The following is a 57,474-nucleotide window of genomic DNA, read 5'->3' on the forward strand; positions in this document are numbered from 1 at the left end:
AGGCGGACCTTCTTCGCCGCCACATCCGCCTTCACCTTGCGGAAGCCAGGGGCCTGGGCGGGGGACGGCTTCACCGGCGCCGTGTACCGCTGCGCGACCAGGCGGGAGACGGCCGCGTTCCCCGCCGCACGCTGAAGACGTTGCAGACTCCGGCGGTCAGGGGCAGGCCGGTCGCCCCGTGGGCGCTCCGGTGCCGTCGTCGTACGGGAGACGTCGGGATGAGCGGAAGGATGAGCGGGAGAGGGTCGGGCAGAAGAGGGGTCCTTCTCCGGAACCGCCTTCATCCGCCCTCCCGGCCGCACATGTCCCCTGTCCCCGTCCCAGGGTGTGCTCAGCACCCGCGCCGTACGCAGGACAGGCGCACCGCGGTCGGGGGCAGCGCCCGGCGGCACGTACAGCACGACGGCATTGCCTGATCGGGCAGCGGCCGGTGCACGGGTGGGCGGCCGAGTGTCCGTTCCCGGTGATCGCCGGTGTCGCGAGAATTGCGGGCGTTCCCGGCCAAGGAGAGACTCATATGCCGTCGTACCTGTCCCCGGGCGTCTACGTCGAAGAGATCGAGTCCGGATCCCGGCCGATCGAAGGGGTGGGCACCTCGGTCGCCGCCTTCGTCGGCTTCGCCCAGAAGGGGCCGTTCGACGAGCCGACGCTGATCACCAACTGGAGCCAGTTCGCAGGCACGTTCGGTGACTTCGTCGACGGCACGTATCTGGCTTCGGCCGTGTACGGGTTCTTCGCCAACGGCGGCGGCGTCTGTTACGTGGTGCGCATCGGTGACGGCACCGAGCCGTCGGCCGAGGACGAGACCAACGGGGCAGCCGGACAACTGCCCGCCGGGTCGGAGACGCAGCTCGGGCCGTACGCGGTGAAACCCCGCCCCGGTGTGGCCGGAGAGGTCACCGTAGAGGTGACCGAGGTGGAGGGGGACGATCCGCCCTCCGATGTCTTCCAGCTGATCGTGAAGCGGGACGGGCAGGTCGCGGAGACGTACCCGAGCGTCACGACCAAGCGCAGCAAGGAGAACGTCGCCACCCGGGTCAACGCCAAGTCGGAGCTCATCGAGATACGCGAGACGGCCCGCGGCGCCGCCCCGGCCAAGCCCGAGCCGCAGAGCGTGACCCTGGCCCCCGCCGCGCCCGCCTCACCCGCGGCCGGGGCGCTGACCCCCGAGCTGTACGTCGGCGATCCCGACCGCCGGACCGGTCTCGGCGGGCTCGAAGCGGTCGAAGAGGTCACGACCATCGCCGTACCGGACCTGATGAGCGCGTACGAACGCGGGCTGCTGGACCTGGAGTCGGTCGTCGCCGTACAGCAGGGGCTCATCAGTCACTGCGAGCTGATGGGCGACCGGGTCGCCATACTCGACCCGCCGCCGGGACTGAGCCCGCAGCAGATCCGCGCCTGGCGCACCGACCGCGCCGGCTTCGACTCCAAGTACGCCACGCTCTACTACCCCTGGATCCGGGTCGCCGACCCCTCGTCCGGGCGCGCCCGGCTCGTCCCGCCGAGCGGCCACATCGCCGGGGTCTGGGCCCGCAACGACGAGTCGCGCGGGGTGCACAAGGCCCCGGCCAACGAGGTCGTCCGCGGTGCGGTCGCCCTCCAGACCCAGCTGACCAAGGGCGAACACGATCTGCTCAACCCGATCGGGCTGAACTGCATCCGTTCCTTCCCCGGGCGCGGCATCCGGGTCTGGGGCGCGCGCACGCTGGCCTCCGATCCGGCCTGGCGCTATCTGAACGTCCGGCGTCTCTTCAACTACCTGGAGGAGTCGATCCTCGCCGGTACGCAGTGGGTCGTCTTCGAGCCGAACGACGACGCCCTGTGGGCCCGTATCCGGCGCACCGTATCGGCGTTCCTGGTCAACGAGTGGCGCAAGGGGGCGCTGTTCGGGCTCACTCCGGAAGAGGCGTTCTACGTCAAGTGCGACCGCGAGATCAACCCGCCGGAGAGTATCGACGCAGGTCAGGTCATCTGCGAGATCGGGGTGGCGCCGGTCAGGCCGGCCGAGTTCGTCGTCTTCCGCCTCTCCCAGCTGACCGGGGGCACCGGCGGTGTCGACGAGTAGCGCGGCCTGGTCCCCCTAGGTCCACCCAGCGGTAAAAGCGGTAAAGGAGCCTGTTGTGCCACTTCCCGATCTCGACAGCACCGTCGGAGCCTCCTTCGGCCTCGAATTCGACAGCGTCGTCATCAAGCAGATCACCGAGGTCAGTGGTCTGAAGATGGAGCAGGACGTCATCGAGCTGAAGCAGAACACCGCCGACGGCCGCTACGCCATCAAGAAGCTCCCCGGCAGGCCGAAGGCCGGTGAGGTGACCGTGACCCGCGGCCTCACCGAGGACAACAGCTTCGAACGGTGGATCAAGGACTCCCGGTTCGGCCGGATGACCGCGGCCCGCCGCAACGGTGCGGTGATCGTGTACGACCACGAGGGCATCGCCATCAAGCGCTACAAGCTCATCAACGCCTGGCCGAAGTCCCTGGAGATCGGCACCCTGAAGGCCGGTGACACCTCGGTCCTGACGGAGAAGCTCGCGATCACCTACGAGAGCATGGAACTCGACTGATGCGGCGCACGGCTCCGGCGGAGGCCCCTGAACGGCCGGACGCACACCTCCCGGCCGGCGGGAGCGGGCGGTCCGGTCAACGGGAGCCGCTGCGTACCGAATTCACCTTCGAGCTGCCGCGCGGGTACGTCGACGAGACGGGCGCCGTGCACCACACGGGTGTCATGCGGCTGGCGACGGCGCGCGACGAACTCGTGCCGCTGCGGGACGACCGGGTGCGGGAGAACTCCGCGTACCTCTCGGTGGTGCTCATCGCCCGGGTCGTCACCCGGATCGGGACGATCGACGACATCCACCCCGGCATCATCGAGGACCTCTTCGCCTCCGACCTTGCCTTCCTCCAGGACTTCTACCGGCGGATCAACGCCGAGGGACACACCCGCGCCGCCGTCTCCTGTCCGTCCTGCAAGGAGGAGTTCGCGGTGAATCTCGCCGGTGGCCGCCTGGGGGAATCGTGACGTACGCGGCCGACCTGCTCTACGAGGAGGTCGCGTACCTCGCCTATCACTTCCACTGGCCGCTCGATGAGCTGCTGGATCTGGAGCACCCGGAACGACTGAGGTTCGTCGCACAGATCGCTCGCCTCAACGGGCAGTAGCGAACAGCGCAGGGAGGGCGGGAAAATCCATGGGCCTGATGTCCTGGCTGCGCGGTGGCGGGCGCTCGGGTACGGGGACGGCTGCGGAGACCGGAGGCGAGGGTGCCGCCCCGCCCGCCGTACCGCGCGAAAAGGTCGATCCGGCCGAACTGCCGCCCATCCAGCGGTCCTTGGGTGCTCAGGATCTGGTCATCGACCCTTCCGGATTCCAGGGGTCGCTCGCCACCCGGCAGGACACCTCGCTCGGTACGCCCCTCGGTCATCTGGTCAGCCCGGACGCGCCCACCGGGCTGGTGCACGGGATCACCGCCCCGGCTGACCCGGTCACCGCGGAGCGCCCGTCGCCGGTGCAGCGCACCGTGGAGCGTCCGGGGGAGCTGCCGGTCCGGACCGGGTACGTGCCCCTGTCCGTGTCCATGCCCGTGCAGCGTGCTGTCGCGGGGGGTGCGCCCGCGATGACGTCGGCCGGGGAGTCGGCCGTGGCGGAGTTGCCGGTACGCCGGTTGGTGGGCGAGCAGCCCCTCGTGCCGGCCTCGGCTCCTGAGCCTGCGACCCCGTCCTCCGCTCCGCCGCCGCTCCCGTCCCCGGCTCCGCCCGTGCAGCGTTCGGGGCTGCCTTCGGCCTCGGACCGGCCCCGGCGGGCACCCGGTCTCGGTGCGCCCATGGCCGCACTGCCGCCCACGGCGCAGCGGCAGGCTGCCCATGACGGTCCGGAGACGGTGGGGACGGGCGGGGGAGTCGGTGAGGCACCCGGTGCCGCCGAGTCTTCTGAGGCTGCTGTGTTCTCCGGGTCGTCAGGAGTTCCGGAGTTCTCCGCGTCGTCAGGGATCCCGGAGCCGCCACCCGACTCCGGTGGGCCGACCGCGCCGCTGCTCGGCGATTCACCTCTGCTCCCTGCCGCGCCGGAGTCCGGACCGGCGGCTCCCGCACCGGCGGTGCAGCGGACACCCGACGTGCCCGTGCGGGCCCCCCTATCGCCGCCCCCGCCCACCGACCCGGTCGCGCCCCTGCTCGCCGACCGGCCTGTGACGCTCCGGGCCGGGCCGGGCAGCGGTGCGGGTGCGGTACAGCGTTCCGCCGCGGACGGGGCGGCAGCGGTTCCCTCGGCCGGTACGGGGCCGGTGTCCGGGCCGTCGGCCCCGCCACCGTTGCCTTCGCCGTCCGCTCCGCCGGATTCCGTTCCGGTGCGCTGGACGTCCGACCGGGAGGGCATGCCCTCGGTGACGCCGGCCGCATCCCTTCCGGCGGCGTTGCAGCGTACCGCCACGCCTCCGGCGGAGGGGGCGCGTACGTCCGCCCCGTCGCTTCCCGCCCTGCAACGTCAGGCCGCCGGGGGGCCGCCGGTGCCTCGTTCGTTGCCGGGTGCCGGTGGCCGTACCGCACTGTCCGCCGCCCACGCCCCCTCCGCGTCCTCCGCGCCCTCCTTCACCCCGGCCGGTTCGGTCGCCGTGGCCGCCGGAGTCGCCCAGCGGATGGCGGACGGCAGCGTGGTCTTCGGGTCGCCGCCGCCGTCGTACTCGGCGCCCGTCGTGCAGCGCGAGACGGAGAGCGAGGAGCCACCGCCTCCGGATCCGCCCCAGGAGGCCGCGCCCGAAGCAGAGCCCCGGCCGGAACCGGAACCCGGGCCCACGGCCGAGGCCCACGGTGCGCCGGGCGCGTCCGGGGCCGCCTCCGCCTCCGGTGGTGCGCCCGTCGTCACCGACGAACTGGTACGCGCCCTGTATCCGCCGCTCAGCAGGCTCTTCAAGGCGGATCTGCGGCTGGAACGCGAACGGGCGGGATTCCTCATCAACACCAGGCACTGACTTCAGGTACGGACACAGGCACTTCAGGCACGGACACCAGGCACTGAGATCGAGAGGTACGGACCATGGCCACCGCCCAGGAGAACGATCCCGCCGTCAGTGTCTGCTTCGTCGTCACGATCGACGACATCGAGCTCGGGTCGTTCAACACATGTGACGGGCTGGGCTGTGAAGTGGTGCTCGAAACACGGGAGGAGGGCGGCAACAACGGGCATCTGTGGCAGCTGCCGACCCGCCTGAAGTACTCGAACGTCAAACTGTCCAGGCCGCTGACCAAGGAGACCGAGAAGGTGGCGCGCTGGTTCGCCACCATGACGACCGGGTTCAGCCGCAAGACCGCGCACATCGAGGCGCGGACCGGGGACGGGCAGAAGGTGGCCCAGTGGGGGCTGCTGGAGGTCGTGCCCGTCCGCTGGACCGGTCCCTCCTTCACCCCCGAATCGCCCAAGGTCGCGATGGAGACGATCGAGATCGCCCATCACGGCTATGTGATGGAGGGCTGAGCGTCGTGAGCGGTGCCGGTCCCATCGCCTTCAGTGCCGCCGGTACGTCCGGGGCATCGGCCGCGAAGGCGGGCAAGGGAGGTTCGGCCAGGCCCAAGCTGGAACACGCCTACCTGGAGCTGCGGACCCCGCCGACCGGTGGCGGCCTCACCCCTGGCGGCCCGTGCGGGCGGATCGACTTCCAGTTCAACCCCAAGGAGCTCAGCCTCACCAAAGCCGCCTCCTGGAAGCGGAGCCCGGCCAAGGGCGCGAAGAGCTCCGGCCCGCCGGAGTACCAGGGTTCGCAGCCCAGCAAGCTCACCGTGGAGATGTTCTTCGACGCCAGCGACACCCAGGACACCCGGGTGGTGACCTCGGTGGAACAGCTCTTCGCGTGCTGCGTGCCGACCGACGAGACCCGTCAGCAGCAGCGCTCCTCGCCGCCGTGGGTGGTCTTCCACTGGGGCGGGCTGACCGGGTTCCCCGGCTACGTCAGTCAAGTGCAGGCGAAATACACCCTGTTCACCACGTCGGGCGTGCCGATCCGGGCCGTCTGCCAGGTGACGATGGAGGAGATCAGCGGCGACACCCCGGGCCAGAACCCGACCTCGGGCGCCCTCGCCGCCCGCCGGGTGCACCGGCTGGACGCCGGGGACTCGCTGCCGTCGCTCGCCCAGCGCGAGTACGGCGACCCGGCGGCCTGGCGGGTGATCGCGGAGGCCAACGGGATCGACGACCCGATGCGGCTGGCCCCCGGACGGCAGCTGCTGCTCCCCGCGCTCGACGAGCTGAGCCGGCTCGAAGAGGGCCGGGACGGAGGGCGGTCCTGATGGCGCAGCCGGGCGTCGCGACGGCGCTGGTGGTGGAGCTGGGTGGCAGTCCGCTGCCGCCGAAGTTCGTGAACACCCTGGTCGAGGGGTACGTCGACGACAGCCGGACGCTGCCCGACCTGTTCCTCCTGCGCTTCCGCGACCCGGACCGGGTGCTGCTGGACCGGACCGGGCTGAAGATCGGCAGCGAGGTCAGGCTGCTGGCCCGTGCGGGCGGCGACGCGGCGCCGAAGCCGCTGCTGAAGGGAGTGGTCACCGCACTGGAGGTGGAGCTCGACGAGACCGGCACCTTCACCGTCGTACGCGGGCTCGACGAGTCGCACCGGCTGTTCCGCGGCCGCCGGGTCGCCAGCTACCAGAACATGACGCTCGCCGACATCTGCGCCCAGGTCGCCCAGCGCGCCGGGCTGAAGCCGGGAGAGGTCGACGTGGCCGGTCCCGTGCTCGAACACATCGCCCAGCCCAACGTCACCGACTGGGAGTTCATCCGGGACCTGGCCGAGGAGGCGGGCGCCCAGGCGTATGTGCTCGACGGTCAGCTGCACATCACCCGGCCCGCGGAGGCGAGCGGCGCACCGGACGGCTCGGCGCGCGCCGACCGCAATCCGCTGGTCCTGGAGATGGGCAGCAACCTGCTGCGCTGCCGGGCCGGGGTGTCGTCGGCCGAGCAGGTCTCCGAGGTCGAGGTGCGCGGCTGGGACGTCAAGACCAAGCAGCCGCTGGTCGGGCGGGCGCCCGCCGGGAAGTCGGCGACCCTGGAGCTCGGGGTGAGCGCGGCCGAGGTGTCCGCCCCGTTCGGCGAGGCGCGCTTCGTCGTCACGGACGCGGCGTACGGGGCGCAGGCCCAGGTGGACCAGGCGGCGAAGGCCCTGGCCGAGCGGATCGCCGGGTCGTTCGCGGAGCTGGAGGCGGTGATCCGGGGGAACCCGGAGGTGCGGGCCGGCAGCGCGGTGGCGCTCAACGCGGTGGGGGCGCCGTTCGAGGGGCGGTACACGGTCACCTCGTCGCGGCATGTCTTCGACCCGGTGCGCGGGTACGAGACCTGGCTCACCGTCTCCGGTCAGCAGGAGCGTTCGCTGTTCGGGCTGACCGGCGGAGGCCCTGGCTCCGGCGGCTCCGGCACGGGAAGCGGGGGAGGGTCGCGCTGCGCGGGGCTGGTCAGCGGGACGGTCACGGACACCCAGGACCCGGAGGGCTCGGGCCGGGTCAAGGTGCGGTTCCCCTGGCTGTCGGACGAGTACGCGAGCGACTGGGCGCGGACGGCCCAGTCGGGCGGGACGAGCGGCGGCGAGGCGTTCATCCCCGAGGTCGGGGACGAGGTGCTGGTGGGGTTCGAGCACGGGCACCTGGACCGCCCGTACGTCCTCGCCGGTCTGTACAACGGAAAGGACCGGCCGTCCCAGGGCAGCGGCGGGGGTGGCGGGGGTTCGGCCGGCAGTGGGCCGACGGGCCCGGCCGGCAGTGGGCCGACAGCCGCGGCCGGAGCTGCGGCCGGGGCCGGCGGCTCGTCCGGCTCGGGACCCGCCTCGCAGCCCGCCCCGGGAGGCTCGCTCGTCGATCCGACCAGCGGGGCCGTCAACCGGCGCTCGGTCGCCTCCAAGAGCGGCAACCAGCTGGAGATCCTGGACGACGCCAACGGGCCGCAGGGCGTACGCCTGCTCACCGGCGACGGAAAGCTGAAGATCGATCTGGACCGCAGGGGCACCGTGATCGTGATCAACAGCGACGGCAGCGTGAACATCGAGGCCAAGCAGCAGGTGTCCATCAAGGCGGCCCGCGGGGTCGCGCTGGACGGCGGGCAGGGAACGCTCGAACTGAGCGGTGACAGCGTCACGTTGAAGTCCCGCAGCGGAGTGAACGTCGACGGCGGGAACGGCGAGGTCAAGCTCTCCACCGGCGGCACGGTCGACGTACAGGGAGCCCAGGTCGCGGTCAACGGAACGCAGCGCACCGACATCAAGGGCGGCGGCTCCCTGGCCATCAACGCACCCATGGTGAAGATCAATTGACCGCGCGGACGCGCCGATCGAGAGGAACGGACTTCCATGTCAGCAGCCGCTGCGGCAGCCGCACGGGTCGGCGACCCCACCGGACATCCCGGCACGGTCGGACCCCCCGGCGTCCCGACCGTGCTGATCGGCGGACTGCCCGCCGCCACGGTCGGCACCCCGCACCTGTGCGCGATGCCGCCGCCTGCGGTGCACGCCCCGTCCGCGATAACGCCGCCCGGCAGCACCACGGTCCTGATCGGCGGGCGGCCCGCCGCACGCGTCGGGGACCGGGCCGCCTGCGGCGCACCCATCGTGTCCGGGTGCCCGACGGTACTGATCGGAGGCTGAGCGTCCATGGGGCAGGAGTTCATCGGCGCGGGCTGGGCCTTCCCGCCGCGCACCGACGCCACCGGTTCCATTGCCCTGGTGCGCGGGGAACACGAGCTGGAGGAGTCGATCCGGCTGATCCTGGCGACGTCACCGGGCGAGCGGCCGATGCGGCCGGAGTTCGGCTGCGCCGTCAACGACTACGTGTTCGCCCCGGCGGACGCGGGCACGGCCGGGCAGCTCGCGTACGAGGTGCGCCTCGCGCTGGACCGGTGGGAGCCCCGGATCGAGGTCACCGAGGTCGTCGTCCGGTTCGACGAGGTGGACAACGGCGTCCTGTACATCGACATCGGCTACACCGTCCGGGGCGCCAACGACCCCCGAAACCTGGTCTTCCCGTTCTATGTGATCCCGCAGCACGAGGAGGTGGACGGCGCGTGACGCTGCCCAGCCCGTATCTGGACGACCGCCGCTTCCAGGGCCTGGTCGACGAGGCGAAACGGCTCGTCCAGCAGCGCTGCCCCGAGTGGACCGACCACAATGTGTCGGATCCGGGCGTGACCCTCATCGAGGCCTTCGCGACCATGGTCGACCAGCTTGTCTACCGGGTGAACCGGGTCCCGGAGAAGAGCTATCTGACCTTCCTCGACCTGATCGGGGTCCGGCTCCACCCGCCCACGGCCGCCCACGCCGATGTGACGTTCCGGCTCTCCGCGCCGCAGCCCGAACCGGTGCGGGTGCGGGCCGGCACGGAGGTGGCGACCGTACGCACGGAGACCGAGGAGGCGGTGGTCTTCACCACCGAACGCGAACTGTCCATCGTTCCCTGCGAGTTCGCCCACCTCGCCGCCTGGCCGACCTCCGGCGACGCCCTGGACCGTACCGAGGAACTCACGCTCGGCCGGTCCGTCCCCTGCTTCGGCGCCACGCCCGCGCCCGGCGACGCCCTCTACGTGGGCCTGTCCGCGGCCGTCCCCTCGGGAGTCGTCGTGCTCCGGCTGGACTGCGCGGTCGAGGGCGTCGGCGTGGACCCGCTGCGGCCGCCGCTGGTCTGGGAGGCGTGGGACGGCAACGCCTGGACGGCCTGCGAGATCGAGAAGGACGACACCGGCGGCTTCAACCGGTCCGGAGAGCTGATCCTGCACCTCCCCGAGGGCCACACGCCCGCCGTCGTCGTACGCCGGACCGGTGGCTGGCTGCGCTGCCGCCTGGTGGAGGCCGCCCCGGGGCAGCCCACCTACATGGCGCCCCCGGTGGTCCGCCGGATCACCGCGTTCACGATCGGCGCGACCGTCGGCGCCGTGCACGCCGAGACGGTGACCGACGAGGTGCTCGGCCCGGCCGAGGGCGTACCCGGCCAGATCTTCACGGTGAGCCGGCCGCCGGTCGTCCCCGGCGACTTCGTCGTCGAGGTCGCGGACCCGGCGGGCGGCCCGCAGGGCACGGAGTGGACCCGGGTCGACGACTTCGCGCACTCCGGTCCCGAGGACCGGCACATCACGCTCGACCCCAACTCGGGGCGGGTCGAATTCGGTCCGGCGGTACGGGAGCGGGACGGCTCCATCCGCTACTACGGGAAGGTGCCGCCGAAGGGCGCGACCGTACGCGTGCGCTCGTACCGCACCGGCGGGGGGCTGCGCGGCAATGTCGCCCGCTCCACGCTCCGGGTGCTGCGCAGCGCCATCCCGTACGTGGCCCGGGTGGAGAACCGCCGCCCCGCGCTCGGCGGGGTCGACGGCGAGACGGTGGAGAGCGCGCGGGTGCGGGGCCCGATGACGCTGCGGACCCTGCACCGGGCCGTCGTGCCGCACGACTACGAACTGCTCGCCCGGGAGGTCGCGCCCGACGCGGCCCGGGTGCAGTGCATCCCGGCCGGCGGGGACTCGGACGTCGAGGCGGGCGGGGTGCGGCTGCTCGTCGTACCGGCCGGGCGCAGCGACGAGCAGGGCCGGATCCAGTTCGACGAGCTGATCCCGCCGCAGCACACCCTCGCTCTGATCGCGGGCCATCTGGACGAACGACGGCCCATCGGGGCCCGGTTGGTGGTGGAGCGGCCCTTCTACCAGGGGGTCACGGTGGTCGCCACGGTCCAGGCCCGCCGGGGCGTCGTGCTGGAGCGGGTGCGCGAGGAGGCGCTGACCGCCCTCTACAGCTACTTCAACCCGCTGAGCGGCGGACCGGGCGGCGACGGCTGGCCGTTCGGCCGGCCGATCCAGTCTGGCGAGGCGTTCGCCGTACTGCAGCAGGTGCCGGGCGTGGACCTGGTGGAGGACGTACGCCTGTTCCCCGCCGACCCCGTGAACGGGCAGCGCGGCGAACCCACCACCAAGATCGCGCTGGACCGGCACGCCCTGGTCTTCAGCTACGAGCACCAGCTCCGGGTACGGGAGGCCTGACCGCCATGCGCACAGCCGTGACCGGCCTGCCGACCCCGCACCCGCTGATCGAACAGCTCCCGGCGGTCTACCTGGAGCAGGACTTCCTGCGCCGGTTCCTCGCGGCGCTCGACGACGTCCTCGCCCCGGTCCTGCTCTCCATCGACAACCTGCCCGCCCACCTCGACCCCCGCAGCGCGCCCGAGGACTTCCTGGCCTGGCTGGCCCAGTGGGTGGCTGTCGACACCCGCCCGGACCGCCCGGTCGAGCAGCGGCGCGCGACGGTGCGCGGCGCGGTCGAGCGGCACAGCCGGCGAGGCACCCGGCGCGGTCTCGCCCAGGCGGTGTTCCTGGAGACGGGGATCGAGCCGGAGATCGTGGAGAGCGGCGGTACGGCATGGTCGACGACGCCGCACACCCAGTTCCCGGGCGGCCCGCGGCCGTGGGTCACGGTCCGGGTCCGGCCCGCGCAGCCGTACCAGGTCGACCGGGTCCGGCTGGAGGAGCTGATCCGTACGGAGATCCCGGCACATGTGGGCTTCGACCTGGAGGTCTCGTGATCTGCGAGACATGCGGCCAGAACAACGCGCCGGGGACGCAGTTCTGTACGTCGTGCCAGGCGTTCCTGGAGTGGGAGGCGCCGCAGAACGGCAGCCCGGCACCTCCGGCCACCCCCGCACCTCCCGCCCCGGCCCCCGCGCCCCCTGCACCTGCCCCCGCGCCGCAGCCGACTCCCCGGCCGCATCCCACCCCTCAGCCGCAGCCGACCGTGCAACCCCAGCCCCAGCCCCGGCCGACCGTGCAACCCCAGCCCCAGCCGACCCTTCCCGTGCCCGCTCCCGCCGCCCCGCGCCGCCCCGGCGACGATCCGGCCGAGCCGGTACCGGGGCCCGAGGCGCTGCCCGACGTGGCGCCCGGCCCGGCGAACGCACCCCCGGGCCCGCCCCCCGTGCTGCCCGTCCGCTGCCCCAACTGCCGTACGGAGAACGCCCCGGACCGCACCCTGTGCATCCGCTGCGCGCTGCTCCTGGACCCGGGCCCGCCGCCCGAAGCCCGGCCTCCCTGGTGGCGCCGGATCTTCCGGCGGCGACCGCGTCAGGCGCCCACCGCGGGCACCCGGCCGAAGCGCCGGCTGTGGCGCCGCCCCGGTCTGGCGCTGCCGGTCGTGCTGATCGTGCTGGCGTGCGGGATCTGGTTCGCCCTGCCTCACCTGTCCGGCTGGTTCGGCTTCGCCAAGGACGAGACGGGGACGCCGGAGGCGGTGCCGCCCACCCGGTTCCGGGCCTCCAGCAGGGCTCCGGGACACCCGGCGGGCGCGGCGTTCGACGGCTTCAACAACCGCTACTGGGCGCCCTCGGCCGCCGGGTCCGACACCGGGGTGGGCCAGTACCTGGAGTGCGACTTCGAGCAGCCCGTACGGGTGCTGAAGCTGGTCGTCTTCTCGGGTACGTCGGCCAAGATGGACGAGTTCCTCACCCAGGCCCGCCCGGCCAGGATCACCGTCCTGCTCACCTCCGCCGACGGAACCAGCGTCAGCAAGAAGCTGAGGGTCAAGGACCAGCCCGGCCAGCAGACCTTCGACCTGCGCGGATCGGAGATCGTCCGGGCCCGGCTCACGACCGACACCACCTACGGAGCGGGCCCCGGCCGCAGACTCGCCGTCGCCGAGATCGAGTTCTTCGGCCGGAGGTCCTGAGAAGGCTCACCGCGTACGCAGCACCACCAGGTTGTACGCCTGCGCGAGGCCGCTCTCCTCGACCACCCCGCGCACGCTCTGCGCCTCGCGCACCAGCGCGAACCGCAACTGCCCGTCGGCGCCGGTGCGGTAGCCGTACACCGCGGGCCGGGGCAGCGAGTTGTACGAGAAGTGCGAGGAGAAGTAGTACGCCCCGGTGTCGTACAGCGCCACCACGTCGCCGGGTTCGACGGCCGGGAGCTCGCGCGCGCTCGCGGTGAGGTCCCCGGCGAAGCAGCAGGGCCCCGCGATGTCGACGACCTCGGCCGGGCCCTGCTTGGGGCGGCCCGCAGCGTCGAAGACCCCGACGCGCAGCGGCCAGGAGCCGGGCATGAAGACGGTACGGGTGGCGACCTGGGCCCCCGCGTGCGTGACCGCGATCCGCCGCCCGCCGGCGGACTTGGTGTACTCGACGACCGTGCCGATCGTCCCGCTCTTGGCGAGCAGGGAGCGGCCGAACTCGGTGACGAGGGTGTACCGGCCGTCGAAGAGACCCGGCGCGGCCGCGCGGAGTTCGGCCACGTAGTCGGCGTACGTGGGCCGGTCGTCCTCGTCGGCGAAGTTGACGGGCAGGCCGCCGCCGATGTCGATGCCGGTGATCCGGGCGCGGCCCAGCCGGGTGTTGATCCGCTCGGCCAGCTCGTACGCCGCGCGGATGCCCTCGGCGATGAGCGGCAGCGGGCAGCCCTGGGAACCGACGTGCGCGTGCAGCCGGTTGAGCCAGGGCCGGTGCTCGAAGGCCTCGATCACCGCGTCGACGGCCCCCGGGTCGCGCAGCGCGACGCCGAACTTCGAGGTCGCGGTCGCGGTGCTCATCGCGCCGATGGCGCCCGCCCCCACCTGCGGGTTCACCCGGAGCCCGATGGGTCCGGAGGCTTCCCGGCCGGCCAGCAGGCGGTCCACCCGGGCCAGCTCCTGGAAGTTGTCCAGGTTGATCGCGATGCCGTGGGCGAGCGCGAACTCCAGCTCCTGGACCGTCTTCGCGGGGCTGTCGAAGACCAGCCGGTCGTACGGGAACCCGGCCGCCAGCGCCTGCTCCAGTTCCCCGGGCGAGGCGACCTCGCACCCCATCCCCGCGTCCGCCAGCAGCCGCAGCACCGGCACCAGGCCGCACGCCTTGGCGGCGAACGTGTGCAGCACCGGGGCGGGCCCCTCGAACGCCTCGTCCAGCGCGTCCACCGCGGCGAGCACACCGTCCACGTCGAGCAGTCCGACCACGGGCGACTGCGGACCCAGCAGCCCGTCCTCGACGGCGCGCGCCAGCGCCGCCGTGCGGCGGTCACCGCGCTGCCAAGCCGCCGAACCTGAAGTCATGCCAACCACCACAACACCCCTCCGTCTGGTACGCCGTCACCCAGTGCCGCGACCGGCACCAGGGACAGCTTCGGCGCGCGGGGGACGGCGCGTCTTCGACCGACACGACGACGCCCGCCCGATTCCTTTGCCGTACCGGACAGCCGAACGATCAACGGCCGGCGGCCCCGGGCGGCCGCCGGGCCGCGAGCCGCAGTCCGACCTCGGCGAGCAGCCGCACGGCCGGGTCGGCCGGATCGACGCCGAACAGCTCCCGGGCCCGGCGCAGCCGGTACCGCAGGGTGTTGGGGTGCACATTGAGGCGTCGCGCGGCCGTGCCCGTGTCGCAGGAGGCGTCGAGGTAGGCGGCGACCGAATCGCCGTACGCCGAACCGTGCGCCCGGTCGTGCTCCAGCATCGCGTGCACCGGCCCCGACAGCGAATCCCACAACGGCTCGACCCGGTCGAGCAGCCGGAGCACCGTCGTCTCGGGCACCACCTCGTCGTGCGCCGCGACCGCCGACACCACCTCCCCGGCGGGCCGCCCGGCGGCCCGCTCCCGCAGCACCCGCACCACCAGCTCCGCGGCCTCCCGCGACGCGGGCAGCCCCAGCAGTCCGGCCGCCACCGGACCGGCGCCCGCGAGGACCACGCTGCGCGGGACCGAGCGCGCCGTCGCCAGCAGGGTCCTGGCCGGACCGGTCTCCCCGTCCCCGGCCGGGACCAGGACGTACAGCCGCCGCCCGGACCGTGCGGTCACACACCCCGGCCGGTACGCGGCGGCCTGCAGCGCGAGCACATCCAGCACCCGCTGCCCGGCGGCGTCGGGCACCCCGCCCGCACCGGGTTCCCGCCCCTCGTACGCCGTGCCGACCCCGGGTTCCCGCCCGTCGTACGCCTCCGCGACCACCACCGCGTACGGCCGGTCCGTCGTGATCCCGGCCTCGGGCGCGGCCCGGACGTCCCCGTTCAGCAGCGCGTGCACCGCCCCTTCCCGGGCGCGGGCCGCGGCCCGGCCCCAGGTCTGGTGGTGGGACAGATGGGGTACCGCGGCCCGCGCCGCCGTACGCAGCGCGGCTGCCGCGTCCTCGGCGAGCGGGCGCCCGTCGGCGGCGGCCCAGATGGAGCCGAGCACCTCGGACCCGTGACGCACGGCGATGGCCAGCCGCTCGGCGTACCGGGCGTCGGCGGGCAGCCGCACCACCCCGTCGGTGCTCCACAGGGCCTGGAAGAAGCCGCTTTCGCGCAGCTCGACGACGCGCCAGCGGGGGACCTCCTGCCCCAGGATCGTCAGCCGGCGCATCGGATCGGGTTCGTGGTCCAGGCGCGAGTAGGCCAGCACCCGCGACTGCGGGTCCTCGATGGTGATGGCTCCGCCGACCAGGTCCGCCACCGTATTGGCCAGCCCGGACAGATCGCCGAGCCGCAGCCCCGCCACCCCGGCCGCTCCGTCCGCGCCGGCCGGGGCGCTGTGCGCCAGAGCGGTCCGCAAGCCGCCGAGCACCTCCGTCCAGCCATGACCCGGTCGCCGGGTCAGCAGCGCCGTACGGCCCCGGCCCGCCGCCTCCACCAGCGCCGCCCGCGGCCCTCGGCCACCCCGCCGCATCACCACGGCGGCGGCCCCGGACCGGTCGGCGCCGCGCAGCACATCGACCGCCTCGGGCGAGGCGACCTCCACACCGACCGCGAGCAGGATCAGCCCGCTCGCGGCCCGGGTGCCGTCGTCCCGCTCCTCGCCGGGGTCGTGCAGCGCCACATCGGACACCGGGACCGCGGTACCGCGCGGGGCCACGACGACATCGAGCATCCCGGGGGTGACCAGGCCGAGGATCTGCTCCAGCGAGGGGCCGGCCTCGCGCCGGTCCGGTTCGTGCGTCGGCATCCGCCCATCATGGTCCGGACGACCGGCTTCAGGAACGGAGTCCGTCGAAGGCGACGTTCAGATGGCGGGGGCCGCGCAGTACGGCGTTCTGCCGGTACGGGGGCGGGTCCTCCACCAGGCGGGGGCCGTCGAGTCTGCGGGTCAGTTCGGTCAGGGCGAGCTGTGCCTCCAGCCGGGCCAGGGGTGCGCCGAAGCAGTTGTGGATGCCGCTGCCGAAGCCGAGGTGCTGGATGTCCTTCCGGTCGGGGTCGAAGCGGTCGGGGTCCGGGAACCGCTGCGGGTCCCGGTTGCCGGAGGCCAGGACGAGCCAGACGGAGGCGCCCTCGGGGATGGTGGTGCCGGCGATGTCGATGTCCGCGAGGGTGGTGCGCTGCGGGAGCAACTGCACGGGGGGCTCGAAGCGCAGGAGTTCCTCGACGAGCGGGACGGCCAGCCGGGCGTCCTCGCGCAGCCGGCCGAGGACCTCGGGGTTGCGCAGCAGGGTGAGCATCCCGTTGGTGATGAGGTTGACCGTGGTCTCGTGACCGGCGATCAGGAGCAGGGAGGCGGTGCTGAGCAGTTCCGCCCGGGTCATCTGCCCGTCGGGGCCGTGCTGGGTGACCAGCTCGGAGAGCATGTCGTCGCCGGGCGCCCCGCTGCGTTCGTCGATGAGCCCGGACAGGTACATCCCCAGTTCGGTGCGGGCCTGCTGGGTGACGCGGTGCTGTTCGCCGGCGTCCTGGCCGGGGGCCGGGTCGAGGCCGGCGGCGATGGTGTCGGCCCAGGTGTGGAAGCGTGCCTCGTCCTCGCGCGGAACGCCCAGCAGTCGGCAGATCACGGTGACGGGGAAGGGGTACGAGAAGTCGTCGACGATGTCGACCTGCTTCCGGTCCCCGAAGCCGTCGATGAGGTCGGTGACGATGCGGGCCAGTTCGCCGCGCATGTTGTGGATGCGCCGGGGTGTTTCCGGCGGCCCGAACGGGCGCATCGTCATCCGGCGCAACCGGTCGTGCTCGGGAGGGTCCAGCCGCAGGAAGGAGGGCGGCAGCGGCGAGGCCTCCTCCTCCTGGAGCAGGGTGCCTGCGGCACCGGGGGAGAGGTTGCGGGCGTCCGAGCTGATCCGCGGATCGTGCAGCAGGCTCTTGATCTCCCAGTACGTGCTGACGACGAACAGCTCGTCCCCCTCCTGACGCACCGGTGTCTTACGGAGCTCGGCGTACAGCGGGTACGGGTCGGCACGGTTGTCGTAGTCGATGATCTGCCGCAGGAGCGTCTCTTGCGTCATGGTGGCGAGGTCCTTGCTGGGTCAGCCCCGGGCGGGGGTGAAGGTGATCCGCTGGTCGGTCGGTGAGTAGCCGCTGACGGTGACGGACGGCCCGTGGGTGGGCAGGGAGGGGTCCGGGAAGTCGGCCGGGACCGGCCGCAGCCCTTCGGGGCGGCGGTTCACCGAGGAGTACTCCGGAGGGAACGGGGCGGCCGTTTCGATCTGCCGCTGGTAGAACTCCAGCCACTTCGTCTGGTCGAAGGAGACCGCGGCGATGACCCGGTCCTGGTACCCGTACACACCGGTGAAGCGGCGTTCGGCGAGCGAGCCCTGGGCGACGATGACCTCCTCGCCCAGCGAGGGGACGCCGACCGACTTGATGTTGACGCCGAACTGGGAGGACCAGAAGGCCGGTACCCACAGATGCGGTCGGCGCTCGGAGCTGCTGCTGATCATGTTGTGCGCCGCGGTCGCGGCCTGCGCGACGGCGTTGCCCCAGTGCTCCAGGGAGAGGAACTGGTACCCGAAGATCGCGTGCGGGGACCGGGCGACGTCACCGGCGACGAAGACGTCGTCGGTCACGATGCCGCGGACGTCGAAGGCCCGGCATCCCGCGTCGCAGGCGATGCCGCGCGGACCGGCGCCGAGCCCGGATCCGGCCAGCCACTCGGTGTTCCGGGTCGCGCCGAGCGAGACGACGGCGACATCCGTGTCGAGGGTGGTGCCGTCGGACAGATGGGCGCGCCGCAGCCGGCCCGCCGAGTCGCCCTCCAGCCCGGTGACCATGATTCCGCAGCGCAGGTCCACGCCGTGCGCGCGTTGCAGTTCCGCGGCCACCTGGCCGATCACTCCGCCGAGCGCGCCCACGAGGGGCGCCGCCCCGCGTTCGGCGACGGTCACCGGCAGCCCGCGCTCGCGGCAGGCCGAAGCGATCTCCGAGCCGGTGAAGCCCGCGCCGATGACGAGCACCCGGCGCGGCGACGCGGCCAGCCGCCGCTGGAGCCGGGCCGCGTCGTCGCGGGTGCGCAGCACGAAGACCCCGTCCAGCTCGGCCTCCGCCGGATGCGGCCACGGCCGGGCGCGTACCCCGGTGGTGATCAGCAGCCGGTCGTACTCCACCTCGTCGCCGTCCGCCAGCCGCACCCGCCTGTCGGCCATGTCCAGCCCGGCGGCGGCGACTCCGAGCCGCCAGTCGGCGTCGAGCCCGCGCATCCTGGGCAGCTCGGTGCGGTCGGCGGACGCGTGGCCCAGCAGGACCTGCTTGGACAGCGGTGGACGGTCGTACGGCTCGTGGGGTTCGTCGCCGATCAGCGTGAGCGAACCGGTGAAGCCCTCCTTCCGCAGCGTCTCCGCGGCCCGCAGGCCTGCCAGGGAGGCGCCGACGATCACGATCCGCCCCTCGCGCCTCAGCCGCTCCAGAGCGCCGTCACCGGACATGGGACAGCTCGTCTTCCGCCGCGCCCGGTGCCGCGTCCGGGTCCTCGACCAGGATGGCCTGCACCGGGCACGCGGTGGCGGCGCGCAGCACCTGCTCGCGCTGCGCCGCCTCGGCGTGCGGGTTGTACAACAGGGACTCCTCGCCGTGCATGGCGAAGACATCCGGCGCCAGGAAGGCGCACTGTGCGTACCCCTGGCACCGGTTGAGATCGACGACAAGCCTCATCAAGGGGCCGCCCTTCCAGTAGTACCCCCGCCTCAGCGTGCGAGGGCCGTTCCGGATCCGCGAGCGCGGGCGACCCGATGGAGTCATGGAGTCACCGACCGGCCTACGGGGCCGCGCTCGTACTGCCGCGACCGGCCGCCGTCTCAGCCGGCCCAGCGGCCGGAGAGGAAGGTGACGGCGAAGACGGTCATCAGGGGTGCCGCGACGACGAGGTAGGCGGTTTTGACGCGGGGGCTGCGCAGACTCCAGGCGGCGAGACCGGTCCACAGCGGCCACCACAGGAGGGTCGCGCGGGGAATGGAGGTGTACCAGTAGGAGGTGCCCAGGGCCCACAGGCTGAGCGCGATGTACGCGGCCTCCGCCCAGCGCCGGCGCCGAAGCAGCAGGCCGCACAGGACGATGCCGACCAGCATGGTGAGGAGTTCGGCCTGGCTCATCAGGGCGTATCCGGTGGCCTGGGAGTGCCCGAAGGCGGCGTGCCAGGTGTTCTTCCAGGCCTCCCAGGGGGCGTGGAAGTCGCGGTACCAGCCGCGTTCCTCGGCGTGCTTCCAGGCCATCCAGTCGCCGGTGTGCGCGTGCAGGTACCAGCTGTAGAGGAACGGCGGCAGGGCGGGCAGCGTCAGCCAGGGCAGACGGCGCCAGTGGGCGGCAGTACGCGCGGTCACCAGGAAGTGGACCGCGATGGCCGCGGCGAGGAACAGGCCGCTGACCCGGACGGTGGTGGCCAGGCACGTCAGTACGGCCGCGAGCGGCCAGTTGAGGCGCTGGGCGGCCAGCCAGGCGGGCAGGGCCAGGGCGAGGAAGAGCGCTTCGGTGTAGCCCGCGGCCAGGAAGACCGCGCACGGGGAGAGCAGGAAGAACAGCGCCGCGCGCTGCCCGGCGGCCTCGGGCAGGTGCAGCCGGGCGATACGGGCCAGGGCCAGCACGGCGACGCCGCCGGCGACGAGGGATATCAGCGCACCGGCGGCCGCCCAGCTCGGCACGACGGTGTGCACGGCCCGCAGCAGGAACGGGAAGCCGGGGAAGAAGGCCTCCCTGTTGTCCCAGTCGGGCGTCCAGGGACCGGACCGGCCCGGGAAGTAGCCCTGCTGCGCTATGTGCAGGTAGTGCCACCAGTCCCACCGCTGCCACGACTGGAGCAGCGAGCCGGCGTGACGCGTCCCGTCGGTGTCGGGGAACAGCCAGCGGGTGCAGTAGGCGGTGGTCCAGATGCCCACCCGGGTCAGCAGGTAGAGCCAGAGCACCTCGCGGTCGGCGGGCCCGATCCGCATCGGCAGCCGGGCGAAGAGCTTCCTGCCCGGTGCCGGGGCGTCGCGGGGTGCGTCGGGAGCGGTTTCGGCCCGAAGGGGCGGATGCTCGCCCGGCGGGCGGGGCCGTTGGGGGGTGGAAAGGCTCACAGCACAATCTCCAGCGTCGGTTCAGCGCACACCGGACATGGCCCGGCCGGGCACGGGCCATGTTCGGTCGGTCGGGAGGCCGGGGCGGTCAGGGAGGCGGAAGGCTGACGCTCCGGCCGGGCGTGGCCGGTGACGTCGACGGGCTTTCGGACGGGGTGTTCGTCGGCGGCAGGCTGGTTCGCGGCGGCGAGGACGGGAAATTCGTGGAGCTGGGCGAGGAGCCCGGTGAGGAGCCCGGTGAGGTCGGCGAGGGCGAGAGCCGCGGCGAGGGGCCGGGCGAGGGCGTGGTGGCCGGACCGGTCGTGCCCGTGCTGTCCGGCACCAGCGAGGCCACGGCCGCGCCCGTACCCGAGAAGACCAGGCAGGCCCCGACGGCCAGCGCGACGATCCGACGCCTGCGCACCCGTTCCCCGCGCTCGGTGATGTACGAGGGCGGAACGGAACGCGCGCGGGACTGCCCGGCGGCGGCGGCTTCCTTGAACAGGGACCTCAACGGGTCGTGGGCTTCAGACACAGGGCCCCTCCTCGGTACGCGGATCCTGCAGACGGTGAGCGAGCGTGGCCCGGCCCCGGGCCAGGTGTGTCTTGACGGTGCTGGCCGCCAGACCGGTCTCCGCGGCGATCTGTTCGACGGTCAGATCGCAGACGTAGTGGAGCGCCAGCGTGCGTCGCTGCCTGGGCGGCAGTTCCCGCAGCGCTTCCACCAGGGCCACCGATTCCGGCCCGGGTTCCTCCGCCTGCGGCGGGGCACCGCTGCGCTGCCAGGCATCCGCCGTACGACGCCGCACCCGCCACCGGCTCACCGCCAGCCGCCAGGCGACCGTACGGATCCACGCCTCGGGCTGCCCGTCACGATCGAGCTGCCGCCGCCGGCTCCAGCCCTTGACGAAAGCTTCCTGCACCACGTCCTGCGCTTCGTGCTGGTCGCCGAGCATCACAAACAACTGCCCGGTCAGCCGGGCAGCCGTCTGCGCGTAGAACTCTTCGAACTCCTCGACGGTCAACAAACAACTCCTGGATCTCCTCGGTCTCACCGGGCATACGCCCGGCAGCCCGCATCCGGACGACACCGGACCCGAAGAATCGGGGTGACGGTGATCACACAGCGTCTCGAATGCGGGCATACACGAGAAAGAAGTACCAAACCCCTTGACCAGTGAGAAATACGGAGGAGAATCTTCAATACACCAGAAAACCAGAGTGAGCCGCACCATCGACGAAGACGTTCGTCGACCGCGTGACTCACTTGTTGGCTCTGGCCAGGCCCCCGGCAGATCCTCCGGGACCGGAGCTCTCAGCGACGGCTGGAAGTCCCGGAACCGAGAAGGACTACCGGGGACTGCGTGTGTTCAGGCCCATGCGCCCATGCCCCGTTCCCTCCCCGCGACCGCGCTCGTCGTGCCCCGGGGTGGTTGATCACCGGTGTTCTCCGTACGGGTCCGTCCCGTCGTCCCCCGTCGTGCCGGTGCGGCCGATCCGGCGCAGCACCTCGTCGCCCTGAACAACCCCCACATCGCTGAGGACCCTCGCCATGTTGGCGCCGACGAAGCTCCGGTCCTCCGGTGTCAGCGACTGGAGCGCCGCCGCGAGGGTGTGCTCCCAGTCGTTGCGGTCGGAGAGCAGACCTTGATGGGTCACCGTCCAGTCGAGCACGTCCTTCGCCTCTTCCGCCCGTTGCAGCAGCCAGAGCGCCGCCAGGCCGACCGGGCCGCCCGCCACGACCTCCCGGTAGAAGCGGTACGCCTCCCGGTGGGCCTCGCCGGAGCCCGACGGAAGAGCCGGCCCCGCGCCGACGCCGGAGGCGGGCAGCAGCGCGGCCGACGGGTCCAGGAACCAGTACGTGAGACCGGAGCCCTCGATCACCCGCGGCCGGCCGGGCGGCTCCCCTTCGGTCGTACCGAAGTGGGGCGGCGGCATCCGCAGCGATTCGGGTGACCTTGCCCGATAACGACCACCGCCCGAGGGTGGGTACCGACGCCGGGCGATCACGTCACGGAGGCGGGGCGCGGGGCGCCGTGGAAGACCTGCTCGGTGTGCCAGGACCGGTGGCGCTCCGCCACCGGGCTCGTGCCCGGCTGCGGGCCGGTCAACGGGCGGCCCGCCAGCGCCGTCACGTGCTCGCGGGCCGCCGGGCTGCGCCCGACGAACTTCTGCGAGACGAGAATGCGGTGGCCCTCGCCGATGCCGAGGACGCCCTTGTCGAACAGCTTGTGGTGCAACGCGCACAGGCACAGACCGTTGTCGATGTCGTCCGGGCCGTCGAACGCCCACCAGCGCACGTGCGCCGCCTCCAGCCCGACCGGCACCGCACCGATCCTGCCGTCGTAACCGCAGAACGCGCACTGGTACTCGTAGGCGGTCAGCACCATCTCCCGCATCCGCCAATCCCGTTGCCGCCGCCCGGCCGGAAGCGGTTCGGCCCCCACCGGTACCTGCTCCAGGCCCACCGCCTCGCGCAGCTCGCCGTGGAGCGATGGCGGGAAGTGCTGATCGAGCAGCACCCCGGTGATCCGGCCGAGCAGCGACGGCTCACGTCGCAGGGCCGCACGCAGCTCCGGAGCCAGCCGCCCCGTCGCGCCCCTCGCCCGTAGCTCACGCACTCCGGTGCCGGGGCTGCCTGGCCCGCGATCGGTGCGTACCTCCCACACCCCGTCGCTGACCAGATGGTGGAAAGGGTAGGCGGGCGTCGTCCTGTTGGCCGGCCCGTACTCGGCCAGCAGCCGCTTCAGATCCTCCTCCACCGCGCTGTACCGCAACCCGCCGTCGGCATCCTCCTGGAACCGGCCGAGGGCGTACAGCAACAGCAGCGGTTTGTGCGGAGCCCGTATCCCGTTCCCGGTCCATTGCCTCAGCTGCGCGGCGCGCTCGACCCAGTCCATGACCGGCGAGCGTAGCGAGCCCGTCGGGAGAGGGGGCCGAGGCGGCGGCGAGCCGCCCCGCCCACGGGACGAGGACTCAACGGCCGCGACGGGGCTCATCGCACAGGGTGATCCCGCTGACCTGGGGCTATCACGTATCTTCCGCGCACGCGGACACTGCCTTCGGCAGGCCGGTGAAGTCGGTCTTCAGCGGGCTGAGGAGCTCCAGGCTGGACAGACTGATGGTCTTCTGGACCTGGCAGCGTTCGTCCAGGACTCGGGTGGGCAGGACGTAGAAAGTCCACTGGTCGAGGTCGAGGGGATCGAGCGTCTGTTTGTCCTGGTGGTGCAGCAGGCAGAAGACGTACACGTCCGAGCGGCGCAGAACTTCGGCTGACGTGGCACCGGTCCGGGCGTCCCAGCCGGAGGCAGGCGCGATTTTGAACTTCACCGTCGACGGCCGGGACTGTGCCCACGACTGCAGGTAGGCCGTCGACTTCACCTCGATGCGCCACTTCTCGGGCGTACGGATGTCAGCCGTGTCCCACTCTGTGCGTGTACCGGTGGCGGCACCCAGAGCTGTGGCCACGAGGTACTCGGCCAGGATGCCGCGCATGGTGTTGTTGGCCAGGTCGGAGCATGCCCAGCTCCAGAAGTCAGCGAGCCTGCCCACTGTCTCGCCATTGGCCCGTATCGGCTCGCTGCCGCTGCTGCGCGCTACGACCAGCGGACCGAGATCGGCACTCATGCTGTCCTCCAGGCGACGAAGTGAGACGCAAAGCCTGTCAGTAGGCAATGACAAACGCGTTGCGACCGACAAGGAGTGCGGGCTGCGCCCCGGGCCGTTGTGGGAGGACACATTTTCCCCCGAGTGACGACAGCCGGGTACGCGTACGAGGTGCATGACCTTGGGAGGGCATCGAACGGCGAGCGCAGAAGCAGCTCGAACAGGCGCTCGCGGAGAGCCGGCGCGGGACCCACGACGACCCACCGCCCGGCGGCCACTGAGCTGTGCCGATCGAGGGGGCGCCAGGGACGCCTGGGCCACGGGTGGAGGAGCGCCGTCCGCGTCGCCGTCTCTTCCGCGCCACTCGTCTGCACCGTCGGACGCGACGGCGAGCAGTCGTTTGCTGAGGCTGGTACCTGACACAGGTGCGGCGCGCCGCCTCTTCGGGAGCCGACCAGCCAGATGGGATCGCGGCACGGCGGACACGCGCTGCCGAGGGAGGGAGAAGGTGTCGCCGCATGTCACACCACACCGCTTCGGCGCCGGAGGCCACCTGGGCGGCCAGGTGGGCGGGAGCTCTGCTGTGTCTCGTGGTGGCCGCCATCCATGTCGTGGACCAAGGCGGCATCACGACGACGAGAGACCCCCACTATGTCGGCGTCGCCTACCACGTCCTGGAGATCGCGGCCGTGGTCGCCGCCGTGCTGATCCTCATCGGCCTCGTCCGACTGGGATGGCTGCTGGCGGTCGGGGTCGCCGTCGGCCCCCTGCTGGGCTACATCCTCTCCAGGCGGACCGGACTCCCCGGCTACAGCGATGACATCGGCAATTGGACGGAACCGCTCGGGCTGGTCAGCCTGGCCGTCGAAGGAGCCCTGCTCCTGTTGTCGGTGCCGCTCTTCGTGCGGAGCCTGCGCCGCAGAGCTCACTGAGAACGACCGGCAATCGCCGGTCGGTCCACGGGCCCGATGCTCCGGAAGGTCGCGGAGGAGTCGGAGACGCGCTCCGGGAGCCGCCCAAGACCGACCGAGACGGAAAATGAGGCGGAGAACGTCGAAGGGCCCCACCGCGAACGGTGGGGCCCTTCGACAACGTGCCCGGTGAGGCACTGGCGGAGGATACGAGATTCGAACTCGTGAGGGGTTGCCCCCAACACGCTTTCCAAGCGTGCGCCCTAGGCCACTAGGCGAATCCTCCGCGGCAAACAATACAAGACGTTGAGGAGTGGTCGCGAACCCGTTCCCCTCGGGATCGCTCCGGAGGCTTTCCGGGTTCCTTTCCGGCGGTCGTGGAAGGCAGGGGGAGTGGACCGGCAGGGGTGGGGATCGGCTAAGGTGGGCGTCAGCCCCTCACGTGGCGCTATCTGACTGAACTCCCCCAGGGCCGGAAGGCAGCAAGGGTAGGTCGGCTCTGGCGGGTGCGTGGGGGGCCCTTGTGTTTCCCGGGGCCTTGCGTTTCCCGGGTGCGCCGGGCGGCGCTTCGCACGGTCCGGGGCCGGTTGTCGGTCCGCCCGGATAACCTCGTATGTGTGTCGTCCCTTGCGCTGTACCGCCGCTACCGCCCCGAGTCGTTCGCCGAGGTCATTGGGCAGGAGCATGTCACCGACCCGCTGCAGCAGGCGCTGCGGAACAACCGGGTCAATCACGCGTACCTGTTCAGCGGTCCGCGCGGCTGCGGCAAGACGACCAGCGCGCGCATCCTGGCCCGCTGTCTGAACTGCGAGCAGGGGCCGACACCCACGCCGTGCGGCGAGTGCCAGTCCTGTCGGGATCTCGCGCGCAACGGGCCGGGATCGATCGATGTCATCGAGATCGACGCCGCCTCGCACGGTGGCGTCGACGACGCCCGTGATCTGCGGGAGAAGGCGTTCTTCGGGCCCGCGTCGAGTCGTTACAAGATCTACATCATCGACGAGGCGCACATGGTCACGTCGGCGGGGTTCAACGCCCTGCTGAAGGTGGTCGAGGAGCCGCCGGAGCACCTCAAGTTCATCTTCGCGACCACCGAGCCCGAGAAGGTCATCGGCACCATCCGGTCGCGTACCCACCACTACCCGTTCCGCCTCGTGCCGCCGGGGACGCTGCGCGACTACCTCGCCGAGGTCTGCGGCAGGGAGAACAGCCCTGTCGAGGACGGCGTGCTGCCGCTCGTCGTGCGGGCCGGGGCCGGATCCGTGCGTGACTCGATGTCGGTGATGGACCAGCTGCTGGCCGGCGCGGGCGACGACGGTGTGACATACGCCATGGCGACCTCGCTGCTCGGTTATACGGACGGCTCGCTGCTCGACTCCATCGTGGATGCCTTCGCGGCGGGCGACGGGGCCGCGGCGTTCGAGGTCGTGGACCGGGTGATCGAGGGCGGCAACGACCCGCGCCGCTTCGTCGCCGATCTCCTGGAGCGGCTGCGCGACCTGGTGATCCTGGCCGCCGTGCCGGACGCCGGGGAGAAGGGGCTGATCGATGCCCCCGCCGATGTCGTCGAGCGGATGCAGGCCCAGGCGTCCGTCTTCGGTGCCGCCGAGCTGAGCCGCGCCGCCGACCTGGTCAACGAGGGGCTCACGGAGATGCGCGGGGCGACCTCGCCGCGCCTCCAGGTCGAGCTGATCTGCGCCCGGGTGCTGCTGCCCGCCGCCTTCGACGACGAGCGTTCGCTCCAGGCCCGGCTGGACCGGCTGGAGCGGGGCGCTTCCTTCGCGACCACCGGCCCGGGGCCTGCCATGGGGTACGTACCCGGCCCCGAGGCACTCGCCCACGCACCCGCACCCGCCGCGCCGACGGCCCCCGTCGTGCAGCCCGGTGCGGGACCCGCCGCCGCACGCGCCGCGGTACGGGGCGAGGTGCCCGCGCCGGTCCAGGCGCCGCCGTCCGCCCCCGCCGCGGCACCGCCCGCGGCCCCTGTCGCCCCGCAGCCGCCGGCCGAGGCACCGGCTCCCGCGGGCGGTCAGCGTCCCGGTGCCTGGCCCACCGCGGCCGCGCCGGAATCGGGCCGGCGCCCCGGCGGCTGGCCGACCGCCTCCGCCCCGGGCCGGTCGCCCGCCCCGCAGGCCGCTCCGGCCGCCGCTCCTGCCCAGGCGGCGCCCCCGGCCCCGGGGCCGGCCGCAGCCGAGCCGGGTCCGGGCATGGCCCAGGGCGCCGGCCAGGTGCGGAACATGTGGCCGGACATCCTGGAGGCAGTGAAGAACCGCCGCCGGTTCACCTGGATCCTGCTCAGCCAGAACGCCCAGGTCACCGGCTTCGACGGCAGCACCCTGCAGGTCGGCTTCCTCAACGCCGGCGCCCGCGACAACTTCGCGAGCAGCGGCAGCGAGGACGTGCTGCGGCAGGCCCTCGCCGAGCGGTTCAACGCGCAGTGGAAGATCGAGGCCGTCGTCGACCCGTCGGGCGGCGCCGGCACACCCCCGCAGACCGGCGGCCGCCCCGCCGCCCCGCCCCCGCCGCAGTACCAGGCCCCCGCGCCCCAGCAGAGTCACGAACCCCGGCCGGCCGCCTCCCCGCAGCACCAGCAGCCGAGTCAGCAGCAGCCGGGGTACCAGCAGCCGGGCACCGCAGCCGCTCCGGAGCCCGCGCCGCAGCCGTATTCCGCGCCCGAGCCGCCACGCGCGGTTGCCCCCGAGGACGACATCCCCGAGGCCGACGACCCGGATCTCGTCGACTCGGCGCTTTCCGGGCACGAATTGATCGTCCGCGAGCTGGGTGCCACGGTCGTCGAGGAGTTCACCAACGAATAGCGGGCGGCGGCCAGGGTGCGTCCCGGCGGCCGAGGCGTCCGCCGCGGCTCCCCGGGGTGTCCACGGAGCGGCGTCCCGTCAAGGGCGCCGCGCCCCGGCGGCTAGGCTGCACCCGTGAAGGTCCTCGTCATCGGCGGCGGCGCCCGCGAACACGCCCTGTGCCGCTCTCTGTCCCTCGACCCCGACGTCACCGCTCTGTACTGCGCTCCCGGCAACGCCGGCATCGCGGAGGTGGCCGAACTGCACCCGGTCGACGCCCTCGACGGCGACGCCGTCGCGCGCCTCGCCACCGACCTGGGCGCCGAACTGGTGGTCGTCGGCCCGGAGGCGCCGCTCGTCGCCGGGGTCGCCGACTCCGTGCGCGCCGCGGGCATCCCCTGCTTCGGCCCCTCCGGCGAGGCGGCCCGGCTGGAGGGCTCCAAGGCGTTCGCCAAGGACGTGATGGCCGGGGCCGGCGTCCCGACCGCCCGCAGCTACGTCTGCACCACCCCGGCCGAGATCGACGCCGCCCTCGACGCCTTCGGCGCCCCGTACGTCGTCAAGGACGATGGTCTCGCCGCGGGCAAGGGCGTCGTCGTCACCGGCGACGTGGAGGAGGCCCGCGCCCACGCCCTGGCCTGCGGCCGCGTGGTCGTCGAAGAGTTCCTCGACGGCCCCGAGGTGAGCCTCTTCGCGATCACGGACGGCACCACCGTGCTGCCGCTCCAGCCCGCGCAGGATTTCAAGCGCGCCCTGGACGGCGACGAGGGTCCGAACACCGGCGGCATGGGCGCGTACTCCCCGCTCCCGTGGGCCGACCCCAAGCTGGTCGACGAGGTCATGGAGTCGGTGCTCCAGCCGACCGTCGACGAACTCCGCCGCCGCGGCACCCCGTTCTCCGGGCTGCTGTACGCGGGTCTCGCGATCACCTCGCGCGGCGTACGGGTGATCGAGTTCAACGCCCGCTTCGGTGACCCCGAGACCCAGGTGGTCCTGGCCCGCCTGAAGACCCCGTTGGCCGGTGTCCTGCTCGGCTCCGCCAACGGCACGCTCGACGAGCTGCCTCCGCTCAAGTGGCGCGACGAGGCCGCGGTCACCGTCGTCATCGCCTCGCACAACTACCCGGGTACGCCGCGCACGGGCGATCCGATCGAGGGGCTCGACGAGGTGGCCGCGCATGACGCCCCGCACGCGTACGTCCTGCACGCGGGCACCCGGCGGGAGGGCGACACGATCGTCAGCGCGGGCGGCCGGGTGCTGTCCGTGACCGCGACCGGCAAGGACCTCGCGAGCGCCCGGGAGCGCGCTTACACGGCGGCGGCCCGGATCCGGCTCGACGGCTCGCAGCTCCGTACGGACATCGCCCGGAAGGCCGCGGAGGGCTGAGGCGGTCAGCGGGGAGCCGAGACCGTCCTCCCGCGCCCCGTACCCGCGTCCCGCGTTCCTCGTCCCGAATTCTCACCCTGCTGACGTGCCCCGACGCGCCGCTGCCTCAAGGACGGCGGCGCGTCAGCACCTTTACCCAAAGCCATTCCATCGAGTGACGACTGGGCCATCCGGATGACGCCCGCCGACGCCCCAACTAGGGTGCGGCGCAAGCATTCCGGCACTTGGCCCACTGGCATTGCGATGTCGGTGACGGGTGCCACAGTGGGGGAGTGAACAACACCGCCGCAGGGGCAGAGGGGGGTGACGTCCGGCCGTGTCCGGTACCGGTACAAGTGAGGAGCTGGGTGCGCTGAGTGCGCGTTCCCGAGCTCATGCTCTGCTGCGCATCCGAGGCAGGGCGACAGCCGTGGCGATCCTGCCGGCGGCGGTGGCCGTCGTGCTGCTCGTGGCGGGTGCCCAGGGCCTCGCCGTGGGCAGCGGCTGGGACACGGCGCGCTGGGCCGTGACGGTCTGCGCGGTCGTGGTGCTCCTGCTCGCCGCGGCCGTCGCGGTCGCGATCGTACGGGCGAGGCCGGCGATCAGCCCGACCGTCCCGCTCCCCGAGAAGGCCGCCCCCGATCTCTACCGCCTGGTCAGGGACCTCGCCGACCGGCTCGGCGTTCCCGCGCCCTCGGCGATAGCTCTGACGCCCGACTGCGACAGCTGGCTGGAGGACCGCACCCACCCCTCGGCGCAGCCCCTGGCGGGCACCGGCCCGGAGACGGCGGCGCGTGCCGCGGCCCGGCCCCGCCGCCGGGTCCAGGCGGCCCCGGTGCTGGTCATCGGATCGCCGTTCCTGTGGTGGATGCGGGTCGCGGAGCTACGGGCGGTGCTCGCCCCGGTCGTCGCCGGCACTGGCCCGTCCGCGCACCCCGACATAGCCGCGGCGCGCCGTTTCGTACGAGGGCTCGACGGCGCGGTCGCCGACGCCGCCGCGCCCGTGCCGGGACCGCTGGCCGGGGTCCGCAGAGTGCCCCGCGCCTTCGTCGGCTGGATCGCCGGGCTGCTGCTGCGAAGTTGTCGCGGCCATGCGGCGGAGATGGAGCGGAGCGTCGCCGCCGCCGCCTCGGTCCGTGCACAGGGTGTGGATTACGGCCTGCGGATCGTCGCCCAGGAGCAGGTCGGCCTCGCCTACGCGGGCTGGGACCGGCTGCTCACCCGGGTCGCGCTGCCCGCCTGGCGGATGGGCCGCTGGCCGTCCCGGCTGGACGCGGGCGTCGTGGCCGCCCTCACCGAGCTGTCCCGGCGCGACCGGCTCGCCGACGGATTCGCCTCCCGGCTCGGTGAGCGCCCCGCCTGCGACCTCCTGGAGGAGCCGGGCGCGGCCGACGAGGCGGCGTCGCTGCTGGCGGCCCGGCTGTTCCACGGCGGCCCGGCCCGTCCGGGCCCCGACTGGTCGCCGGTCGACTGGCAGCAGTACCCGGAAGAGGTCGTCGACCGGAAGTGGCGCGCCGAGGCTGCGCGCCTGCACCGCGTCCTCGACTCGATGACCCCCGCGCCCGCCCCTGCGGCGGAGCCCGCCATGGCGGCGCCCACGCTGGCCCGTGTCGTCGAGCACCTGGCGGGCCGGACCGGGGTCGGCGAGGAGCTCGCCGCCGGGATCAGCGCCGCGGTGGCCCGAGAGGAGGCGGCGGCCCGGCAGCACCGGGCCGTGGGCCCGTCGGGCCCGGCGGGTGCCCCGGCCGCCGCGGGCACCGGCGGGGACGTCCGGGATCCCTGGGGCCCCGACCCCCTCCCGCTCTTCCCGCTCCAGCCACCGCGCACGGGTACGGAACTGCTCGCCGACCACGTCGTGGCGATGGTCTGCTGCGCGGCGGTGGACACGGCCGGCGCGGCGCCCGGCCTCGACTGGCTCGACGGCCCCGCGCTGCTGATCGACGGCGAGCGCCGGGCGGACCTGAGCAGTCCTGTTCTCAGCCTGGTCGAGGACGGGGACGCGGAACCGCTGCGTACCTGGCTCGTTTCGATCGGCGTACGCACCGACAAGCCCGTACGCCTCGTCTGACCCAGCAGCCCCGTCCGTCACACCGAACGCGCGGAACGGTACGTTCCGTTCACGTCAATTCGCAACGAACGGTGACGGATCACATGCGTTATGTGATGTGCTGGGGGTTGACGCTGACAGTCGGCGCACCGCTGTTGGGGCACGGATGACGCATGACCACTGGCGGTCAGCCACTGGCGATCGGCCATCGCCATCGGCCGTCGACTGTTGTCCCGGGGGACTTGAGGGAGGGAAACGGTATGGGGGCGGAGCAGATCCGACGATGGGAGTCGGGTGCCCTCGCGCACGCCGTCTCCGACCCCTTCGGCCAGGGCCCCCTGCCCTGGCTGCGCGGCAGCGAGAACTACTTCGACGACACCGGGCAGGTCGTCCCCTGGTACGCCGATCCCGCCCTGGCCCGTTCCACCGACGGCGGCACGCGTACGGCCGACGATGTGCACCGCCAGATCAAGGGCTTCATCTCCACAGGCGCCGCCGCCCCCGGCGAGGCGGTCGACTTCCACATCACCGTGGACCCGCCCCAGCAGTTCTCCGTGGACATCTACCGCATCGGTCACTACGGGGGCGACGGCGCCGCCCAGATCACCACCAGCCCCCGGCTCTCCGGCATCGTGCAGCCTCCGCCGCTCACCGCCGACCGCACGGTCTCCTGCCACCACTGGTGGCAGTCCTGGCGGCTGCAGATCCCGAGCTACTGGTCGATCGGCGCGTATGTCGCCGTGCTCACCACGGTGGACGGCTACCGCTCCCACATCCCCTTCACGGTCCGCGACGACCAGTCGGCCGATCTGCTGCTGGTTCTGCCGGACATCACCTGGCAGGCGTACAACCTCTACCCGGAGGACGGCCGCACCGGCGCCAGCCTCTACCACGCCTGGGACGAGCAGGGCTGCCTCCTGGGCGAGGAGGACGCCGCGGTCACCGTCTCCTTCGACCGCCCCTACGCGGGCGCCGGTCTGCCGCTCCATGTCGGCCACGCCTACGACTTCATCCGCTGGGCCGAGCGCTACGGCTACGACATTGCGTACGCCGACACCCGCGATCTGCACGCGGGCCGCGTCGACCCGGCCCGCTACCGGGGGCTGGTCTTCCCCGGCCACGACGAGTACTGGTCGGTGCCCATGCGCCGCACGGTCGAACGCGCCCGCGACGGTGGCACCTCGCTGGTCTTCCTCTCCGCCAACACCATGTACTGGCAGGTCAGCCTCTCCCCGTCGCCGTCCGGCGTCCCGGACCGCCTGCTCACCTGCCGCAAGCGGCGCGGTCCGGGAAAGCCCGCCCTCTGGCGCGAGATCGACCGCCCCGAGCAGCAGCTCCTGGGGATCCAGTACGCGGGCCGGGTCCTCGACCCCCACCCCCTGGTCGTACGGAACGCCGAGCACTGGCTCTGGGAGGCGACGGGCGCGGGCGAGGGCGACGAGCTCGACGGCCTGGTCGCCGGCGAGGCCGACCGCTACTTCCCGCGCACCCCGCTCCCCGAGCACGAGAGCCGCATCCTGCTCGCCCACTCCCCGTATCCGGACAGCGAGGGCGTCAAGCGCCACCAGGAGACCTCCGTGTACCGGGCCCCGTCCGGGGCGATCGTCTTCTCCTCGGGCACCTTCGCCTGGTCTCCGGCGCTGGACCGCCCCGGCCATGTCGACCCCCGCATCCAGCGGGCCACCGCCAACCTCCTCGACCGCATCTGCAAGCGCGACTGAACCGCACTCGGGCCGCCGCACCCGGCCACCCGGGGCCATGGCGGCCGAATCGCTCCCGGGCCCACGGCAGTCGGCACCACGGAAGCCCCCGTTCCACCCCACCGCACGCGATACGGGAGAATCGGAACAACTCCTGGATCAACCTACGCGGAGGCAGCGTGTCCGGATTTGTAGAAAAGCCCGAGCCAGTGCAGGTCCCGGGGCTCACCCACCTGCACACGGGCAAGGTGCGCGACCTGTACCGGAACGAGGCGGGCGACCTCGTCATGGTCGCCAGCGACCGCATGTCCGCGTACGACTGGGTGCTGCCGACCGAGATCCCGGACAAGGGCCGGGTGCTCACCCGGCTCTCGCTGTGGTGGTTCGACCAGCTCGCCGACCTGGTGCCCAACCACGTGCTGTCCACGGAGCTGCCCGCCGGCGCCCCTGCGGACTGGGCCGGCCGCACCCTGATCTGCAAGTCGCTGCGGATGGTCCCGGTCGAGTGTGTCGCCCGCGGCTACCTCACCGGCTCCGGCCTCGTCGAGTACAAGGAGTCCCGCACGGTCTGCGGACTCGACCTGCCCGAGGGGCTCGTCGACGGCTCCGAACTCCCGGCGCCGATCTTCACCCCCGCCACCAAGGCGGCGGTCGGCGACCACGACGAGAACGTGAGCTTCGAGGAGGTGGCCCGACAGGTCGGCGCGGAGACCGCCGACCGGCTGCGCGGCACCACGCTCGACGTCTACAGCAGGGCGCGTGACATCGCGCGCGAGCGCGGCATCATCCTCGCCGACACGAAGTTCGAGTTCGGTTTCGCCCCCACGGCCGACGGCGGTGAGGAGCTGATCATCGCGGACGAGGTCCTCACCCCGGACTCCTCGCGCTTCTGGCCCGCGGCCGCCTGGGAGCCCGGCAGGGCCCAGCCCAGCTACGACAAGCAGTTCGTCCGCGACTGGCTGACCTCGCCGGCCTCCGGCTGGGACCGCAAGAGCGAGCAGCCGCCGCCTGCGCTGCCCCAGGAGGTCGTGGACGTGACCCGGGCGAAGTACCTGGAGGCGTACGAACTCCTCACCGGCACGCCCTGGCAGTAGGGCCTGCCACCGGAACACGAAGAAGCCCCCGGCCGGAAGGCTGGGGGCTTCTTGCTGAACCGAGCGGACGACCAGGTTCGAACTGGCGACCTCAACCTTGGCAAGGTTGCGCTCTACCAACTGAGCTACGTCCGCAAGCGCCGAAGCGCGAGAACCACTATACCCATCCGCGCTGCCTTGCGAGACGCACCGCGGCGTGGCGATTCTCCGCACCGAGCTTCGAGGCGGCCGCCGAGAGGTAATTCCGGACCGTTCCCTGCGACAGCGATGCCCGCTCCGCGATCTCCGCGACGGGTGCACCGTCCGCCGCCAGCTCCAGCACCTCGGTCTCGCGCGCGGTCAGCGGGGAGTCGCCGGCGGAGATCGCGTCGGCCGCCAACTCCGGGTCCACGTAACGGTTTCCGGCATGCACGGTGCGGATGATCCCGGCCAGCTGCCGGGCGCTGACGGTCTTCGGAACGAAGGCCCGCACGCCCGCCGCGAGTGCCCGTTTCAGATGTCCGGGCAGACCGTGGCTCGTCACGATCATCGTCCGGCAGCCGGGCAGTTCGGTCCGCAGTGATGTGGCGACACTCACACCGTCGGCACCCGGCATCTCCAGATCGAGGACCGCCACATCGGGCCGATGGGCCCGCGCCATGGCCAGCGCCTCCGGGCCGGTCGCAGCCTCCGCGACCACCGCGAGGTCGTCCTCCAGGGCCAGTAGCGCGGCCAGCGCGCCCCGGATCAGATGCTCGTCGTCGGCGAGCAGCACCCGTACGGTCGTCATCGTCGTTCCTCCTGAAGTACGGGTGCCTCCCGGGCGACAGGTGGCTTCCCGAGGCGGGCCGGGGGCGTCGCCGGTCCGAGCGGGATCGTCGCCGTGAGCCGGAACAAGCCGTTCCCCGCCGGGCCCGCGTCCAGCGAACCGTCGACCACGCGCAGTCGCTCCCGCAGCCCGGCCAGCCCGGAGCCGCCCGACGCGGAGCCGTCACCCGCCCCGGACCTCCCGTCGGGTCTCGTGGCGGCCACCGCCCCGTCGTTCTCCACCAGCAGCACGACCGCGTCCGCCGAGGTTCTGAGCCGGATCGTGCAGTGGCGCGGATCGCCGTGCCGCAGCACATTGGTCGCCGCCTCCCGCACGACCCAGCCGAGCGCCGACTGCACGGGGGCGGGCAGCCGGTCGCCGGTGTCCCCCGTCACCTCGCACCTGATCCCGGCCGCACTCAACACCCCCCGGGCACCGGCCAGTTCCGTACTCAGATCGGCCTCCCGGTATCCCCGCACGACATCGCGCACCTCCTGCTGCGAGGTGCGGGCTATCCGCTGCACCTCGACCATCTGGTCCACCGCCTCCGGCCTGCCGCGCTGTGCCAGCTCCACGGCCAGTTCGCTCTTCAGCGCGATCACGGCGAGATTGCGGCCCAGTACGTCGTGCAAGTCCCGCCCGAACCGCAGCCGTTCCTCGGCGACCGCCAGTCGGGCCTGAAGATCCCGGGCCTCCTCGGCCTGCCACATCACAGCCATGCTCCACGCACTGGGCCGTACGGAGATCAGCGTGAGTATGCAGCCGAAGAGTGTCGTCGGCACCACCCCCGCCAGTGTCCCGCCGCGCACTCCTACCGTGGCGAGAACACCGACGTTCAGCGCGGTGACGACGAACGATTGGATCAGGAAGGTGCGGACCGGGGCCAGCAGGGCCTGCGTTATCGCGAACGCCACCGGAGCGTTCGTGGTCATGAGGAGCAGCCCGGCGTCGTCCACCCCGTCCACAGCGGCCATCGCCGCCAGCAGCGCCAGGCTCACCACCAGCAGCACCAGCGGCGGCAGTTGCCGCCGCCGCGGAAAGACGGCGCTACCGAGGTAGTGGGCGTACGACAGCTTCACATTGCGGTTGCTCAGCAGGCACTGCACAAGACTCACGAGCAGCAGTGCCACGCCCAGCGCGATCGGGAGCGGCGCATGGCGGATGTCCGACTTGAAGGGGGCCAGCTGCCACGACAGGGTGAAGAGCCAGGGGATCACCGAAAGAGTCAGCCGCGAGTACAGATCGATCCGCTCCAGCTTGCTGCGCTTCTGCCAGCTGCGGCGCCAGCCCCGCACGAGCACCGACACAGCACGTCCCCCCTCAGCGTCGCGGATCCCAGCGGAACCGACGTTTCACAGCAAACACGGCGAACGCGGTCCAGGCCAGCCCCGTCAGAGCGGCCACGAGCAGGTCGGAGCCTTCGGCACCGCCCAGCCAGCCCGTCCGCACGAGCCTCATCACCCCGGTCACCGGCAGCAGCTCGCACACGGACGCCATCGGGTCGGGCATGATCTCCAGCGGCACGAAGAGCCCCGAGCCCATCATCGAGATGAAGAACAGCGGGAGCGTGGTGAGCTGCGACGTCTGCACGGTGCGGGTCACCGCGGAGGTGGCTGCGGCCAGTGCCGCCAGCAGCACCACGCCCAGCAGCAGACCCGCCAGGAGCAGTTCGGGCCGTCGCGGCGCGGCGAGGCCGAAGAAGGCCGTCCCCGCCGCCACGATCACCGCGGTCTGTGCCAGAGCCAGCGCGACCGACGGCAGGGCGGTTCCGATGAGGATCTCCCAGTCGGTGACCTCGCCGGTACGCAGCCGCTTCAGGACCAGGTCCTCGCGCCGCGCCACATAGGCCGAGACCAGGTTCATGTAGATGGCCTGGATCAGCACGATGCCGATGCCGCCGGTGAGCGCCGCCGCGGCGACGGACAGACCGGTCCCGTCGAGAACGGACTGCTTCAGTGTCGACTTCATGGCCAGGACCATGGCGGCAGGCATCAGCAGCGCGACGAACACCGCCGTCCGGTTCCGGGCGAGCAGGACGACCTCGGCGCGCCCGAGGGCGGTCAGCCGGCCCCGGAGCGTTGTGCACGTCGCCGTGGTCGCGCCGGTCGTGCTCGCCGCGCCGGTCGTTCCGGTCGTCGTGGTCGTCATCACGCAGCCACCTTCTCGGACTCCGACGCGCTCTGCGCGATATCGAGAAACGCCTCTTCGAGTGTGGCCGACCGGGCATCGAGGCCGAGCAGCCGGACGTCCGACTCCCTCGCCCAGATCAGCAGTTCGCCCAGGGACTCCTGCAAGCGGTGGGTACGTATCTCGATCAGTCGGCCCTCGGCGGCGGCCCGCAGCCCCAGCGGAAGCCGGGCCGCAGGCACTCCCTGCGGCAGCTCGAACCGGATGCGGGCGGGGCGGGCGGCCGTCACCTCGGCGGTGGTGCCCGCCGTCACCACCCGCCCCTGGTGCATGATCGCGAGCTGGTCGGCGAGCGTCTCGGCCTCCTCCAGATAGTGCGTGGTGAGCAGCACCGTGGTGCCGCCGTCCCGCAGCGCGCGCACCAATTCCCAGGTGTCCCGCCGTCCTTCGGCGTCGAGTCCGGTGGTCGGCTCGTCCAGGAACAGCACTTCGGGCCGGCCGAGCAGGGCCAGCGCCAGGTCCAGACGGCGACGCTCGCCGCCGGAGAGCTGTTTGACCCGCACCCGCGCCCGGTGCGTGAGCCCGACCAGCTCCAGTGCCTCGCCGGGCGGGCGCGCGCCGCTGGTGCAGCCCGCCCACATCCGTACCGTTTCGGTGACCGTCAGCTCGGACGGGAAGCCGCCCTCCTGGAGCATCACACCCATCCGCGGCCGGACGGCGGCGCGCTCGCGGAACGGGTCGTGGCCGAGCACCCGTACCGTGCCGGCGTCGGGCCCGGCCAAGCCCTCCAGCAGCTCGACGGTGGAGGTCTTCCCGGCGCCGTTCGTACCGAGCAGGGCGAAGAGCTCGCCGCGCGCCACCGAGAAGGAGACACCGGCCACGGCCTCGAAGCCGCCCGCGTAGCGCCGCCGCACACCGGTTGCCTCGATCACCGCACCGGAAGCGGAAGCGGGGCCGGAGGTGGCAGCGGAGGCGGATGTGGTGCATGCCACAGCCCAATCCGCGGCCCGGTTCGCAGCCCGGTCCGCGCGGTTGCTTGGAATGTCGTCGCTGGTCATGCCTACAGATTTCCGCGGGATCGGCGACGGGATCAGTGCGAGCTGTCATCACTGCTCATGACAAACGTCATGTGAGGAGGAGCACGACGAAGGCCCTGGTCGATATGACCAGGGCCTTCGTTTTGATCAAGAGCGGACGACGAGATTCGAACTCGCGACCCTCACCTTGGCAAGGTGATGCTCTACCAACTGAGCCACGTCCGCATTGCTGCCGCTCATTGTACTCCTCGAAAGGAGGTCCATCGGGCGGTGCGAGCATTACTCTACCTGATCCACCGGAGTGGTCGATAAGAGCGATGCAGAGCGGGTGACAGGAATTGCACACTGCGCCTTCCCCCTGGAAGGGGGATGTTCTACTACTGAACTACACCCGCACGCTGCGTGAGGTTTGGCTTTGCGGCCTTGCCCCTCGGCGTGCTCCAGACTTTAGCCGACCTGCAGGGGTGTAGCGCAAGTCGGTGCCCGCAGGGTGTCGCCGAAGCGGGCTTCGGCGACACCCTGCGGGCGGTGCGGGCCGGGATGGCCGGTCAACTCGCTGCGCGGAACGCTTCGTAGACCTTCTTGGGGATCCGGCCGCGGGCCGGCACCTCCATCCGGTGGGAGCGGGCCCAGGCGCGCACGGCCGCCGGGTCGGGGGCGAGTGAAGTGTGCCGGTACGAGACGGGAGTCTTGCTGCGCTTGCTGGCATTTGTCTGCTTTCGGCCCGCCGCCATGTACGGTGCGAGCGCCTTGCGCAGTTTCTTTGCATTGGACGGATTGAGGTCGATCTCGTACGACTTCCCGTCCAGGGCGAAGCTGACCGTTTCCGCCGCGTCTCCCCCGTCGATGTCGTCGGAGAGCGTGACCACTACGCGCTGAGCCACGGATATCGGTCCTTTCCTACGGTATCGGCGCGTCTGGCGTGCACTGATACCGGCCTTCCGGCTGGTAGGCGGATACGGCGCCGGCGGTTGCCGACTGTTTAGGGTCAATGCTGCATTCCCCGGTAATCATTTGTACAGCGGCGGGCGCCGCAATGTGAAGCTCACCCAATTACCTCCGCGTGTCAGCCTTCTATGTGTGCCGCTGGTGAGGATTTTCTTTGCATGGCTTTCCCCATGTGTTGTCGCGTCCGATATCTGGGCGTGATCAAGGGCTCTCGATATCTACTCGCGTAGAATTTCTGGCCAGGTACGCTGAAGGGACCTGCGGGGGTCTGGGGAGCCCCCCGGAGAAACAGCCGCACCACACCACCACCGGGAGTGCCAGTGGCACGCGTCGTAGTCGACGTCATGCTCAAGCCCGAGATCCTCGACCCGCAGGGACAGGCGGTGCAGCGTGCACTGCCCCGTCTCGGCTTCGAGGGAATCGCGGACGTACGTCAGGGAAAGCGTTTCGAGCTCGAGGTCGAGGGGCCGGTCGACGATGCCGCCCTCAGCCGTATTCACGAGATGGCCGAGACTTTCCTCGCCAACACCGTCATCGAGGACTTCACCGTGAAGGTGGAGAAGGCCGAGGAGTCGAAGTGACTTCCCGCCCGTCTCCCACCACCACCCGTGAGGGAGGCCCTTCGGGCCGCAGTAACACCCGAATCGGAGTCGTCACCTTTCCCGGCACGCTCGACGACAAGGACAGCCTGAGGGCCGTACGGCTCGCGGGTGCCGAACCCGTATCGCTGTGGCACCGCGACAAGGACCTGCACCAGGTCGACGCGGTCATCCTGGCGGGCGGCTTCTCCTACGGCGACTATCTGCGGGCCGGCGCCATCTCCCGCTTCTCGCCGGTCATGGAGACCGTCATCGAGCAGGCGAAGGCGGGGATGCCGGTCCTCGGCATCTGCAACGGTTTCCAGGTCCTGACCGAGGCGCATCTGCTGCCCGGCGCGATGCTGCGGAACGACCACCTGCACTTCATCTGCCGCGACCAGAAGCTGCGCGTCGAGAACGCGGAGACCGCCTGGACCTCGGACTACTCCGCGGGCCAGGAGATCTCCGTACCGCTCAAGAACATGGACGGGCGCTACGTCGCCGACGAGCGCGTGCTCGACGAGCTGGAGGCGGAGGGCCGGGTGGCCTTTCGCTACCTGGACAAGAACCCCAACGGCTCGCTGCGCGACATCGCCGGCATCACCAACGCCGCGGGCAATGTCGTCGGCCTGATGCCGCACCCGGAGCACGCCGTCGAGCCGCTGACCGGAACCGGCCGCACCGACGGTCTCGGTTTCTTCACCTCGATCATCAAGAAGCTGGTCAACGCATGAGCCTGGATACGGTCAAGCACGCGGCCGAGACCCCGGACGTCGCGCAGCCCTGGAAGGAGCTCGGCCTCAAGGAGGACGAGTACGCCCGGATCCGCGAGATCCTGGGCCGCCGTCCCACCGGCGCCGAGCTCGCCATGTACTCCGTGATGTGGTCCGAGCACTGCTCGTACAAGAGCAGCAAGGTTCACCTCAAGCAGTTCGGCGAGAAGGCCCCCGCCAACGACGCGATGCTCGTCGGCATCGGCGAGAACGCCGGTGTGGTCGACGTCGGTCAGGGGTACGCGGTCACCTTCAAGGTCGAGTCGCACAACCACCCCTCGTACATCGAGCCCTACCAGGGTGCGGCGACCGGTGTCGGCGGCATCGTCCGCGACATCCTCGCCATGGGTGCCCGCCCGGTCGCCGTCGTCGACCCGCTGCGCTTCGGCGCGGCCGACCACCCCGACACCAAGCGCGTCCTGCCGGGCGTCGTCGCGGGCATCGGCGGTTACGGCAACTGCCTGGGTCTGCCGAACATCGGCGGCGAGGTCGTCTTCGACGCCTGCTACCAGGGCAACCCGCTGGTCAACGCCGGCTGCATCGGCGTGATGAAGCACGAGGACATCCACCTGGCCAAGGCCTCCGGCCCCGGCAACAAGGTGATCCTCTACGGTGCCCGCACCGGCGGCGACGGCATCGGCGGCGTCTCCGTGCTGGCCTCGGAGACCTTCGAGTCGACCGGCCCGGCCAAGCGCCCGGCCGTCCAGGTCGGCGACCCGTTCCAGGAGAAGCTCCTCATCGAGTGCACCCTGGAGATCTTCAAGGAGAAGCTCGTCGCGGGCATCCAGGACCTCGGCGGCGCCGGGCTCTCCTGCGCCACGTCCGAGCTGGCCTCCGCCGGTTCCGGCGGCATGCGCGTCGAGCTGGACACCGTGCCGCTGCGCGATTCCTCCCTCTCGCCCGAGGAAATCCTCATGAGCGAGTCGCAGGAGCGCATGTGCGCGATCGTCGAGCCGCACCACGTCGAGCGCTTCCTGGAGATCTGCGAGAAGTGGGACGTCATCGCCACCGTCATCGGTGAGGTGACCGAGGGCTCCCAGCTGGAGATCTTCTGGCACGGCGAGCAGATCGTCGAGGTGCCGCCGCGGTCCGTGGCCCACGAGGGCCCGACGTACCACCGTCCGTTCGCCCGCCCGTCCTGGCAGGACGCGCTGCAGGCCGACGACGCGGGCAAGCTGGCCCGGCCGGCGAACGGCGCGGAGCTGCGCGAGCAGGTCCTCAAGCTAATCGCCTCGCCGAACCAGGCGTCGAAGTCCTGGATCACCGACCAGTACGACCGGTTCGTGCAGGGCAACACCGTGCTCGCGATGCCCGAGGACGCCGGCATGGTCCGGATCGACGAGGAGTCGAACCTGGGCGTGGCCATGGCGACCGACGGCAACGGCCGGTACGCCAAGCTCGACCCGTACACCGGCGCGCAGCTCGCGCTGGCGGAGTCGTACCGCAATGTGGCCGCCTCCGGTGCCAAGCCGCTGGCCATCTCGGACTGCCTGAACTTCGGTTCGCCCGAGGACCCGGACGTCATGTGGCAGTTCGCCGAGGCCACCCGTGGTCTCGCGGACGGCTGCCTGGAGCTGGGCACCCCGGTCACCGGCGGCAATGTGTCGCTGTACAACCAGACCGGTGAGACGGCGATCCACCCGACGCCGGTCGTGGCCGTGCTCGGTGTGATCGACGATGTCACCCGGCGTACGCCGGTCGCCTTCGCGGAAGAGGGCCAGCTCCTCTACCTGCTGGGCGACACGCGTGAGGAGTTCGGCGGCTCGGCCTGGTCCGAGGTCGTCCACGGCCACCTCGGCGGCATGCCGCCCAAGGTCGACCTGGGCCGCGAGAAGCTGCTCGGCGAGATCCTGATCTCGGCCTCCCGCGACGGCATGATCGATGCGGCGCACGACCTCTCCGACGGCGGTCTGATCCAGGCGGTCACCGAGTCCTGCCTGCGCGGCGGGAAGGGTGCCCGGCTGGTCGTGCCCGACGGTCTGGACGCGTTCACGTTCCTCTTCTCCGAGTCGGCGGGGCGCGCGGTCGTCTCGGTGCCTCGGAGTGAGGAGCTCCGCTTCAACGACATGTGCGGGGCCCGGGGTCTGCCCGTCGCCCGGATCGGTGTCGTGGACGGCGAGGAGATCGAGATCCAGGGCGAGTTCAGCATTCCGCTGAGCGAGCTGCGTACGGCGCACGAGGCGACCATTCCGGCCCTGCTCGCCTGACATAGCTGTTCCTGACGAGGACGACCCCGCCCTGTTTCCCGGGCGGGGTCGTCCTCGTATCGTCCGGGTACGGAATTCCGGCGCAATTCCGTTCATCGCTGGAGTCGCGTGAGCGACTGCGGCGTGATGAATTCGGCGGCATTCACGTCCGCCGGTTCCGGTTCTCGCCGCGACGGCGGCCGGGTCGTCGGGACGGTCGCCAGGAGCATCACTCGGGCACCACCCCGGCCCGAGAAATGTATAAAGTCAAAAATTAATACGGGATCAACATTAATCCTGGTACAGTGACGCCATGACCGAGGGGATGAGCCTGCGCGAGCGCAAGAAGTTCCAGACACGGCACCGCCTGCTGGCCACGGCCACCGCACTCTTCGCCGAGCGCGGCTTCGACAAGGTCTCGGTCGCCGAGATCGCGGAGGCGGCCGAGGTGTCGAAGATGACTGTCTTCAACTACTTCGCCGGCAAGGAGGACCTGGTCCTCGCTCCCATGGAGGAGCACATCGGCGATGTCGCGCGCGCGGTGCGGGACCGGGCCTCCGGCGAATCCGTCCTGGCCGCCGTGCGCGGACAGTTCCTGGCCTGCGTCGAGAGCCGCGATCCCTCGGTCGGCATGAGTGACGAGCCGTTGGTGCTCAGGGTGCGCCGGCTGATCGTGGAGACCCCGGCGCTGCTCACCCGGGCCCACGCGTTCTCCCTGCGCTCCTTCGACCTGCTTGCCGAAGGGCTGGTCGAGGAGGGGGAGGAGCCGTCCATCGCCCGGGTCGTGGCCGTCCAGCTGATCAGCACCCGCAACGCGCTCATACAGGCGAACCAGTTGCGATTGCTGGCCGGGGAGTCGGCGGACGCGATCGCGCCGGACGCCGTCGCGCTCGCCGAGCGCGGTTTCGGTCTGCTCGCAGGCGGCCTGGCCGACTTCGCGATTCGTCCCTGAGACCGCCGGAGTCGTCCGCCGCGTCCGCCGGGGCGGTGCGCGCCGGGCAGGCCGTAGGCTCCCGGACATGCCGCCGTCCCAGAAACGTGCCCGTCGCTACGACCCGGCCAGGACCCGCAGCGCGGTCCTGGCGCAGTTCGCCCAGGTCCGGGATGCCGTCCGCACCCTGACGCCCGGACAGCTCGCGCTGCCGACCCGGCTCGGCGACTGGACCGTGCGTGAACTGGCCGTACATCTGACCATGGTGCTCTCGGCCGTCACCCGGAATCTGGAGCTGCCGGAGCCCGCTGCGGCCAAGCCCGATCTGACACTCGTCGAGTGGCCGTTCAGGACCGCGGACCGGGCCGCGAGCATCGCGGACGACACCAGGGCGCTCGCAGTGGACCGCCCTGATCTGGACGCGCTGTACGGGGAGGTCGCGGGGCGGTTCGAGGAACTGGTGCCCGGGGCCGGCGACGAGCGGCTGCTGCCGACGCGCGTCGGGGTGATGCGGCTGGCCGACTTCCTCGTCACCCGTACCGTCGAACTCGTCGTGCACACCGACGATCTGAACGAGGCGGCCGGCCTCGACATCCCGTACGACCGGCAGGCGCTCGCCGCCTGCACCCGGCTGCTCGCCGACGCCCTCGCCGAGAAGGCGCCGGGCGGCTCGGTCGAGGTGCGGGTCCCGCCGTTCGCCGTCGTCCAGTGTGTGCCGGGCCCCCGGCACACCCGCGGTACGCCGCCCAATGTCGTCGAGACCGACCCGCTCACCTGGATCCGGCTCGCCACCGGGCGCACGGAGTGGGCGCGGGCGCTCGACGAGGTGAAGGTCGCCGCGAGCGGGGAGCGGGCCGATCTTGCCGCCCTGCTGCCCCTGATGGGATGAGCGGGAAGCGGACGGGGCGGCGATCGGGTGCGGGGCCGGCTCAGGACCCCGTCGGGTACGGCAGCAGTCCGGCGTCGGTCCGCTCCCAGGGCGCCCGCGGCCCGGCCGAATCAGGCGCAGCGGCAGACGGCCCTCGTGACATGTCCCGGATCGACGTGCCGACGTTCCACGAACGTGACCGAGCGGTCACCGAGAGGCTGGGGTTGCATGGCACAGGAGCCTGCCAGCCGGCCAATGTCCCGTCGACGACGGTCTCGTACCGAGGCTCCTGCGCCAGGTCGGCGACGCGTGTCGAGAGGCCCCGGCAGGCCCCGCATCCGGGCGTCGAGGTGTGAGGCTCGCCACGAAACGCGCGTTCGGTCGGACCCCGTACCGGGCCGCCGGCCGCCTCACCGAGCGCCACCATCCGGCCAGGCGGACCGCCCGGCGAGGATGGCCGGAACTCGACGGTAACCGGGCGCTGATCCGGGTGACCGCCGCCCTGTGGCCCGATCCGGACTCCACCGCGACCCATGGGTGATCACTCCGCGTAACCGTCCGAAGCGTCCCTCGAACCACCCCTGGGAGCGCTTCCCCGGTGGTCCGGCCCGGTATCCCGAATTCGGACCAGTGGTCGATCTCGCCTACACTCGGTGGCGTGCCCCGTGGTGATGGACGACTCAACCACGACCTGCTCCCCGGAGAGAAAGGCCCCCAGGACGCTTGCGGCGTCTTCGGTGTCTGGGCTCCGGGCGAAGAGGTCGCCAAGCTCACCTATTTCGGACTGTATGCCCTGCAGCACCGTGGACAGGAGTCCGCGGGTATCGCAGTGAGCAACGGGTCCCAGATCCTGGTCTTCAAGGACATGGGACTGGTCTCGCAGGTCTTCGACGAAACGTCTCTGGGATCTCTCCAGGGCCATATCGCGGTCGGTCATGCCCGCTACTCCACCACCGGTGCCTCGGTGTGGGAGAACGCGCAGCCGACGTTCCGTGCGACCGCGCACGGCTCGATCGCCCTGGGCCACAACGGCAACCTGGTCAATACGGCCCAGCTCGCCGAGATGGTCGCCGACCTTCCCCGCAAGGACGGCCGCGCCACCCAGGTCGCCGCGACGAACGACACCGATCTGGTGACCGCGCTGCTCGCCGGCCAGACCGACGACGACGGCAAGCCGCTCACCATCGAGCAGGCCGCCGCCAAGGTGCTCCCCGATGTCAGGGGCGCCTTCTCCCTCGTCTTCATGGACGAGCACACCCTCTATGCCGCCCGTGACCCACAGGGCATCCGCCCGCTGGTCCTCGGCCGGCTGGAGCGCGGCTGGGTGGTGGCCTCCGAGTCCGCCGCCCTCGACATCTGCGGTGCCAGCTTCGTCCGCGAGATCGAGCCGGGCGAGCTCGTCGCCATCGACGAGAACGGCCTGCGCACCTCGCGGTTCGCGGAAGCGAAGCCCAAGGGCTGCGTCTTCGAGTACGTCTACCTGGCCCGCCCCGACACCGACATCGCCGGGCGCAACGTCTACCTCTCCCGGGTGGAGATGGGCCGCAAGCTGGCCGCCGAGGCCCCGGTCGAGGCCGATCTGGTCATAGCGACCCCGGAGTCCGGCACCCCCGCCGCCATCGGTTACGCGGAGGCCAGCGGCATCCCGTTCGGCGCCGGGCTGGTGAAGAACGCGTACGTCGGCCGGACCTTCATCCAGCCGTCCCAGACCATCCGGCAGCTGGGCATCCGCCTCAAGCTGAACCCGCTCAGGGAAGTCATCAAGGGCAAGCGCCTGGTGGTCGTCGACGACTCGATCGTCCGCGGCAACACCCAGCGCGCACTGGTCCGGATGCTCCGCGAGGCCGGTGCCGCCGAGATCCACATCCGGATCTCGTCCCCGCCGGTGAAGTGGCCCTGCTTCTTCGGCATCGACTTCGCGACCCGCGCAGAGCTGATCGCCAACGGCATGACGGTCGACGAGATCTCCACGTCGATGGGCGCGGACTCGCTCGCGTACATCTCGCTCGACGCCATGGTCGAGGCGACGACGATCGCCAAGCCGAATCTCTGCCGCGCCTGCTTCGACGGTGAGTACCCCATGGAGCTCCCGGACCCGGAGCTGCTCGGCAAGCAGCTGCTGGAGACCGAGCTGGCGGCAGGCCCGGCGGCGACCGCCGCGTCCGACGCACTGCGTCGTCCGTGACGGCCCGGTCGCACACCTCCGGCCACCAGCCCCGTATCTCCACACGAAAGATCCCAGGCAATGTCTGAGACAACAGGTGCTTCCTACGCGGCAGCGGGCGTCGACATCGAAGCCGGCGACCGCGCCGTCGAGCTGATGAAGGAGTGGGTGAAGAAGACGCAGCGCCCCGAGGTCGCGGGCCTCGGCGGACTCGGCGGTTTCGCCGGCCTCTTCGACGCCTCGGCCCTCAAGCGCTACGAGCGTCCGCTGCTCGCCTCCGCCACCGACGGCGTCGGCACGAAGGTCGACCTCGCCCGCAAGATGGGCGTGTACGACACGATCGGCCACGACCTCGTCGGCATGGTCGTCGACGACCTGGTCGTCTGCGGTGCCGAGCCGCTCTTCATGACCGACTACATCTGCGTCGGCAAGGTGCACCCCGAGCGTGTCGCGGCCATCGTGAAGGGCATCGCCGAAGGCTGCGTCCTCGCGGGCTGCGCCCTGGTCGGCGGCGAGACCGCCGAGCACCCCGGTCTCCTCGGCCCGGACGACTTCGATGTCGCCGGCGCCGGTACCGGTGTGGTCGAGGCCGATCTGCTGCTGGGCCCGGACCGTATCCGTAAGGGTGACGTGGTGATCGCCATGGCGTCGTCCGGTCTTCACTCCAACGGGTACTCGCTCGTCCGGCACGTGGTCTTCGACCGGGCCGGCTGGTCGCTGGACCGGCAGGTCGAGGAGTTCGGCCGCACGCTCGGCGAGGAACTCCTGGAGCCCACCAAGATCTACTCGCTGGACTGCCTGGCGCTCACCCGCACGACCGAGGTGCACGGCTTCAGCCACGTCACCGGCGGTGGCCTGGCCAACAACCTGGCCCGGGTCATCCCGGACGGACTGCACGCCAGGGTCGACCGTTCCACCTGGACGCCGGGCGCGGTCTTCGACCTGGTCGGCCGCACCGGACAGGTCGAGCAGCTGGAGCTGGAGAAGACGCTGAACATGGGCGTCGGCATGATCGCGATCGTGCCGGCCGAGTCCGTGGACGTGGCACTGACGACGCTGGCCGACCGCGGGGTCGAGTCCTGGGTGGCGGGCGAGATCACCGAGCGCGGGGCACACACCTCGGGCGCGGAGCTCGTCGGCGGGTACGCGCGATAGACATGGGCGGACACACCGGGGGCGAACCCGGTGTGCGCTACATCCTCGGCCGCCGGGACCGCAACACGTCCGGCGGCCGGGGAAGGCGTCGGGGAAACCGGCGTCCGCACGAGCGGCCGGACCGGTCCTGGGCAGCACAGAACCCGGTCCGGGACAGGCCCGGACCGGGTTGATGTGTCAGCGCGAGGTCAAGCGCCGCGGCGCTGTGACGACGGACCGGACTTGTCGTCCTCGTCCTCGTCCTCGTCGTCGTTGTACAGATCCGCGTACTGTGCGTACGGGTCATCTTCCTCGTCGTCGTCCTCGAACGGCTCTGCGTTCGGTGGCTGACTCGAAGGCGATGCGCCCAGCTCATTGGCCAGACGCGACAGGTCAGTCCCGCCGCTGCTGTACTTCAGCTGGCGGGCGACCTTTGTCTGCTTGGCCTTTGCCCGGCCGCGCCCCATGGCTCGACCCCCTCGGTGACGGGGCTCGACGGCCCCAGAGTCTTGACACGCGTTCATGTTTCAGGACGGACTCTCGGCTGAGAGACCGTGCCCGTAGGGCTTCAACGGTACCTGCTTCCGCGACCATACGGTACGCCGCCCGCATCACACGCCCCGGAAGGAGACCGGCGAGAAGCCCCGTCCTCGCTGGTCAACTGCGATTTTAACCTCTTCTTGGCATGCGACCCGCCGACCGGCGTGAGTCTTGTCTCGCCGGTCGGCGGGTCGACGGTCCACGGTGGTGCGGACGCGGGGTGACGCGTCCGCCACCGTCAGCGGCGGCGGGCTTCGGCCATCCGCTGTTCGGCGATCCGGTCGGCCGCGGCGGCCGGCGGAATGCCGTCATCCTTCGCACGTGCGAATATGGCCAGCGTGGTGTCGAAGATCTTCGACGCCTTGGCCTTGCACCGGTCGAAGTCGAAGCCGTGCAGTTCGTCGGCGACCTGGATCACCCCGCCCGCGTTCACCACGTAGTCGGGCGCGTAGAGGATCGACCGGTCCGAGAGGTCCTTCTCGACGCCGGGGTGCGCGAGCTGGTTGTTGGCCGCACCGCACACCACCTTGGCCGTGAGCACCGCGACGCTCTCGTCGTTCAGCGCGCCGCCGAGTGCGCACGGGGCGTAGATGTCGAGGCCCTCGGTACGGATGAGGGCATCCGTGTCCGCGGCGACGGCGACCTCGGGGTGCTTCTCGGTGATCCGGCGTACGGACTCCTCCCGCACATCCGTGATCACGACCTCCGCACCGTCCGAGAGCAGGTGCTCGACCAGGTGGTGACCGACCTTGCCGACCCCGGCGACCCCCACTTTTCGGCCACGCAGCGTCGGGTCGCCCCAGAGGTGCTGCGCCGAGGCCCGCATGCCCTGGAAGACACCGAAGGCGGTGAGGACCGAGGAGTCGCCGGCGCCGCCGTTCTCGGGGGAGCGGCCGGTGGTCCAGCGGCACTCGCGCGCGACGACGTCCATGTCGGTGACATAGGTGCCGACGTCGCAGGCCGTCACGTACCGTCCGCCGAGCGAGGCCACGAACCGGCCGTAGGCCAGCAGCAGTTCCTCCGACTTGATCTGCTCGGGGTCGCCGATGATGACGGCCTTGCCGCCACCGAGGTCGAGACCGGCCATGGCGTTCTTGTACGACATGCCGCGCGAGAGGTTCAGCGCGTCCGCGACGGCCTCCTCCTCGGAGGCGTACGGATAGAAGCGGGTGCCGCCGAGGGCCGGGCCCAGGGCGGTGGAGTGGATGGCGATGACGGCCTTGAGGCCGGTGGCACGGTCCTGGCAGAGCACGACTTGCTCGTGGCCACCCTGCTCCGAGCGGAACAGGGTGTGCAGGACGCCGTCGGTCACATCGGTCACTGTGGTGACTCCCAAGTACGAAGCGGCGAGGGCCCTCCTGAAGGTGGGGAGGGCCACGGACCGGCCGGTGCGGCCGGTCCGACTGGGCAAGAGAGTAAGTCCTACGCGGACGTAGATCCGCTCCAGTGCTCAGGATCACCCCCTGGCGGAGTACGGGCGTGACACGATCTGCTGCATGTCGGTGGTGTCTTCGGTGCTCGTCCCTTATGCGTCCTATCTCCGGGTGTACGAGCCGCTGGCCGCCTTCCCGGAGCCCGAACGCGCCCACTGGGTGCGGTACGCCGGGCGTGCCCGGATTCCCACGGCCCAGGACGAACTGCGCCGTTCGCTGGCCGACTTGGCGGCCACCCCGCCGGCCGCCGTGCCGGCGCACGAGAGCGGGGACGCGTTCGTCGCCGAGGCCGACGGGGTGGTGTGCGTCTGCCCGTGGCGGACCAGGCTGCGCGGCTGGCTGGCGCTGGAGGAGCTGACGGAGATGTTTCCCGCCCCGGTGCTCGACGCGGTGCTGCCTCCGGTGGTGCGCGGGCAGGCGGCGGTGGACCACGAGCGGTGGGCGGAGCGGAATCCGGACGCCCGGCCGTGGATCCGCACCTCGGTGTGGCAGGTGCCGGTGCGGTGGTTCGTGCTCTTCTCCGACGAGGAGCGGGAGTACGTGGAGGCGGGCGAGGGCGGCGCGGGGCCTGTGCTGCGGTACCGGACGCCGATGGTGCAGGCACGCCGCCGGCTGGCCCGGGCGCTGAAGACGCTGCGGGAGTCGGTGGACGAGTCCCGGCTGACCGAGGGGCTGGTGGACGTGGGGCGCTGGCTGGAGGAGTTCCATCCGCGCGCGCTGGTCGAGCTGGACTACGGCGGCCTGGTGCACGCGCTGCCGGCGAAGCAGCTCGCCGGGGACCGGTCGGCCGCCGATGTGGCCGAGGGCATCGCGGCGCTCCGGGCCGGCGACACCGAGGGGGCGAGCGAGGCGTACGGCCGGCTGGCGGAGCGCTGGCGTGCCGTAAAGGATCGTCAGTTCGCGAACTGACAGGGCGATATCGGCGTCTGTTCCTGTACCCCGAGTGACGCGTGGGAACGAAGAGGCGGAATCGTACTCCAGTGATCTTGGGACCTACGTCCCGAACCGGGCCTTTGCCTCAAGCGTGATGGATAGCACTAACTGGGCCCTTGCGCCCTTCCCTACTCCTCATGCCAAAATAGGACAAGGAGCCCGAGGAGGGCTCCGTCCGCCCAACTAAGGGCGGAATGCTCAGCATTGCACTCTATGGGGGGTCTGAGGGCTCCTGATCACTCTGTGACTGATCGTCACGGCGGGGTGACTGTCCGCTATGGCATGGTCCATCGGCTTCCGTCGCTGATGAACACCTGGGAGGGCAATTCCATCGGTTTGGCCGACGTGGCTGGACGGATGGTGTAGTTGTAGTGCCGAGGACAAGCCGTTCGTCCTATAACCGACTCGGCCCGCGTCCGCCATTTCGGGCAACGTGGGTCAAGGTGCAGAATTTAGAGGAAAGAACCGAGATGGTTCGGTTCTCCCGAGGAGGCCGCTCATGACCGCTCGCACCCCTGATGCCGAGCCGCTGCTGACCCCGGCTGAGGTTGCCACGATGTTCCGCGTGGACCCGAAGACGGTTACCCGCTGGGCCAAGGCAGGCAAGCTCACGTCCATCCGCACGCTTGGTGGACATCGCCGGTACCGCGAGGCAGAGGTCCGCGCACTGCTTGCGGGTATTCCGCAGCAGCGCAGCGAGGCCTGACACACCCCTGTCGCGCCGCAACAACCGGGCTTCCGGGTCCCCCAACCCGTACAGGCCCACCCATGGCTCCATATGACGGGCGCCCGCCCCAACGGGCGCCATACCTGTGCAATACGGGTGCGTCGTTCGATCGCGCTGGACTCCGCCGGGTCCAGCGCGATCTTTTTTGTGCCCGCGTTCTTTGTGCCCGTACGGACCTTGGGTCCGGACACGACTGCCGGAAGCTGTGCGTCCGGTCGGGTGCGGCCGGGATGTCGAGCGGGCCTGGGCGGGTCTGTTCGGGAGTGTTGGGGGTCGCCCGGGAAGGCCGGGCCGGGCTGGTTCACCTGTTCTCCGAGCGCTCCCGTTCGGGTGGTGCAATTGCACATATTAAATTCACCAGTTGTAGGAAGGGCGTAAGGTCACCCCTTCGTAAAACTCTTTCGGTGACTCCCGTCACACTGTGCGCCTCGTACCGAATACGAGCCTGCCACCGCAGGGAAGCGGAAAGCCGCGCCATTGGTCATCGCCCCGGGGGACTTTCGTCCTTCGCTCCAGAGGCCGTCCTGGCGCCCTGGAGTGAAGCCGACGGCTTCGGGGCGGAATCCGGTCCGGCGGGCCGTCACGGGCCCCGTGGCGGGCCGCAGGAGTCGACGGTGGGCCGGACGGGTGGGGTTGAGGTGACGGCAGCCGGAGGCGGCGGCCGGAAGGGCGCGCAGCAGCGTGCGGGTCTCGTGCGGGGCGGACGCCGCCATGCGCACCACCTCCGCCCCGCAGCGGTGCATCGGGGGCGGCCCCTGCTGCCTGACTGCTCGTCGGCGCTCGCCGGAGTCATGACGCGCGAAAGCCCGGATCCAGAAGGATCCGGGCTTTCGTTACTGCGGTCCTGACGGGATTTGAACCCGCGGCCTCCACCTTGACAGGGTGGCGAGCACTCCAAACTGCTCCACAGGACCAGGTTTTCGCTGCTTGCCTTGCGGCTGGCTGCGAAGACAGACTGTACAGCAGGTCAGAGGCCCAGGTCGAACTCGCTGAAGGTGGCGGCTCGGTTACGGTCCGGACGGCCCGTCCGGGCGGTCCCTCTCACGGCGCCGCCGCGTCGATCGCCTTCACGATCCGCTTGTCGGAGACCGGGTAGGCCGTCCCCAGCGCATGGGCGAAATAGCTGACCCGGAGCTCTTCGATCATCCAGCGGATGTCCAGCACCTCTTGCGGAACGGGCCTGCCCTGCGGCATCTGTTCGAGCAGCCAGGCGTACTCGTCCTGCATCTCGTGGACCTTCTCCATGCGCGTGGTGTCGCGCTGGACGGCCGTCGGCATCTGCTGGAGCCGGCGGTCCACGGCGACCAGATAGCGCATCAGGTCGGGCAGCCTGCGCAGCCCGGTCTTCGTGACGAAGCCCGGCGGCATGAGGGCCGCGAGCTGGTCCCGGGCGTCGGTGACGTTGTTGACCAGGACCAGGCTGCTGGTGGCCTTCAGGCGCCGCTCGCAGGCCTGCCAGGCGGCCAGCACCTGCTGGACCTGCTTGACCGTGTGCTCGGTCAGGGCGACGAGGTCGGCGCGCACCTTGTCGTACAGCTTCCGGAACGACTCCTCGTCCCAGGCCGGGCCGCCGTGCGCACCGATCAGCCGGTCGGCCGCGGCCGTGGCGCAGTCTTCGAACAGCGCCTGGATGGAGCCGTGCGGATTGCGGGACAGGGCCAGCTTCTGCTGGTTCGTCAGCTTGTCGGAGGCGAACTTCGCCGGGTTCACCGGGACGTTCAGCATGATCAGCTTCCGGGTGCCCAGCCACATCGCCTGCTGCTGCTCGGCCTCGGTGTCGAAGAGCCGTACGGCGACGGTCCCGCCCTGGTCCACCAGCGCCGGATACGCCTTCACCGGCTGGCCGGCTCTTCTGGTCTCGAAGACGCGGTTCAGTGTGCCGATCGTCCAGTCCGTGAGGCCCGAACGCTCGATGGACTCGCCCGAGGGTCCGGCGGTGGCCGCGGCGGCCTTGGAGAGCGCCTGACGGGCCTTCGGGCGCAGCTGGAGCTTCAGCGCCTCCAGGTCCTTGTCCTCGGCCACCTTGCGGCGCCGCTCGTCGACGATCCGGAACGTGATCTTCAGGTGGTCCGGGACGCGGCCCAGGTCGAAGTCGTCGGCCGAGACCGGGACGCCGACCATCCGCTGGAGCTCCCGGGCCAGCGTGACCGGCAACGGCTCCTGGAGCGGCACGGCCCGGTCGAGGAACTTGTCCGCGTAGTTCGGCGCGGGGACGTAGTGCCGGCGGATCGGCTTGGGCAGCGAGCGGATCAGCTCGGTGACCACTTCCTCGCGCAGGCCGGGGATCTGCCAGTCGAAGCCCTCGGGGGTGACCTGGTTGAGCACCTGGAGCGGGACGTGGACGGTCACGCCGTCGGCGTCCGCACCCGGCTCGAACTGGTACGTGACCTTGAACTTCAGCTTCCCCTGGCGCCAGGAGTCCGGGTAGTCGTCCTTGGTGACGGCCCCGGCCTTCTCGTTGATGAGCATCGAGCGCTCGAAGTCCAGCGCGTCCGGCTCGTCCCGGCGCTTGTGCTTCCACCAGGAGTCGAAGTGCGCCCCGGAGACCACGTGCTCGGGGATCCGCTGGTCGTAGAAGTCGAAGAGCGTCTCGTCGTCCACGAGGATGTCGCGGCGCCGGGCCCGGTGCTCCAGCTCCTCGACCTCGCCGAGCAGTTTGCGGTTGTCGTGGAAGAACTGGTGATGGGTCCGCCAGTCGCCCTCGACCAGGGCGTTTCGGATGAACAGATCGCGGGAGGTCTCGGCGTCGATCCGGCCGAAATTGATCTTGCGCTGGGCGACGATCGGTACCCCGTAGAGCGTGACCCGCTCGTACGCCATCACCGCCGCCTGGTCCTTCTCCCAGTGCGGCTCGCTGTAGGTGCGCTTGAGCAGGTGCTGGGCCAGCGGCTCGATCCACTCCGGCTCGACCTTGGCGTTGACCCGCGCCCACAGCCGGGACGTCTCGACCAGCTCGGCCGACATCACGAAACGCGGCTGCTTCTTGAAGAGCGCCGACCCCGGGAAGATCGCGAACTTGGCGCTGCGCGCGCCCAGGTACTCGTTCTTCTCCGTGTCCTTCAGACCGATGTGCGACAGCAGCCCGGCGAGCAGCGAGGTGTGCACCGACTGCTCCGGCGCGTCCTCCTCGTTCAGCTGGATGCCCATCTGCTTCACGACCGTGCGCAGCTGCGCATAGATGTCCTGCCATTCGCGGATGCGCAGGAAGTTCAGATACTCCTGCTTGCACATCCGGCGGAAGCTGGATGAGCCGCGCTCCTTCTGCTGCTCGCGGACGTACCGCCACAGGTTCAGGAACGCCAGGAAGTCGGACGTCTCGTCCTTGAAGCGGGCGTGCTGCTGATCGGCCTGCGTCTGCTTCTCCGAGGGCCGCTCACGCGGATCCTGGATGGAGAGCGCGGAGGCGATGATCATGACCTCGCGGACGCAGCCGTTGCGGTCGGCCTCGATGACCATGCGGGCCAGGCGCGGGTCGACGGGCAGCTGCGAGAGCTTGCGGCCGAGCTGGGTGAGCCGCTTCTTCGGATCCTTCTCCTCCGCGTCCAGCGCGCCGAGTTCCTGGAGGAGCTGGATGCCGTCGCGGATGTTGCGGTGGTCCGGCGGGTCGATGAAGGGGAATTTCTCGATGTCGCCGAGTCCGGCCGCGGTCATCTGGAGGATGACGGAGGCGAGGTTGGTACGGAGGATCTCCGGGTCGGTGAACTCCGGACGGGTCAGGAAGTCGTCCTCGGAGTACAGCCGGATGCAGATGCCGTCCGACGTACGGCCGCAGCGGCCCTTGCGCTGATTGGCGCTGGCCTGCGAGATCCGCTCGATCGGCAGGCGCTGGACCTTGGTGCGGTGGCTGTAGCGGGAGATCCGGGCGTTGCCCGGGTCGATCACGTACTTGATGCCCGGGACGGTCAGCGAGGTCTCGGCGACATTGGTCGCCAGGACGATCCGGCGACCGGTGTGGCGCTGGAAGACGCGATGCTGCTCGGCGTGCGAGAGCCGGGCGTAGAGCGGGAGCACCTCGGTGTGGCGGAGGTTGCGTTTGTTCAGCGCGTCCGCGGTGTCACGGATCTCCCGCTCACCTGAGAGGAAGACCAGGATGTCGCCGGGCCCCTCCGTCTGGAGCTCGTCCACGGCGTCGCAGATCGCGGTGATCTGGTCGCGGTCGGAGTCGTCGCCCTCCTCCTCCAGGAGCGGGCGGTACCGCACCTCGACCGGGTACGTACGCCCGCTGACCTCGACGATCGGGGCCTCGCCGAAGTGGCGCGCGAACCGCTCGGGGTCGATCGTCGCCGAGGTGATGACGACCTTCAGGTCGGGGCGCCTGGGCAGCAGCCGGGCCAGATAGCCGAGCAGGAAGTCGATGTTCAGAGACCGCTCGTGGGCCTCGTCGATGATGATCGTGTCGTAGGCGCGCAGCTCGCGGTCCGTCTGGATCTCCGCGAGCAGGATGCCGTCCGTCATCAGCTTGACGAACGTCGCGTCGGGGTTCACCTGGTCGGTGAAACGGACCTTCCAGCCGACCGTCTCGCCCAGCGGCGTCCTCAGCTCGTCCGCGACGCGCTCGGCGACCGTACGGGCCGCGATCCGGCGCGGCTGGGTGTGCCCGATCATGCCCCGGACGCCGCGCCCCAGCTCCATGCAGATCTTCGGGATCTGCGTGGTCTTGCCGGAGCCGGTCTCCCCGGCGACGATCACGACCTGGTGGTCGCGTATCGCCTCGAGGATCTCGTCCTTCTTCTGACTGACCGGAAGCTGTTCCGGGTACGACACGGCGGGCATCCGCGCGGCACGCAGGGAGAGCCGCTCGGCTGCCTTTCCGGCTTCGGCGGCGATCTCGTCCAGCACGGACTGCCGGGCCTCGGGCTTACGGATGCGGCGCGCCCCTTCGAGACGGCGGCCGAGCCGGTGCGCGTCGCGGAGCGAGATCTCTCCGAGCCGGTTCTGGAGATCAGCGAAGGAAGTAGACATACGGAGCCCAGGATCTCACCCGGGCCCGACGAACGGCGAACATATTTCGTGCGGTCCGGGTCACCACCCGGGCACCGCGCGGAGGCGCGGGATCACAGCACGTACCATTTCGGGCAGCTGACCACCCGTTGCCCCCGTCCGGAAAGGCCGGTCGCCGTGTCCCGTACGCAGTGGTGCTGCCTGATGGCGGTGCTCGCGGTCGCACTGGGGCTGTTCTGCGGACCGGGGAAGGCCCTTCCCGGCGACATCACCGCACCGGCCACCGCGTCCGCCCCTGCATCCACCGCGTCCGCCACCACCGTGGTGGCCGATACGACGGACGCGGGCGCGGACGCGGACACCCCGGTGGTGGCGACGGCCTCCGACCGGCACCCGACGCCGGGCTGCGGCAGGACCAGGAAGCACGACGGCGAACCCGCGCTCCCGAGCCGGGCCCGCGCCGCGTACGACCAGGCACCCGGCCTCGCCGAGTGGGGCCTGCCCGCCGCCACCGGTCAGGGACCGGTCCACCCACCCGTGCGGCTGAGACTGCGCGCCCCCGCGCCCGCCGCTCCCACCCCCGTCGAGCTCTCCGTGCTGAGGGTGTAGCCGGCCCTGTCCACCCGGCTGCCCCTCTTCCCTTCCGCCTCACCAGCACGGAGTCCCGCATGTCCAAGTCCAAGTCCACGTCCAAGTCCGCGTCCACGCGCAAGCCCTCGCCCAGGAACAGGAAGCCGCTGATCTACGGCGCCGGAGTCGTCCTCGCCGCCGCGCTGCTCGGCTTCATCTCCTACCGGGCCACCGCCCCCGACCACTCGGGCTCCGGCTCTTCGGCCGCCGATATCGCCGCCGACCCGGACGCGGGCGTCTACCCGGAGCTGGCGAAGCTCGCCCGCCGCGACGCCGACGACAAGCTCGCACAGGGCCGTGTCGACGCGCCCGTCGTCCTGATCGAGTACGCCGACTTCAAGTGCGGCTACTGCGGCAAGTTCGCCCGCGACACCGAACCCGCCCTGGTCAAGAAGTACGTCGACAACGGCACCCTGCGCATCGAGTGGCGCAACTTCCCGATCTTCGGCGCCGGGTCCGAGGCCGCCGCCCGTGCCGCGTGGGCCGCCGGGCAGCAGGACCGCTTCTGGCAGTTCCACGCCGCCGCGTACGCCGAGGGGGCGAAGGAGAAGGGGTTCGACAAGGACCGGCTGAAGGCCCTTGCCCAGGAGGCCGGGGTCGCGGACCTCGACCGGTTCGTGCGCGACACGGACAGCGCCGCCGCGCACGCCGCCGTGAGCAAGGACCAGGAGCAGGGGTACGGAATCGGCGCGACCTCCACCCCGTCGTTCCTGATCAACGGCCGTCCGATCGCCGGGGCCCAGCCCATGGAGACCTTCACCGCGGCCATCGAGGCGGCAGCCGAGAAGGCCCGTGGCACCGAGGACGCCAAGAGCGGCAAGGACGCCAAGAGCGGCAAGGACGGCAAGGACGGCCAGAAGGCCGAGGGCTCCGGGGACGGCGCGGAATGACCGCTGACATCGGCTACTTCGCGGCCTTCCTCGGCGGGCTGCTCGCCCTGGTCAGCCCGTGCAGCGCACTGCTGCTGCCGGCCTTCTTCGCCTACTCCATCGACTCCACCTCGCGCCTCGTGGCCCGTACCGGCATCTTCTACGCCGGACTGGCCACCACCC

At 71.3% G+C, this 57,474-nt stretch carries 51 protein-coding genes, 5 tRNA genes and 1 other RNA gene (1 of these 57 only partly in view); 32 read left to right on the forward strand and 25 right to left on the reverse strand.

Annotation, left to right across the window (positions count from 1 at the left end; all coding sequences use genetic code 11):
- Positions 1-517: 517 nt before the first annotated feature.
- The 13 genes from IE107_RS31320 (at position 518) to IE107_RS35445 (ending at position 12,671) form a co-directional block, all read left to right on the forward strand.
- Positions 518-2,068 carry a phage tail sheath family protein gene (locus tag IE107_RS31320; protein ID WP_189547750.1) on the forward strand — a complete coding sequence of 517 codons (1,551 nt, stop codon included), beginning with the start codon at positions 518-520 and terminating at the stop codon, positions 2,066-2,068.
- A gap of 55 nt (positions 2,069-2,123) precedes the next feature.
- Entirely contained in the window at positions 2,124-2,567 is a 444-nt protein-coding gene (locus tag IE107_RS31325) for a phage tail protein (RefSeq protein ID WP_072488539.1), read from the forward strand.
- A complete protein-coding gene (locus IE107_RS31330; RefSeq protein WP_189547751.1) occupies positions 2,567-3,025 on the forward strand; it encodes a hypothetical protein in 459 nt (152 codons plus the stop codon). Before IE107_RS31325 ends, IE107_RS31330 begins: the two co-directional genes overlap by 1 nt.
- The gene (locus tag IE107_RS31335; RefSeq protein ID WP_093896703.1) at positions 3,022-3,165 is read left to right on the forward strand and encodes a DUF6760 family protein; all 144 of its coding nucleotides are present in this window, start codon (positions 3,022-3,024) and stop codon (positions 3,163-3,165) included. The genes IE107_RS31330 and IE107_RS31335 overlap by 4 nt, the downstream gene beginning before the upstream one ends.
- 29 nt (positions 3,166-3,194) lie before the next feature.
- Positions 3,195-4,970: a hypothetical protein gene (locus IE107_RS31340; RefSeq protein WP_189547752.1), complete on the forward strand. Its 1,776-nt coding sequence runs from the start codon at positions 3,195-3,197 to the stop codon at positions 4,968-4,970.
- Positions 4,971-5,035: 65 nt separating this feature from the next.
- Complete coding sequence (locus tag IE107_RS31345; protein ID WP_072488542.1) at positions 5,036-5,473, forward strand: phage tail protein; 438 nt, start codon at positions 5,036-5,038, stop codon at positions 5,471-5,473.
- A gap of 5 nt (positions 5,474-5,478) precedes the next feature.
- Positions 5,479-6,282, forward strand: coding sequence for a CIS tube protein (locus tag IE107_RS31350; protein WP_229867387.1), 804 nt, complete (start codon positions 5,479-5,481; stop codon positions 6,280-6,282).
- Positions 6,282-8,291: a VgrG-related protein gene (locus tag IE107_RS31355; protein WP_189547753.1), complete on the forward strand. Its 2,010-nt coding sequence runs from the start codon at positions 6,282-6,284 to the stop codon at positions 8,289-8,291. Before IE107_RS31350 ends, IE107_RS31355 begins: the two co-directional genes overlap by 1 nt.
- 36 nt (positions 8,292-8,327) lie before the next feature.
- Complete coding sequence (locus IE107_RS31360) at positions 8,328-8,621, forward strand: PAAR domain-containing protein (protein WP_189547754.1); 294 nt, start codon at positions 8,328-8,330, stop codon at positions 8,619-8,621.
- Positions 8,622-8,627: 6 nt separating this feature from the next.
- On the forward strand, positions 8,628-9,041 hold the full coding sequence (locus IE107_RS31365; RefSeq protein WP_072488546.1) for a GPW/gp25 family protein: 414 nt from the start codon (positions 8,628-8,630) through the stop codon (positions 9,039-9,041).
- Positions 9,038-10,996, forward strand: coding sequence for a putative baseplate assembly protein (locus IE107_RS31370; RefSeq protein ID WP_189547755.1), 1,959 nt, complete (start codon positions 9,038-9,040; stop codon positions 10,994-10,996). The genes IE107_RS31365 and IE107_RS31370 overlap by 4 nt, the downstream gene beginning before the upstream one ends.
- 5 nt (positions 10,997-11,001) lie before the next feature.
- Positions 11,002-11,535: a phage tail protein gene (locus IE107_RS31375; protein WP_189547756.1), complete on the forward strand. Its 534-nt coding sequence runs from the start codon at positions 11,002-11,004 to the stop codon at positions 11,533-11,535.
- 269 nt (positions 11,536-11,804) lie between these two features.
- Entirely contained in the window at positions 11,805-12,671 is an 867-nt protein-coding gene (locus IE107_RS35445) for a discoidin domain-containing protein (protein ID WP_229867389.1), read from the forward strand.
- A 6-nt stretch (positions 12,672-12,677) separates the two neighbouring features.
- On the opposite strand, the gene IE107_RS31385 is transcribed toward IE107_RS35445, so the two are convergent.
- From IE107_RS31385 to IE107_RS31435, 11 genes are all read right to left on the reverse strand, one after another.
- Positions 12,678-14,024, reverse strand: coding sequence for a type III PLP-dependent enzyme domain-containing protein (locus IE107_RS31385; protein WP_189547757.1), 1,347 nt, complete (start codon positions 14,022-14,024; stop codon positions 12,678-12,680).
- Positions 14,025-14,175: 151 nt separating this feature from the next.
- The gene (locus IE107_RS31390) at positions 14,176-15,885 is read right to left on the reverse strand and encodes a helix-turn-helix domain-containing protein (RefSeq protein ID WP_189547758.1); all 1,710 of its coding nucleotides are present in this window, start codon (positions 15,883-15,885) and stop codon (positions 14,176-14,178) included.
- A gap of 28 nt (positions 15,886-15,913) precedes the next feature.
- A complete protein-coding gene (locus tag IE107_RS31395) occupies positions 15,914-17,149 on the reverse strand; it encodes a cytochrome P450 (protein ID WP_189547759.1) in 1,236 nt (411 codons plus the stop codon).
- 21 nt (positions 17,150-17,170) lie between these two features.
- Entirely contained in the window at positions 17,171-18,565 is a 1,395-nt protein-coding gene (locus IE107_RS31400) for an NAD(P)/FAD-dependent oxidoreductase (protein WP_189547760.1), read from the reverse strand.
- Positions 18,555-18,791, reverse strand: a complete 237-nt coding sequence (locus tag IE107_RS31405; protein ID WP_189547761.1) for a ferredoxin — start codon at positions 18,789-18,791, stop codon at positions 18,555-18,557. The genes IE107_RS31400 and IE107_RS31405 overlap by 11 nt, the downstream gene beginning before the upstream one ends.
- A 143-nt stretch (positions 18,792-18,934) precedes the next feature.
- Complete coding sequence (locus IE107_RS31410; RefSeq protein WP_373302541.1) at positions 18,935-20,188, reverse strand: mannosyltransferase family protein; 1,254 nt, start codon at positions 20,186-20,188, stop codon at positions 18,935-18,937.
- An 88-nt stretch (positions 20,189-20,276) separates the two neighbouring features.
- Positions 20,277-20,702, reverse strand: a complete 426-nt coding sequence (locus IE107_RS31415) for a hypothetical protein (RefSeq protein WP_189547762.1) — start codon at positions 20,700-20,702, stop codon at positions 20,277-20,279.
- Entirely contained in the window at positions 20,695-21,192 is a 498-nt protein-coding gene (locus tag IE107_RS31420; protein WP_229867391.1) for a SigE family RNA polymerase sigma factor, read from the reverse strand. The genes IE107_RS31415 and IE107_RS31420 overlap by 8 nt, the downstream gene beginning before the upstream one ends.
- 412 nt (positions 21,193-21,604) lie before the next feature.
- The gene (locus IE107_RS31425; protein WP_189547763.1) at positions 21,605-22,105 is read right to left on the reverse strand and encodes a hypothetical protein; all 501 of its coding nucleotides are present in this window, start codon (positions 22,103-22,105) and stop codon (positions 21,605-21,607) included.
- A 68-nt stretch (positions 22,106-22,173) separates the two neighbouring features.
- Positions 22,174-23,067, reverse strand: a complete 894-nt coding sequence (locus tag IE107_RS31430; protein ID WP_189547764.1) for a phosphorothioated DNA-binding restriction endonuclease — start codon at positions 23,065-23,067, stop codon at positions 22,174-22,176.
- Positions 23,068-23,197: 130 nt separating this feature from the next.
- Positions 23,198-23,794 (reverse strand): hypothetical protein, encoded by a 597-nt coding sequence (locus IE107_RS31435; RefSeq protein ID WP_189547765.1) that lies wholly within the window; start codon positions 23,792-23,794, stop codon positions 23,198-23,200.
- 497 nt (positions 23,795-24,291) lie between these two features.
- Here IE107_RS31435 and IE107_RS31440 point away from each other — a divergent pair, with 497 nt between their 5' ends.
- On the forward strand, positions 24,292-24,705 hold the full coding sequence (locus IE107_RS31440; protein ID WP_189547766.1) for a hypothetical protein: 414 nt from the start codon (positions 24,292-24,294) through the stop codon (positions 24,703-24,705).
- A 177-nt stretch (positions 24,706-24,882) separates the two neighbouring features.
- On the opposite strand, the gene IE107_RS31445 is transcribed toward IE107_RS31440, so the two are convergent.
- Positions 24,883-24,970: transfer RNA gene (locus tag IE107_RS31445), tRNA-Ser, on the reverse strand.
- Positions 24,971-25,114: 144 nt separating this feature from the next.
- Between IE107_RS31445 and ffs the strand changes: the two genes are divergently transcribed.
- The 6 genes from ffs to IE107_RS31475 all read left to right on the forward strand — a co-directional run bounded on the left by ffs (position 25,115) and on the right by IE107_RS31475 (position 33,685).
- Positions 25,115-25,209: signal recognition particle sRNA small type (gene ffs / locus IE107_RS31450), an RNA gene on the forward strand.
- Positions 25,210-25,301: 92 nt separating this feature from the next.
- Positions 25,302-27,500, forward strand: coding sequence for a DNA polymerase III subunit gamma and tau (locus tag IE107_RS31455; RefSeq protein WP_189547767.1), 2,199 nt, complete (start codon positions 25,302-25,304; stop codon positions 27,498-27,500).
- Between the two features lie 114 nt (positions 27,501-27,614).
- Positions 27,615-28,865 (forward strand): phosphoribosylamine--glycine ligase, encoded by a 1,251-nt coding sequence (gene purD / locus IE107_RS31460; protein WP_189547768.1) that lies wholly within the window; start codon positions 27,615-27,617, stop codon positions 28,863-28,865.
- A gap of 316 nt (positions 28,866-29,181) precedes the next feature.
- Complete coding sequence (locus IE107_RS31465) at positions 29,182-30,912, forward strand: M48 family metalloprotease (RefSeq protein ID WP_189547769.1); 1,731 nt, start codon at positions 29,182-29,184, stop codon at positions 30,910-30,912.
- A 239-nt stretch (positions 30,913-31,151) separates the two neighbouring features.
- A complete protein-coding gene (locus tag IE107_RS31470; RefSeq protein ID WP_189547770.1) occupies positions 31,152-32,612 on the forward strand; it encodes a N,N-dimethylformamidase beta subunit family domain-containing protein in 1,461 nt (486 codons plus the stop codon).
- A gap of 158 nt (positions 32,613-32,770) precedes the next feature.
- Entirely contained in the window at positions 32,771-33,685 is a 915-nt protein-coding gene (locus tag IE107_RS31475; RefSeq protein WP_189547771.1) for a phosphoribosylaminoimidazolesuccinocarboxamide synthase, read from the forward strand.
- Positions 33,686-33,747: 62 nt separating this feature from the next.
- Here the strand turns inward: IE107_RS31475 and IE107_RS31480 are convergent.
- The 8 genes from IE107_RS31480 to IE107_RS31515 all read right to left on the reverse strand — a co-directional run bounded on the left by IE107_RS31480 (position 33,748) and on the right by IE107_RS31515 (position 38,520).
- A tRNA-Gly gene (locus IE107_RS31480) sits at positions 33,748-33,820 on the reverse strand.
- A 22-nt stretch (positions 33,821-33,842) separates the two neighbouring features.
- Complete coding sequence (locus IE107_RS31485) at positions 33,843-34,454, reverse strand: response regulator transcription factor (RefSeq protein WP_189547772.1); 612 nt, start codon at positions 34,452-34,454, stop codon at positions 33,843-33,845.
- On the reverse strand, positions 34,451-35,773 hold the full coding sequence (locus IE107_RS31490) for a sensor histidine kinase (protein ID WP_189547794.1): 1,323 nt from the start codon (positions 35,771-35,773) through the stop codon (positions 34,451-34,453). Before IE107_RS31490 ends, IE107_RS31485 begins: the two co-directional genes overlap by 4 nt.
- A gap of 19 nt (positions 35,774-35,792) precedes the next feature.
- Positions 35,793-36,620, reverse strand: coding sequence for an ABC transporter permease (locus IE107_RS31495; protein ID WP_189547773.1), 828 nt, complete (start codon positions 36,618-36,620; stop codon positions 35,793-35,795).
- Positions 36,620-37,657 (reverse strand): ABC transporter ATP-binding protein, encoded by a 1,038-nt coding sequence (locus IE107_RS31500; RefSeq protein WP_189547774.1) that lies wholly within the window; start codon positions 37,655-37,657, stop codon positions 36,620-36,622. The genes IE107_RS31495 and IE107_RS31500 overlap by 1 nt, the downstream gene beginning before the upstream one ends.
- 131 nt (positions 37,658-37,788) lie before the next feature.
- A tRNA-Gly gene (locus tag IE107_RS31505) sits at positions 37,789-37,861 on the reverse strand.
- A 98-nt stretch (positions 37,862-37,959) separates the two neighbouring features.
- Positions 37,960-38,031 (reverse strand) — tRNA-Gly (locus IE107_RS31510).
- A gap of 153 nt (positions 38,032-38,184) precedes the next feature.
- Positions 38,185-38,520, reverse strand: a complete 336-nt coding sequence (locus tag IE107_RS31515; protein ID WP_189547775.1) for a histone-like nucleoid-structuring protein Lsr2 — start codon at positions 38,518-38,520, stop codon at positions 38,185-38,187.
- Between the two features lie 384 nt (positions 38,521-38,904).
- Between IE107_RS31515 and purS the strand changes: the two genes are divergently transcribed.
- The 7 genes from purS to purM all read left to right on the forward strand — a co-directional run bounded on the left by purS (position 38,905) and on the right by purM (position 47,239).
- Positions 38,905-39,165, forward strand: coding sequence for a phosphoribosylformylglycinamidine synthase subunit PurS (purS, locus tag IE107_RS31520; RefSeq protein WP_176729353.1), 261 nt, complete (start codon positions 38,905-38,907; stop codon positions 39,163-39,165).
- A gap of 62 nt (positions 39,166-39,227) precedes the next feature.
- Positions 39,228-39,896 (forward strand): phosphoribosylformylglycinamidine synthase subunit PurQ, encoded by a 669-nt coding sequence (purQ, locus tag IE107_RS31525; protein ID WP_189547795.1) that lies wholly within the window; start codon positions 39,228-39,230, stop codon positions 39,894-39,896.
- Positions 39,893-42,142 (forward strand): phosphoribosylformylglycinamidine synthase subunit PurL, encoded by a 2,250-nt coding sequence (purL, locus tag IE107_RS31530; RefSeq protein ID WP_189547776.1) that lies wholly within the window; start codon positions 39,893-39,895, stop codon positions 42,140-42,142. Before purQ ends, purL begins: the two co-directional genes overlap by 4 nt.
- A gap of 292 nt (positions 42,143-42,434) precedes the next feature.
- A complete protein-coding gene (locus IE107_RS31535; RefSeq protein ID WP_189547777.1) occupies positions 42,435-43,073 on the forward strand; it encodes a TetR/AcrR family transcriptional regulator in 639 nt (212 codons plus the stop codon).
- Between the two features lie 67 nt (positions 43,074-43,140).
- Positions 43,141-43,941, forward strand: a complete 801-nt coding sequence (locus IE107_RS31540) for a maleylpyruvate isomerase family mycothiol-dependent enzyme (protein WP_189547778.1) — start codon at positions 43,141-43,143, stop codon at positions 43,939-43,941.
- Between the two features lie 637 nt (positions 43,942-44,578).
- On the forward strand, positions 44,579-46,105 hold the full coding sequence (gene purF / locus IE107_RS31545) for an amidophosphoribosyltransferase (protein WP_189547779.1): 1,527 nt from the start codon (positions 44,579-44,581) through the stop codon (positions 46,103-46,105).
- 60 nt (positions 46,106-46,165) lie between these two features.
- A complete protein-coding gene (purM, locus tag IE107_RS31550) occupies positions 46,166-47,239 on the forward strand; it encodes a phosphoribosylformylglycinamidine cyclo-ligase (RefSeq protein ID WP_189547780.1) in 1,074 nt (357 codons plus the stop codon).
- Between the two features lie 188 nt (positions 47,240-47,427).
- Here the strand turns inward: purM and IE107_RS31555 are convergent, their stop codons facing one another.
- Together IE107_RS31555 and IE107_RS31560 are read right to left on the reverse strand one after the other, a co-directional pair.
- Positions 47,428-47,685: a DUF3073 domain-containing protein gene (locus tag IE107_RS31555; RefSeq protein WP_072488579.1), complete on the reverse strand. Its 258-nt coding sequence runs from the start codon at positions 47,683-47,685 to the stop codon at positions 47,428-47,430.
- A 311-nt stretch (positions 47,686-47,996) separates the two neighbouring features.
- Positions 47,997-49,079, reverse strand: coding sequence for a Leu/Phe/Val dehydrogenase (locus IE107_RS31560; RefSeq protein ID WP_189547781.1), 1,083 nt, complete (start codon positions 49,077-49,079; stop codon positions 47,997-47,999).
- A 175-nt stretch (positions 49,080-49,254) separates the two neighbouring features.
- On the opposite strand from IE107_RS31560, the gene IE107_RS31565 reads away from it, so the two are divergent.
- Entirely contained in the window at positions 49,255-50,100 is an 846-nt protein-coding gene (locus tag IE107_RS31565) for a DUF8083 family protein (protein ID WP_189547782.1), read from the forward strand.
- A gap of 523 nt (positions 50,101-50,623) precedes the next feature.
- Positions 50,624-50,830, forward strand: a complete 207-nt coding sequence (gene bldC, locus IE107_RS31570) for a developmental transcriptional regulator BldC (RefSeq protein ID WP_003949541.1) — start codon at positions 50,624-50,626, stop codon at positions 50,828-50,830.
- A gap of 401 nt (positions 50,831-51,231) precedes the next feature.
- Here the strand turns inward: bldC and IE107_RS35450 are convergent, their stop codons facing one another.
- The 3 genes from IE107_RS35450 to hrpA all read right to left on the reverse strand — a co-directional run bounded on the left by IE107_RS35450 (position 51,232) and on the right by hrpA (position 55,813).
- The gene (locus IE107_RS35450) at positions 51,232-51,594 is read right to left on the reverse strand and encodes a DUF6274 family protein (protein ID WP_308434269.1); all 363 of its coding nucleotides are present in this window, start codon (positions 51,592-51,594) and stop codon (positions 51,232-51,234) included.
- Between the two features lie 96 nt (positions 51,595-51,690).
- Positions 51,691-51,765: transfer RNA gene (locus IE107_RS31575), tRNA-Asp, on the reverse strand.
- Between the two features lie 127 nt (positions 51,766-51,892).
- The gene (hrpA, locus tag IE107_RS31580) at positions 51,893-55,813 is read right to left on the reverse strand and encodes an ATP-dependent RNA helicase HrpA (RefSeq protein WP_189547783.1); all 3,921 of its coding nucleotides are present in this window, start codon (positions 55,811-55,813) and stop codon (positions 51,893-51,895) included.
- A 156-nt stretch (positions 55,814-55,969) separates the two neighbouring features.
- Between hrpA and IE107_RS31585 the strand changes: the two genes are divergently transcribed.
- The 3 genes in view from IE107_RS31585 to IE107_RS31595 are tightly spaced (at most 59 nt apart) and all read left to right on the forward strand, a layout consistent with a single transcriptional unit that may run on beyond the window.
- On the forward strand, positions 55,970-56,401 hold the full coding sequence (locus IE107_RS31585) for a hypothetical protein (RefSeq protein WP_189547784.1): 432 nt from the start codon (positions 55,970-55,972) through the stop codon (positions 56,399-56,401).
- A 59-nt stretch (positions 56,402-56,460) separates the two neighbouring features.
- Complete coding sequence (locus IE107_RS31590) at positions 56,461-57,312, forward strand: DsbA family protein (RefSeq protein WP_189547785.1); 852 nt, start codon at positions 56,461-56,463, stop codon at positions 57,310-57,312.
- A protein-coding gene (locus IE107_RS31595; RefSeq protein WP_189547786.1) for a cytochrome c biogenesis CcdA family protein crosses the window boundary here: on the forward strand, positions 57,309-57,474 show its 5' portion. Its footprint extends 686 nt past the window's final position; only the first 166 of its 852 coding nucleotides appear in the window; the start codon lies at positions 57,309-57,311; the stop codon falls past the right edge of the window. Before IE107_RS31590 ends, IE107_RS31595 begins: the two co-directional genes overlap by 4 nt.

This window comes from Streptomyces gelaticus (assembly GCF_014649535.1).
Lineage (GTDB): Bacteria > Actinomycetota > Actinomycetes > Streptomycetales > Streptomycetaceae > Streptomyces > Streptomyces gelaticus.

Coding starts and splice junctions, on each gene's coding strand:
- IE107_RS31320 (WP_189547750.1), top strand. CDS start 518: ATGCCGTCGTACCTGTCCCCGGGCGTCTACGTCGAAGAGATCGAGTCC.
- IE107_RS31330 (WP_189547751.1), top strand. CDS start 2,567: ATGCGGCGCACGGCTCCGGCGGAGGCCCCTGAACGGCCGGACGCACAC.
- IE107_RS31340 (WP_189547752.1), top strand. CDS start 3,195: ATGGGCCTGATGTCCTGGCTGCGCGGTGGCGGGCGCTCGGGTACGGGG.
- IE107_RS31345 (WP_072488542.1), top strand. CDS start 5,036: ATGGCCACCGCCCAGGAGAACGATCCCGCCGTCAGTGTCTGCTTCGTC.
- IE107_RS31355 (WP_189547753.1), top strand. CDS start 6,282: ATGGCGCAGCCGGGCGTCGCGACGGCGCTGGTGGTGGAGCTGGGTGGC.
- IE107_RS31360 (WP_189547754.1), top strand. CDS start 8,328: ATGTCAGCAGCCGCTGCGGCAGCCGCACGGGTCGGCGACCCCACCGGA.
- IE107_RS31365 (WP_072488546.1), top strand. CDS start 8,628: ATGGGGCAGGAGTTCATCGGCGCGGGCTGGGCCTTCCCGCCGCGCACC.
- IE107_RS31375 (WP_189547756.1), top strand. CDS start 11,002: ATGCGCACAGCCGTGACCGGCCTGCCGACCCCGCACCCGCTGATCGAA.
- IE107_RS31385 (WP_189547757.1), bottom strand. CDS start 14,024: ATGACTTCAGGTTCGGCGGCTTGGCAGCGCGGTGACCGCCGCACGGCG.
- IE107_RS31390 (WP_189547758.1), bottom strand. CDS start 15,885: ATGCCGACGCACGAACCGGACCGGCGCGAGGCCGGCCCCTCGCTGGAG.
- IE107_RS31395 (WP_189547759.1), bottom strand. CDS start 17,149: ATGACGCAAGAGACGCTCCTGCGGCAGATCATCGACTACGACAACCGT.
- IE107_RS31400 (WP_189547760.1), bottom strand. CDS start 18,565: ATGTCCGGTGACGGCGCTCTGGAGCGGCTGAGGCGCGAGGGGCGGATC.
- IE107_RS31405 (WP_189547761.1), bottom strand. CDS start 18,791: ATGAGGCTTGTCGTCGATCTCAACCGGTGCCAGGGGTACGCACAGTGC.
- IE107_RS31425 (WP_189547763.1), bottom strand. CDS start 22,105: ATGCCGCCGCCCCACTTCGGTACGACCGAAGGGGAGCCGCCCGGCCGG.
- IE107_RS31430 (WP_189547764.1), bottom strand. CDS start 23,067: ATGGACTGGGTCGAGCGCGCCGCGCAGCTGAGGCAATGGACCGGGAAC.
- IE107_RS31435 (WP_189547765.1), bottom strand. CDS start 23,794: ATGAGTGCCGATCTCGGTCCGCTGGTCGTAGCGCGCAGCAGCGGCAGC.
- IE107_RS31440 (WP_189547766.1), top strand. CDS start 24,292: ATGTCACACCACACCGCTTCGGCGCCGGAGGCCACCTGGGCGGCCAGG.
- IE107_RS31470 (WP_189547770.1), top strand. CDS start 31,152: ATGGGGGCGGAGCAGATCCGACGATGGGAGTCGGGTGCCCTCGCGCAC.
- IE107_RS31485 (WP_189547772.1), bottom strand. CDS start 34,454: ATGACGACCGTACGGGTGCTGCTCGCCGACGACGAGCATCTGATCCGG.
- IE107_RS31495 (WP_189547773.1), bottom strand. CDS start 36,620: ATGACGACCACGACGACCGGAACGACCGGCGCGGCGAGCACGACCGGC.
- IE107_RS31500 (WP_189547774.1), bottom strand. CDS start 37,657: ATGACCAGCGACGACATTCCAAGCAACCGCGCGGACCGGGCTGCGAAC.
- purL (WP_189547776.1), top strand. CDS start 39,893: ATGAGCCTGGATACGGTCAAGCACGCGGCCGAGACCCCGGACGTCGCG.
- IE107_RS31535 (WP_189547777.1), top strand. CDS start 42,435: ATGACCGAGGGGATGAGCCTGCGCGAGCGCAAGAAGTTCCAGACACGG.
- IE107_RS31540 (WP_189547778.1), top strand. CDS start 43,141: ATGCCGCCGTCCCAGAAACGTGCCCGTCGCTACGACCCGGCCAGGACC.
- purM (WP_189547780.1), top strand. CDS start 46,166: ATGTCTGAGACAACAGGTGCTTCCTACGCGGCAGCGGGCGTCGACATC.
- IE107_RS31555 (WP_072488579.1), bottom strand. CDS start 47,685: ATGGGGCGCGGCCGGGCAAAGGCCAAGCAGACAAAGGTCGCCCGCCAG.
- IE107_RS31565 (WP_189547782.1), top strand. CDS start 49,255: ATGTCGGTGGTGTCTTCGGTGCTCGTCCCTTATGCGTCCTATCTCCGG.
- bldC (WP_003949541.1), top strand. CDS start 50,624: ATGACCGCTCGCACCCCTGATGCCGAGCCGCTGCTGACCCCGGCTGAG.
- IE107_RS35450 (WP_308434269.1), bottom strand. CDS start 51,594: ATGCACCGCTGCGGGGCGGAGGTGGTGCGCATGGCGGCGTCCGCCCCG.
- hrpA (WP_189547783.1), bottom strand. CDS start 55,813: ATGTCTACTTCCTTCGCTGATCTCCAGAACCGGCTCGGAGAGATCTCG.
- IE107_RS31590 (WP_189547785.1), top strand. CDS start 56,461: ATGTCCAAGTCCAAGTCCACGTCCAAGTCCGCGTCCACGCGCAAGCCC.